This window comes from Flavihumibacter stibioxidans, from assembly GCF_014332695.1.
Taxonomy (GTDB): Bacteria; Bacteroidota; Bacteroidia; order Chitinophagales; family Chitinophagaceae; genus Flavihumibacter; species Flavihumibacter stibioxidans.
The window spans coordinates 230,687-288,357 of record NZ_MBUA01000029.1 but is presented as its reverse complement, the minus strand read 5'-3'; the positions used below and the strand labels follow the sequence as shown (position 1 = coordinate 288,357).

The window sequence follows — 57,671 nt, the reverse complement described above, 5'->3', positions numbered from 1 at the left end:
TCAAGTGTGTCAACAGCAGCAAAGCTTAATTGCGGAATTTCAATTTGTTTATTTTCTTGTCGTGCCTTTTCAATTGCTACAACAGTTTCAGTCATTCGAGATTTGTGAATTGAAAAGAATATTTTGTCAGCTGTATTAATAAGCCCATCTCTACAAGTTAAAAATATTGTCACACTAATGGCAGTTGCAATAAAGTAATATAACTTTCTAAATTTTGTCTGTTTTGTCAATAGAAGAATTATCAAACAGCCGATAATAAATAATGCACAAAATCCTATAAGCCCTAAAAAAGTAAAAATGTCTGTGTGTCTGAAAAATAATAATGCAAAAAAATAAGGTGCAACTAAGGAAAGCATTGTAAACATTTCAGTCTTTGTAAGTCGCATTGGTGATTTAAAAGTTTTGATGGTCTTAAAATGATTTCAAATTATTGTGGTCTGTCTAAATAGCAGCCAACGATTGTATTTATGAATTGTCCGCGTATTGCGGATTTTGTATTGTTTTGATTTTCAGGAGAAGTGTTGTTCGTTATCTGGATTGCGCATATGCGCAAATGAAATGGAGTGGTAGGGGTGAGGCGTTTTTGGTTTTACTTTTTTATTGTATAAACCATCGTTCTATTACAGCCCAAAATTCACCGTTTCCGATAGTTCACTTCCTTCCCTTTCTCGCATTGTTCTGCCCATATCCACAGTCTTTCCCCATTCAGTTACCCAATTCACCTCCTCACTTATTCACCCAAACTCCCATTCACCCATTCACTCATTCACCTATGCCCTCTTCTCCCATTCACCTATTCACTCATTTACCTATGCCCTCTTCTCCCATTCACCCATTCACTCATTCACTCATTCACTCATTCACTCATTCACCCATTCACTATTGACCAATTCACTTATTCACCTATTCACCTTTCCAACTGCGGCCCTTGAATAATTCATCCAGTGGATTGATCATGGTAATCAGGTCCTGGCGCTTCACATGCAAATAACGCTCCGTGGTCTTGATGCTGAAATGACCTAATAACTCCTTTATATATCGGATGTCTATCCCCTTCTCCAATAAATGCGTGGCAAAACTGTGCCGCAATACATGAAAACTTACCGCCTTCGATATGCCAGCACGATCCTTCGCCTGGTGAAATACCTGCTGCGCCGAACGACTGGAATAGGGCTGCCCCGGTATGTCTCCCTCAAATAAATATTCCAGGGGTCGCGGACTGGCCTGCGTTAAATATGCCCGCAATACATCCAACAATAATATACTTAAACCCACATACCGATCCTTCTTGCCCTTCGACTGCTCAATCCTGATCTGCATCCGACCACTGTCTATATCCCTGATGCGCAGGTTTACGACCTCACTTACCCGCAGACCGGCACTGTACGCAGTAAATAATAAGGCCTTGTGCTTCAGGTTACTAACGGCGCCAAACATACGCTCCAACTCCCGCTCTCCCATCACCTTGGGCAACTGATCCGGCTTCTTCGGCCGCGGCACCTCCCAGAAAAATTTCTCCCGCCCTAGTACCTGCTCATAATAAAACTTCAACGCATTTAACCTGCTGTGCGCAGTATGCTCACTGATCCCATGCTTCTCCATCACAAATACCATGTACCGCCTGATGTCATCAACGGTCAACTCCTGAACCGGCTTGTTCCTGATTAACTTCAACAACTGCTGGAACTCATTCTTATAGGTCCTGATAGTCGATTCACTGTACGCCTTCAATGTCAATTGCTCCAGAAAACGCCTTAACTCAGCCTTGTTCCCATCACTGATCCAATACATGGGCATCTGCGGCGGCACCACAAACACCTTTTTGGTACTGCGCACCAACCCGCTTTCATCAAGCAACGGCAGGGAAGGATGACTTGCCCCGAAACCCCTGTCCGAAATTTTACCTGCCGGATCGCCTTGAACTGGCCCGTCTTTGGCTGACAATTCATTCACGGGCTCTTCATTTGCAGGAACATTATTCACCGACAAATCATTCACGGGCTCTTCATTTGCAGACCCATCGTTCACAGACTTCTCTTTCACAATCACATCGTTCACTCGCCCATCGTTCACAGACTTATCTTTCCCTGTCACATCTTTCCCAGTCACATATTCCCCGGTCGTAATTTTTTCTTCCATTTCAGTTACCCGAAGCAACCGACCCGGTAACTCCAGCAACTGCTCATGGATCAGCTTTTCCACTTCCGTCTTATCCAGGTCAACCTTCCCGCCCAACGTACCCAGTATCTGCTGGTAACTCTGCCGGGTTAACCCAACATAATAACATCTTTTTCGCTGACTCCACCGCACCCGCGGTATCTTCCTGATTAACTTATTCAGGGAGGGAAGATTGTCACATATCATTCCCACACATAAACGGCCATCGTGCTCCATCGGCCTTAGCATGATCTTCTCCATATCCCACATTTTTATTTTCCATTACTCACAAGAAACGACTGCTTACACCAATGCTTCGCCTCCTCAGTCACACCTGCTGTCTCCAACAGGTTGCCGCGGGCTGCAAATCATTGTCAATAAGGGCATAAAATATCAATTTCCCCCCATTGCACCAATACCCGATGTGTGGAATTTTTACTATCATGAATGATTACCCTAATAAACGAAAAATTTACCGTGAAAACACGGGTAAAGAAAGGGTCTTTTCCCCCTCAGTTGGTCCTGGTAAGATAGATTGTACTTTTCCGCATGCAGTAGATGGGTCGGCGTTTTGCACCCGAAGATCCAAACCCGGAGTTCCAAATTCGGCGTTCCAAACCCGAAGATCCAAACCCGGACTTTCGCGCCATGACTTCCACACCCGGACTTCCCAATCCAGATACCCTCAAAAAATTAAATGAAGTTTCAGTTTATAACAACGCCTCGTATAACACTTCCACAGGATGTAATGCCTTGCGGCCTGTGCCATCCTTGATCTGATGACGACAACTGGTGCCGGGAGCTGCAATTATGGTGTCAGGGGCCGCTGAACGGACTGCTGGTAATAATACAAGCTCACCCACTTTCTGCGACAACTCATAATGCTCCTTCTCATACCCAAAGGATCCGGCCATGCCACAACATCCCGAGGCTATGGTTTCTACCGTATAGTTTTCGGGTAAGGATAAGAGTTGTACTGATGGCGCAACGGATGATAACGATTTCTGCTGGCAATGGCCGTGTAATTTGATGACCCGCTTTTCCTTCGTGAATTGATCCCTGCTGATATTGCCTTTCGCAATTTCACGGGCTATGAACTCGTCGGCCATATACACATGCTGCGCTAATGCTTTCGCCGCCTCCAACTGGTCGTCTTCCGCTAAATCCGGATATTCATCCCTGAAGGTCAGTATGGCCGAAGGCTCCACACCTATCAACGGCGTTTCCTCACTGATCAATGGCCTTAATAAAGAAATGTTTTTCCTGGCAATCTTTTTCGCATCGCGAATCAACCCCTTCGACAACCTCGACCGGCCACTTTCCACATGCTCAGGTACGATTACTTCATAGCCCAGCCGCTCCAGTAACAGGATGGTCTTAATGCCAATGGGCGTATCATTGTAGTTGGTAAACTCATCACAGAATAAATACACCAAACGCGATTTACCTGCAGAGGCAGCTGTCGTCTTTGGCCCAGCTGTTAATGGGGTGCCCGGCTGATTTGAAGATGCCTGGGTACCGGTTCCCCCCATACGCTCACGCTGGTGCCTCTTGTACCAGGCTTTGAGCGTGGTGTCGTGCAATAATGGCATGGACCGCTCAGGTGCAAACCCGGCAAAATTCTTCACCCATTTTGATACCACCCGGTTGGTCATGACGAAATTGTATAGTCCGGGTACAATGGATCCTAAAGCGGAGAACCTGCTGAAATTGGCTATGAGCCTGGATCGCAACGGAACACCATTGGTGTCATAGTATTGCTGCAAAAACTCAGCCTTCAGCTTGGCCATGTCCACATTGGAGGGACATTCACTTTTACAGGCCTTGCAACTCAAACAGAGATCCATCACTTCCTTGATCTCCTCATGGTCAAACCGGTTGAGCTTTTCGGAATGAGTGAGGTACTCCCGTAATATATTGGCACGCGCACGGGTGCTGTCTTTCTCGTTTCGGGTAGCCATATACGATGGACACATAGTGCCACCCGATAAATGACTTTTTCGGCAATCACCCGAACCATTACACTGCTCCGCATGCTGCAACACATCCTGGTTGTGATATCGGAAGACGGTTTTGAATACCGGTGTCTTCTGCCCAGGCTCATATCGCAACATACTGTTCATGGACGGCGTGTCCACAATCTTATTCGGATTGAATATATTCTCAGGATCCCATACCTCCTTGATCTGCTTTAATAACCGGTAGTTTTTCTCACCCACCATCTGCCGGATAAATTCCCCCCGCAAACGGCCATCCCCGTGTTCACCACTCAACGATCCATTGTACTTCTTCACCAGGGTGGCAATCTCCTCGGCAATCACCCGGAACAACCGGTTACCCTCCTCCGTCTTAAGATTGATGATGGGCCTCAGGTGCAACTCACCCGAACCCGCATGCGCATAATGCACGGAATATAAACCATGCTTTTTCAGGATCTCATTGAACTCACGGATATAGGCCGGCAAATCCTCCACATCCACCGCCGTATCTTCAATCACCGGCACGGCCTTGTCATCACCGGGAAGGTTGGACAGCAGACCCAGTCCGGCTTTCCGCAGGGTCCAGATCTTCTTGCTGTCAGCTCCAAACAGTAAAGGGAAATGGTATCCCAGCCCCGCTGCCCGCATCTCAGCTTCTACAGCGGCAGCAAGGGTCATGATCTCGTCCCTGGTTTCTTTGGTAAACTCCACCACCAATATGGCGCCGGGATCTCCCTGCACAAAGAAGCGGTTCTGCACCTGCTCACGGTTATTTTTTGTACACTCCAGTACATAATGGTCTATCAGCTCACTGGCACTGGGCTTGTATTTCAACGCTATCAGGTTGGCACGCAAAGACTCATCAATGGTATTGAAATGCACACAGAGCAAACCAACTTCTTTCGGCGGCAATGGCACCACGTTGAGTTTAATCTCGGTTAAAAATGCCAGGGTTCCTTCAGAACCTGCGATCAGGCTGCAGAAATTAAAATCAGGCTGACCCGCAGTGAAGGGTGCCGTCTCCAGTAACATATCCACGGCATAACCCGTGTTCCGGCGCTCAACCGATTTCTTGGGGAACTCCTTCCTTATTTCTTCCTGGTTGTCATAATTGCTTAACAGGCCCCTCACTGTCTTGTATATACGCGATTCGAGTGTATCGCCTTCGCATTTCTGGTGGAATTCGTCAATACTAACGGTCTTGAATACCGCCTCCGATCCATCGCTCAGCAAAGCCTTCACTTCCAGCAGGTGCTCCCTGGTACTTCGATATACGACTGAATTGGATCCGCAGGAATTATTTCCCACCATGCCGCCGATCATGGCGCGATTGGCAGTGGAGGTCTCCGGACCAAAAAACAATCCATGCGGCTTCAGGAACATATTCAACTCATCACGTATAACGCCGGGCTGTACCCGAACCCATTTCTCATCTGCATTCAGTTCCAGTATCTGCGTGAAATATTTAGACACATCCACCACAATGCCATTGCCCACTACCTGCCCCGCCAGCGATGTTCCTGCAGTCCTCGGTATCAGTGAGGTTTTGTTGGCCCGGGCAAAGGCGATTAGTTGTTTGATATCCTCTTCCGTTTTGGGGATGGCCACCGCCAGCGGCATCTCACGATAGGCGGAGGCATCTGTAGCATAAAGGGTCCGCATCGTTACATCATGATACAACTCTCCCGTTAACTGACGGCCCAGTTGCTCCAGTGCTTGCTTCATTTCGGTGGGTATTTTCGGTCTCAATTCGGCGCAAAAATACTCCATTTCGGGGTATTTGAGGCAAGTGCATGGAGTAGTAAGCAATGAGCCGCTTGCCGCAGTTGATCCAAAGCCCAGGTATATGGGGCAAGCATATGAACTAGCAAGTGATGAGGTTGAAGTGATGAGGCAAGGGTACCATTTACGGTAACAGCAAAATGGGTTCCGGAATTTTGATACCAGAAAAAAACCAGAATATGGATTTGCCAGCGTGCAGGACCCGCCGGCGACAGAAAATGGCCGGGATTTAAGATTAATTATTTCAGGATATATACTCCTCCGGGAACTGTTGAAAACCGCACTACCCGGGCTTCGACACGGCCATTTGTGGGTCCAACCGACTGATATTTCACAGGTTTTCCCCCGGAATCAGTGAGTGTTTGACCCGCTGGAAGCAGCAGATTGCAATATTCGCCTGCATGCGATTGAATGCTTGCACGATCCAGCTTTCCGTTTTTCCATTCCATGGCCACCTCAAATCCGCCGCGGGCGCGTAATCCGGTGATACTTCCCTGCTTCCAGTCGGCATGATTTGGCAATGCCGGTAATAACCGGATCACCTCATCCTGCCCGTGACTTTGTAATAACATCTCCGCGAGGCCGGCCGTTCCGCCGAAATTGCCATCGATCTGGAAGGGCGGATGCGCGCAGAAAAGATTGGCATAACTGCCGCCACCACCCCGCATATTCATACCTGTTCCGCCGGAAACCGGCTTAAGCAGGTCCCGGACAAGCTGAAAAGCATGATCACCATCCCCCAGCCTTGCCCAGAAATTTATCTTCCAGGCCTTGCTCCATCCTGTTCCATCATCCCCGCGCTGCTCCAGTGTTTTCCTCGCCGCCGCCGCCAGCTCCGGTGTTTGCCAGGGCGTGATCTCATCATAAGGATGCAGTCCGTACAGGTGCGATATGTGCCGGTGACGGGGTTCATTGTCCTTCCAGTCATGCAGCCATTCGTTCAGGTCGCCCGCTGCCCCGATCTGGTTGGGCGCCAGCCGCGGAATGAGTTCCTTCAGTTCTGCCTGCCACGCGGCATCCGTTCCCAGTATCGCGGCAGCCTCCGCACAGGCATTGAAAATCTCCCTGCAGATCTGCTGGTCCATGGCCGGACCCATCACGGTTGAACCCCGGAATCCAACAGGCATTATATAGGCGTGCTCGGGCGAATTGGAGGGCGCCGTTACCAGCCATTTGTGAGTTGGTTCTTCAATGAGTATGCCCTGCAGGAATTTTGCGGCTCCCTTCATAACAGGATAGTATGAACGAAGAAACGCCGTATCGCGGGTAAACCGGAAATGCTCCCGGATATGTTCGCATAACCACGCTCCTCCGGTTAGGGTGGAGCCCCAATCCGCGCCTTCACCCGGAGATGTATAACGCCACGGATTGCTGATCACATGGGCCACCCAGCCTTCGGTATTGTAATAAGCTTTAGCGGTCCTTTCCCCATTCTCCACCAGGTCGCGGGTAAAACGATGCAGTGGTTCGGCAAGCTCTCCCAGGCCGGTAAGTTCCGCAGGCCAGTAATTCATCTGTATATTGATATTGAGGTGGTAATCACCGTTCCAGGGTGTCTGGTATTCGGTTGCCCACAGTCCCTGCAGGTTGGCCGGTAACAAACCAGGGCGGGAGGAAGAGATAAGCAGGTAGCGCCCGAAATTATAATAGAGCACAGGCAACAGAGGATCCGACAGACCTTTTGCATATCGGATGAGCCGCTGGTTGGTGTTCAGCCCCCTACTGGATGTCCGCTGCAACATCGATGTCCGCCCGGCATCAGCAATTGAATTCCCAACAACTGGTTGACCGTGAGAGATGGATTTCCTGCTTACCGCTGTCTGGGCGGGCATTTGCCAGCGGCTACGGTTGAACCAGGATTGATAGGCACTGGTACTTTTCGCGGCTGCCGTTTTATAATCAATGCGGGCTGTTTTGCGAAGATGGGTATCGGCCAGGGTCACCGGATCATCTCCACTGAGCAAGCCGGTGGCATGGTCAAAATTGGTGGCAGCGGAGATCTTCACCCATACTTCAGTGGCATGCTCAACAATCAGTTCGTTGCCATCAGTAAACAATCTGCCATCCCTCAAAACCGGCTCCGCAATGGTCGCAAAACGCATTCCCGCATCCCTGCCTGATGGCAGTTGCCCTTCCATTACCAGCCTGCCATCTATCACAGAAGTGCCGGCATTTTCCTGGCGCGATAAGCTGAGATTGAATTGCATCCCGCCTTTTTTATTGCTGCTGATCTTTACCCAGATAATGTCGTTGACAAAATCTGCAAATATTTCCTCGCGTATCAGCTGGCCATTTCGGTTGAATTGCATGGCGGCGACGGCAGTCTCAAGATCTAACTGTCTTGTGTAACCGCTTATCTTGCCGGCGCCGTCTTTCCATGTAATGAACAGATCACCCAATGCCTGGTAACAGCCGTATTTTTCTTTGGCGCCGCTTCCATAACCAGAGCCGGCACCTTTGGATACAAAATGTTTCTGCAGCAGGTCCTGGGCTTCCTTGTTTTTCCCCGCAAGCAGGAACTCCTGGATGGGCTTAAGATACAGGAACGCGCTGTCCCGGTCTGCCTCCTGTGGCCCGCCCGACCAGAGCGAGATCTCATTCAACGCAATTCTTTCCCTGCCTGTATTGCCATAGAGCATGGCACCAAGCCGGCCATTACCAAGCGGAAGGCTTTCGGTAAATGTCAATGCGGCAGTGTCAAACCTGATGGTAAGATCATCCCTTTGAGCATAAACATCGGGTGAACAATAAGCTGCCAGCAGCACCAGGAAAAAGCGGAAAGTATGTTTCATGTTTTGCCAATCGTTACGGAATGTAATTTAAGAACTGAAGTGGGTGGACCCTGCTATTAAAATACCGCATTCAGGTTCTTTCTTAACATTTTCATTTCAGTCTGATGATTTAAAAAGTTATATTCGTTACACATGAGTTATTTCTTCTCAAATTTCAAGGACTTTAATACGCTGACCCCGGCCCGATAATAAACGGCCCGGGGTAATACCTGCTTTTCCGGGTATTCATACAACACAGTCCCGGATCTGTTTACACGTATTAAACTGCTCTGCCATGCAATCGGAAATAACTGTAGGTGCCGCCCTGGGCATTATCCTGATTTTACTGCTGTTCTATAGGCCCGTAGCGATCAAACAACACAACAGCAAGCGGTTGAAACAATTCAGGACCCTGCTCAGCGAACAAAACATTTCAGCAGACCTCTACGACTATTTCAACAACAGGATAGTTGCGCTGGATTACAGCCAGGCCAAAATTGTTTTCATTGAGTTCACACTGTCGTCCTGGAAATACCGTCAGGTGTCCATTAACGAGTTGAAAAAATGCCTGGTTGAAAAAATTGTTTCAGAAGGAGATGATATCAGCACAATTGTACTTGACTGTTACCTGAATGACCAGTCGGTCCTCCGGTTAACATTCTATAATGCCCGCACAGACAGCATGTATGATGCCCGGTCCTTACTCCGGAAAGCGGAATACTGGCAAAGAAAAATCAATCAGCTACAGGAGATCGACAGACCCCGCAGGCAGGGAATTGTATAACCGGAACTGTTGGGTCTGGCATTGTATCCGGTTATTTGATTTATACCCTGGGAATATCCATAAACCGGATGTAGCGGTATATGGCAGAATCCTTAAAGCCAATTATTGTAACGCCACTAATGCAGCTTTTGCCTCCTCCACCATTTTATCAGCAGGTGTGTGTTCAAGTTTTGCAATCTCAAATGCCCCCAGTATCTGTTGCAGTGAGGATAGTTTTTTGCTGTCACCTTCGTTTATCCATTGCTGTTGCAGTATACGGATCTTCTCATAGTCCTGTATGCCTTCAATTAGTTTCTCCATTCTGATTGAACTTAAGGGGCCCGGATACACCTGGTAGGTATCCCCCGCAGGCCATGCGGTAAAACGGCTGTCATTCAGCGGATCAGCAGGCCAGCTGTTATAGGCCCACCGCAGGTATCCGGTAAAGCCCTTTGCCATGGCATACCAGCCGATCCAGGTATGCTCAGCCGGCGGTGAAAAGGTAAAGCCGTTGGGATACTTCTCCACACAACAGGTGTAAAAGGTACTGGGCTTTCCGGCAGCCTTTCGTTCCTGCAACACTGCAGGATCAAACTGCCAGCGGGAAGCCACACAATAATCAAATATATCCTGCTGGATTTCGGGATGATAATCACCAGCCAGCGCAATTCTCCATGCCGGATCAATCCCCTTCAGCATGGAAATAGCAGTTTGCATATCCTTCATCGGCCGCTCATCCATTGCAATGCTGGTCATCTGAAACCAGCCTTTGGACTTGAGATGGGCAGTAAAATCCTTTAACATCGGAACCCAGCTTTCACGGTAAAGATCAGACCCCATGGTTGTCTGGAAAGAGCTGTCCTTTCCCAGTTGTTCATCCCGGTAGGTAACCATCATTTTCCACGGAATCATGGAGTAACAGTTAATGCGCTTATTGATTCCGCAACTCATCACAAACTCAACATACTCATCAAAGCGGCTAAAATCAAAATGCCAGTTGCCATCCCTTTTCTTCGTCCACTGAACAAGCGAAGGAAAATCATCATATGCCTGGTGACCCCATGGTTCATGAACAATGCTGGTGGTAATATTTTTTTGCCCCGCCGAAGCCAGCAATTCATAATATGGTCGCATTAACCGGTAATGTTCCTCACTCCATAATGCCACCTTGTGTACCCTTGCAATCGCAGCAGGATGCTGCCATAAATCCAGGCTGAATACCCAATCCGCGGGCGGGGGAAGGGTACGGTTGGCCACTTCCAGGCTATAGCTGAGCCGGATTTGTTTACCCGCATTGACAGTGATAGTTCCGGAATAAGTGCCAGGTGCCGCATCAGCAGGCACTTTTACAGTCAGCCACACCGACTGCTGCTGTCCTTTTTTCAGGTTGGCCGGCGGAAGATTATCTATAATATCAGCTACTAGGGAAGAATCAAAATCCTGCGGTTTACGATAGCCGCATCCGGAAACAAATGCGTCCGTTTTGACATAACGCAGGTAACCTACTGAAATATTCGCTGGTGAAATAGTGGTCCCGTTTCCCGATACCAGGGCACTGGTCCTCACCGTGGGCGCAGAGAGATTTTTATCTGCCGTGAGGAGGATCTGCGCATTTAATTTTTCACCCCGCCACGCATGCTGCTGCAGTTTTTGCTTCGGCAACACCGTAATGTTGCTGTCCTTTACCAGCCGGATATTGCTGCTGATGAAGCCGGTCTGGGCAATGAGCATATTAAAGGGGAGCAAAAGCAGGAACGACAGTGCTTGTTTCATGAATGGCAATTTGTTATGGCATTAATACCACCTACAAATTATTAACATGCATTGAATAATTGCTGATCAATATGTTATTTGACGCAATCGATTGATTACAGGAGTGAAAAAAGCGGCCCGGGGAATGGCGCCGCTTTTAATTTTTATTGCAGAATAAATGCTTATTGCTCCAGTTTGATCTCGCCTACGTCGGTGGTCTGACCATCTGCAACGCTTACATTTTCCTTCACCTGGTTTTTATAGGGGGCTTTTGCCTCGATGACCAGCCTGTAATCACCCGCTTTCAGGCCGGAGATTTCAAAAACTCCTTCTGAAACAGGTGCTTTCAGGGTATCAGTCTGTGAATAGGCCCATGCCTGGACAGCGCCATCTGCCGGGTTCACTGTCCCTTTTATAGAGCCACTATCAATGCCCTTAAAGGCAAATAATCCTGCTGTCATCACACCCAGTGCCAGGGCAGTAAATTTCATCTTTTTCATACACTTGTTTTAAATCGGATAAATGAATTGTTATCTGGGACTGTATTCCAAGCATTGTGCCGTTTGGTCTTATAGAATTGTTAATGGAAAAACGGAGGGATTTTTATGCCGGTTATTGTCATTAAATACGGTGGAAAAATTTATTCCTGAGCTTTGTTTTTATGCGAGTATATCACAATTTATATTTTGATTTTACTCGCTTTATTTTTAATTTCATTTCATGATCAGGCGCAAATCAACTCTGGATTTTATGGCGATTTTGAAAAATTCGCCGGTTTTGGTGATTTCGGGTCCCCGAAACGCCGGAAAATCAATTTTGTCGAAATCGATCGCAAAACGATTGAAAAAGAAAACCGCCTTCCTTGATTGCAGCAAAGCCATCGACAGGAAAAAACTGGAAAACCCGGATTTGTTTTTTTCGACACGCCGGACACATTTGATCCTCCTGGATGAAATTCAATTCATGCCGCAGATTTTGCCCGCCATCAGGAAGGAATTGGATTTTTATAAAAAACCGGGGCGCTTTATCCTGGTCTCATCCCTGAACCCCGATTCGATTGCCGGGTTTTCACTGCCGCCAAAAACAAATCTCCCTGCCAAAAACGATCTGAAACCGCATCCTAAAACTTCAGGCCGCAGCAATGGAAAAATGGTTTTTCGCGACCTCGAAGGCATTGGTTTGAAAGAAGCCCTGGCAGTGAAGTTGTCCAGGAACCGGCACTGGTTTCGCGGGGGATATCCCCAGGCACTGAAATCAAAATCGGATAAAGCATTTTTACATTGGACTGATAATTTCATCCACCAGTATCTCAGCCAGGAATTGCCATTTTATTCAGACCTCAGGCTTTCTCCCGACAAAATGTTGAATTGCCTGAAAATGATCGCCTCTTTTAATGGCAATATCCTTAACCTCGAACAACTCGCAAGATCACTGGGAATCACCGGTCCCACTGCCAAAAGGTACCTCGACCAGCTCGAAAATGCCTATCTCCTGAGAAATCTCTCCCCCTGGCTGCCAAACGATAAAAAACGCCTTATCAGGTCACCTAAAATTTACCTGCGCGATTCCGGCCTGCTCCACACACTGCTGGGAATTGACAGCCATACCAATCTCTGCACCCATATGGCAGTGGGCGGAAGCTGGGAAGCATATGTAGTTAATGAAATATGTAAAGCATTGCCAACCAGAATATCAGCGCATTATTACCGAACCCAGCACGGCGCAGAGGCCGACCTTGTCCTGGTGAAAAACAACCGGCCCATTGCCTGCATTGATATCAGTTACAGTTCCGAACCAACCCCTAACAAAGGATTCCGGCAATGCATCGCAGACCTTACAACCAAAAAGAACTTCATCATTTACCCGGGAAAAACCAATCTCACCGGGTTTGATAATATCCGGATCATCAGCCTCGAATCACTGCTGGATAAATTCCTGCCGGCCCTCCTTTAACCCGCCCATTCACCATTCACCATTCACTATCTTCGCTTCATGGACAAACGCCTCTTCCTCCTCGATGCCATGGCCCTGATCTTCCGGGCCTATTATGCCCTGATCCGCAGCCCCCGGATCACCTCCCAGGGTAAAAATACCAATGCCCAGTTCGGTTTCGTCAACGCCTTGCTCGAACTGATCAATAACCGCCATCCCACCCATATGGCCGTTTGTTTCGACACCCAGGCCCCAACCGAAAGACATACCGATTTTGTCGAATACAAGGCTAACCGGCAGGAAGCGCCCGAAGACCTGCTGCTGGCTATCCCCGATATCAAACGCATCATCCGTGGATTCAATATACCGGTGGTGGAGCTGGATGGCTTCGAGGCAGATGATGTCGTAGGCACCCTCAGCAAACAGGCCGCAGCTTCGGGTTACGAGGTTTTCATGGTGACGCCTGACAAGGATTACGGACAGCTTGTTTCCGATAAGATCAAAATCTACAAACCCGGTTACCAGGGCGGCGATATCGAGATCATGGGTCCCGAAGAAGTTTGTGCCAAATGGAATATCAAATCGGTAGACCAGGTGATCGATATGCTCGGACTCATGGGCGATGCCGTTGACAATATTCCCGGTATTGCAGGCGTCGGGGAAAAAACCGCGGCCAAACTGCTGGCAGAATATGGCACCCTGGAAAACGTCCTGGCCAATGCCGAAAATATTAAAGGCGCCCTGGGCGAAAAAGTCCGCAACGGTAAAGAATCCGCCACCGTGTCAAAGAAACTGGCCACCATTATTACCACAGTGCCGGTGGAATTCCACGAAGAAGACTTCCGCCTGAAAGACTGGAATAAAGAAGCGCTGAAAGAAGTATTCACCGAACTCGAATTCCGTACCGTTGCCAAACGCATCCTGGGGGAAGAAATTCCTGTGACTTCCAACCAGGCGCCACAGGGCGTGCAGCGGGACCTGTTCGGTAATCCTGTTGCCGGACAAAGCAACAGGGCATCGGGAAACGCAAATGGGAACAATGGGTTGGGAATGGAGGACGGAACTGATAATGGACCTGCCAACGGAAACGGCCTGTCGGGTAATGCCGATGAACTGGCTGCCGACATGGGCCTCACGGTAGAAAAAAACATTCACAATACACCCCACCACTATGAACTGGTTGAGGGCGAAGACGCCATCGCTGCCCTGGTAAAAAGATTAACCGCTGCCGGTGAGATCTGCTTCGATACCGAAACCACCAATATCGACGCCAACGATGCCGAACTGGTGGGACTCTCCTTTTCACTTCAGCCACATGAGGGATTCTATGTTCCCTGTCCGGCTGACCAGGCAGCTACCAAAAAGATCCTCACCCATTTTATGCCATTGTTCGCCGATAAGACAAAAACCTGGGTGGGACAAAACATCAAGTACGACCTGCTGGTATTGAAATGGTATGGCGTTGAACTGGCAGGCAACCTGTTTGACACCATGCTGGCGCACTATGTGATCGATCCCGAAGGCAAGCGGAGTATGGATTTGCTAAGCTCAAAGTACCTTGGTTACGAACCCGTTCACATCGAAGAACTGATCGGCAAGAAAGGCAAAAACCAGGGCAATATGCGCGATGTGGAAGTGGAAAAAGTTAAGGAATATGCCGCTGAAGATGCCGATATCACCCTGCAGCTCAAACAAAAATTCGTTCCTCTGATGAAGGAACTGAATGTGACGGCAGTTTTTGATAAAGTGGAAAACCCGCTGGTAAAAGTCCTCACCGATATGGAGTTCGAAGGCGTGAAAGTGGATATGGACTTCCTCCGGGAATATTCCAAAGAACTGGAACGTGAAGCCAAAACTGCTGAGGAGCGGGTTTATTCGCAGGCAGGTGTGCGGTTCAACCTGGCATCCCCCAAACAACTGGGTGAAGTGTTGTTTGAAAAACTGAAACTGGACCCCAAGGCCAAAAAAACCAAGACCGGTCAATACGCCACTGGTGAAGATGTACTGACAAAACTGGCCATGCAGAACCCGATCGTGGATGATATTCTCGCTTTCCGTGAACTGACCAAACTTAAATCCACCTATGTGGATGCACTACCGGCAATCATTAACCGAAAAACCGGTCGCGTGCACACCTCCTATGCGCAGGCAGTGGCGGTGACAGGTCGATTGTCAAGCAACAACCCGAACCTGCAGAACATCCCGGTTCGAACCGAACGCGGCCGTGAGATCCGAAAGGCTTTCATCCCGCGGGATGCCAATCATATCCTTTTGTCTGCCGACTATTCCCAGATCGAACTCCGCATCGTGGCGGCAATCAGTGGAGATCCCAATATGTGCGAGGCTTTCCGGCTGGGTAAGGATATCCATACGGCAACCGCCGCAAAAGTGTATGGCATCGATGAGGCGGAAGTGACCAAAGACATGCGTCGCAAGGCCAAGAGCGTGAACTTCGGCATTATCTATGGTCAGGGCGCATTCGGACTGGCCGATAACCTGGGTATCAGCCGAACGGAGGCCAAAACCATCATCGACAATTATAAAAAAGAGTTCAGCGGAATCTCCCGGTATATGGACGAGACCGTGAACTTCGCAAAGGAAAACGGCTATGTACAAACGCTGATGGGACGCAAACGCTGGCTGCGCGATATCAATTCCTCGAATTTTACTGTCCGCGGATTTGCTGAGCGAAACGCCATCAATTCTCCGATCCAGGGAACAGCGGCTGACATGATCAAGCTCGCCATGACCGCCATGCATGAAGCCATTCGCCGGGAAAAGCTGAAGAGCAAAATGATTCTCCAGGTGCACGATGAATTGTTATTCGATGCACTGAAAGAAGAGGCGGACATCCTGAAACCCCTTATTGTTGAGTGTATGCAGAATGCCCTGCCCCTCCCCAATGAGGTTCCGGTCATCGCCGAGGTCGGCCAGGGCGGCAACTGGCTCGAAGCGCACTAGCCTTTCGTACTTTTACTACCCGTCGGGTGCCACCCGACGGGTGGCACCCGACGGGTGATCGGGAGGCCGCCACCTGACCCGCCGGTTTTTCATTGGATTAGTTAAAGATTTGAGAGGATCGGCCGCCTCCGGCCGAAAAAATCTCATTAAGCCCTTATTTTGCACAATGACCCCTACGATTTATTACTGTTACGACGCCTATTGCGGCTGGTGTTATGGATTCAGTCCCGTTATCAAAAACATCCACGAACTATACTCCGACCGCATCGCCTTTGAAGTGCTTTCCGGCGGTATGATATTACCTGATCACCCCCGCCATATCGGGGTGATGGCTGAATATATCCGGGATGGCTACAAGGCGGTGGAAGACCTCACAGGCATCCGCTTCGGGGAAGACTATCTCTGGCATATATTCCATCCCGAAGACAGCGACTGGTATCCGAATTCCGAGAAGCCGGCCATCGCGCTCTGCATAGCCAAGGAATATTTCCCCGACCGGCAGGTGGAATTTGCAGCCGACCTCCAATATGCCCTGCACTATGAAGGACGAGATCTCACCGATAATGAAGCCTATCGGCATCTCATTGAGAAATATAATTTTAATGAGAAGGATTTTTATGAAAGACTGGGCAGCGAGGAATACCGCGAAAAAGCTTACTATGAATTCCAGCTCTGCAAACAGTTGCAGGTCACAGGATACCCTGCCGTGCTGATCCAGGTGAGCGATTCGAAATTTTTCCTGCTTGCCAGGGGATATACTGATCAGTCTTCACTGGTTCAGCGCATCGAAGCCGTACTGGCTGACCTGAATAAAAACTAAGCACCATGATCATTACCATCACCCCCAACCCGGCGGTGGATAAAAGCACATCCACCGAACAACTGGTCCCCGAAAAGAAATTACGCTGTACCGAAATGGTGGTAGAGGCCGGCGGTGGTGGTATCAATGTAAGTAAGGCCCTGACCCGACTAGGCGCGCCGAATATGGCCATCATCACCAGTGGCGGCATCAATGGCCAACAACTGGAAGCCTGCCTGAAACAGGAAAACATTCTATACAACGCTGTGTCCGTCAGCGGCGAAACCCGCGAAAACATGGTGGTGCTGGAAACCAATAGCAACAACCAGTTCCGGTTTGTTTTACCCGGCCCCACATTAGACGGCACAGATGCAGATAAGATCCTGTCCGCACTGGCTGGTCTTCCGGACAAACCCAAACTCATCGTTGGAAGCGGCAGCCTCCCCCCTGGATTCAATACGGATTTTTATGCCCGGATAGCGGCTTACGCCAATGCCAATGGCATTCCCTGCCTGATCGACTGCTCAGGTGAGCCTTTGTTAAAAGCCGCTGAAACCGGGGTTTTCCTGCTCAAGCCCAACCTCCACGAACTCAGCCAGCTAACCGGAAAAGAAAAACTGGAAACCGGGGAAGTGCTGGATGCCGCCCGCCAATTACTCCAATCAGGCCGCTGCCAGATGGTGGTGGTTTCCCTCGGAGCCCAGGGCGCACTGCTGGTTACGCGTGATCAACACCTACAGGTGTCTGCGCCTACAGTTAAAAAACAGAGTACCGTTGGCGCCGGCGACAGCATGGTGGCCGGTATGGCTTACCAGATCTGGAAAAATGCCTCCCCCGAAGATATGGTCCGTTATGGCGTCGCCTGCGGAACCGCCGCCACCATGAACCCGGGCACCCAGCTTTTCCAGGTCGCCGATGTGAATCGCCTCTACCAGTGGCTGCAACAATAGTCCCTTCACCCGTCGGGTGCCACCCGACGGGTGAAGGCTCTACAGTGGCGTCTGACGTTTGTGTCCGGTGAATTCAGTAATCCTAAACGTCAGACGCCATTCCCCGGCCGCCTAACCACAAATCATTTCACCCTACGGTAATAATAATCAACCCGCGTGGCCGCATCCTTTTCCCCGCCGTCAATCCAGGCATGGAGAGAATCAGTGCCGCTGAATTCATACACAATCCTTTTAGGGAAATCATGGGTCGGATTGGCGAAAACAAACCGTTTCCTGCCCGCTTCCACCAGGAAAAACGCTACCGGCAACGGCTCCCTGGGATCAGAACCCGTGACCGCATATACAACCTGCTGCTGCTTCCTGGCCAGGTTCACCCGCTCCCGCACAATGGTATCACCACCCGCCACCCGGTACTCCCGCCCCCTCAGATTGTCGTCATTGCCAATGACCCATTCCTCATATCCCGGACCGGCAGATGTCTGGCGTACCCAGGTGCCAAGAAGCGCTTTTAACCGGTTAAAATCTTTTTTATCTTGGTAGAGCTGCCCGCCCACAGCCAATTCCCCAGGCCATTCCGGCACATATTCACGGTTACCTATAACCGAAAGATCCCATCCCGCCCAAAATAAAGGAGCGAAGAAAATTATAATCAGGCAGGTTTTCATATCAGGCATTAAGCATGTCTTGCAGATTGATGTCCTTATTCCTCAGGTCAATACCGCCCTCCAACAGGCTTTTGAGGTTGGTGAGATAGAATGTCCAACCGGTTTTACATCCCACATGATACTGCATCTTCGACAGTTCGTCCAGCGGAATCTCCCCCTGCTCCAACTCCACAATCTGTTCATCACCGGCCAGTAAAATCCGCACCGTACAGGTTCCCGCTTTACCAAAACGAAACCGGAACAGGTCGCGACCATTGGCTTCCATTATCTCGCCGAATTCAAATGTTTCATCGGGATAACCATGCCACAGGAACTTATAACTGGTACCCTTAACCGCAAAAATATCCGGCTCCAGTAACCTGCCACCTGCATCAGTATATTCACATGTCCGAAGAAACCACCACTCCATTCCCGAACTGGTTGCCCAGGCTTCGTATATCCTCGACCGTGGGGCCCGGATATTGATCCGCACCACGAACCGCGACCAGTCATTTTTTGTACTCATCAGGCAAGGTTTATTCCTTAAGATACGAATTACCGGGGACCTAAACCGGCACAGAATGCAGCCCAACCCGGTTCCCTTCCGTATCAATGAGAACGGCCATAAAACCGATTTCGGGACTCACTTCTGTTTTCGGTACCCTCTCCATATCCACGATCCTTTCATAAAACTGCTGCGCACGGTCAATATCAGTGGTCGGAATCCCGAACCAGCTGATCGGATGTTGATTTGCGACCCCCTTACCTCCACAGCCCGATTATAGCTCCCATCAAAGTCAGCGCCACCACACTATATCCCCCGTTGATCAGGATATGCCGCCAGCTTTTCAGCTCAAACAGGCTGTGAATCGCAATGGCACAGAAGGTCCAGATGCCGGCCAGGAAACCCGCTGTGGCACCCCAGCCCAGATCCGTTTTCATCTGTGGTGAATCCACCAGGAACATTCCCAGGTTGGCCGCCATCAACAGCGAAAAAATCGCCGTAAAGCCAAAGATCTTACCCTTGTTCCCCTTTTTGATGTCCTCTTCGTTCAGGCCGCTGTCCTTCATCCAGGCATTGCCGAACAATCCGGGCGAGTACCAGATGCCGCCCACTACAAAAGCGGAAATACCCGCCACAAAAACCGCCAGCCAGTTAATGGTTGAGATATCCATATGATTGTTTTGTATCCTAAACTATTGTCTAAATTCATACCGGCCAATTGAAAGCCACCGAAACCAGATTGCATGGGATTGAAAGCCCTTATATCACCGACGAAGCCCGACACGGTACCCGGACAAATCAATGATATCGGTTTCCGGGTGATCCTGATACCGTTCTGCGGCATCGCCATCCCACTGCTGACCCGCATGGTTCCCCACCAGGAACTCAGCCACCTGCAGATCAAATTCAGTTATCTCTATACCATCGGCATCGCATTCATCGTATGGCAGGGAAACCGTTACCTGCTATTTACACTGCGGTCTTATTTCAACTGGTTCAACCACCCCATGCGCAAGATCGGCGCCCTGCTGCTGGTCATCCCTTTTTACACCATCCCCATCAGCGTTTTATTACTGACGGGATGGTATCACCTGTTCCTGGATGGCCTGGTGAACTGGAACACCCTGCTCAATACCACCCTCATCATCCTGATAGCCGTGATCTTCATCGTGCACGTGTATGAAACAGTATTCCTGGTGAAGGAATCCGAATCAGAAATGTTGCGGAACAGCCAACTGGAAAAGGCCCGCGCCGAATCAGCCCTCGAGGCACTGAAAAACCAGATCGACCCGCATTTCATTTTCAACTCGCTTAATACCCTGAGCCACCTGATCGAATCTTCCCCCTCAAAAGCCAGGCAGTTTAATGATACACTGGCCGATGTGTACCGGTATATCCTTCTGAACAAAGGACGCGACCTGGTATTGCTGAGCGAAGAGATGGCTTTCCTCGAAAATTACTTTTCACTGCTGAAGATACGCTTCGGCGACAGCCTCTTCCTGCAGAACGAAGTACCGGAATCCGCGCCGGACAAGTGGTTGCTGCCACCCATCTCGCTGCAGCTGCTGATGGAAAACGCCGTCAAACACAATGAGTTTTCCCGCGTATATCCATTGACGATAGTGCTGCGTATAGAAGGCGAAAAACTGGTCATGACCAATGAGGTTGGCGAGATAAGAACTGACCGGGTTTCAAACGGGCTGGGACTGGCGAACCTCGCCGAACGTTACCGCCTGATCAGCTCGAAGAATATTGATATCATTGCTACAGAGAGAGAATTTACGGTGCGGTTGCCACTGCTGCCCCTGGCCTGAAAAGATCCGGTATCGCTCTGCTTACCAGCGATGCCGGGGCAGGTTACCGTTCAGTGCGCAAAGCCTGAAAGGCCGGAGCTCAAACCAGTACCGGCACAAAACAACCGGCACATTATTGACAATACAATATGAAAATACTGATCATAGAGGATGAACAACCTGCCGTGGCCAGATTGACCGCCATGCTGGAACAAACGGCCATACCGGTGGAGCTGGTGGCCAGCCTGGGAAGTGTGGTGGAGGCCGTAAGCTGGCTTCGCGAAAACCCGCACCCCGACCTGCTGTTGATGGATATCGAACTCAGCGACGGACAGTCCTTCCGCATCTTTGAACAGGTAAAAATCAATTGCCCGGTGATCTTCTGTACCGCTTATGACGAATACTGGCAGGAAGCTTTTGAACACAACAGCATTGACTACCTGCTCAAGCCCATCCGCCCCGAAAAGCTTGAAGCCGCCCTCTCTAAATATGAACACCTCAAACAGCATTTTTCAGGCGCTGTGGAGCAACTGCAGTTATGGCGCCAACAGCCCGCCGGCTATAAGAAGAGATGGCTGATCAAACGCGGCACAGACTATATTTCGATCAAAACATCCGAGATCGCCTGGTGTTATGCCGCCCATAAAATGACCTGCCTGGTGGACCGGAACGGACAGCGATACCTGCTCGACAAATCGCTGGCTGACCTGGAAAAAGGACTGGATCCCGCCCATTTTTACCGCCTGAACCGCAAATATATTACCAGCATCAACGCAATAAAAAAGCTGAAATCGGTCGGAAAGGGCCGGATACAGGTGGAATTAGTCCCGGAAGCGCCAGAAGAAGTGATCGTGAGCAGCGAACAGGCGGCCGGTTTTAAGGAATGGATGGATGCCTGAAATTTTGTTTTATCTTGCACCTCCTTTACAATTTAGCAGATATGGAATACAACAGAATTATTGCCGTGACCGGGTTGCCCGGTTTGTTTGAATTGGTGGCCAGTAAAACAGATGGCGCGATCGTTCGCTCCCTGGATGACCAGTCTACCAAATTCGTTTCCTCCCGCGTGCACAATTTCTCTCACCTTGAGAGCATAGAAATATATACCCAGCGCGACAACGTTAACCTCGTGGACATTTTCCAGGCCATGGAAAAAAACAGCGAGTCACTTCCGGATGTAAAGAATGCAGCCTCGATCAAGGGTTATTTCGAAAAGGTTTATCCGGATATGGACTTCAGCCGCGTGTACACCAGCGACATGAAGAAGATGGTGAAATGGTTCGAGGTGCTGAAAAAGAACAGCGTGGCCATCAAACTCACTGAGTACGCTGAAGAACCCGTTGAAGAAGCTGCTGTAGTGGAAGAGGCAGTGGCTGCGGCACCGGTCGAGGAAGAAAAACCAAAGGCAGCGAAGAAAAAAGCTGCTCCTAAAAAGGAAGCCGGCGAAGAACCAGCAACCGAAGAGGAAGCCAGGCCAAAGAAGACGGCGAAGAAGAAGAAGACGGAAGAATAAGAAATCTACAGTATGAACGCCACCGCACATATCCATCCTCCCCGCCGGCAGTTCCTGCCCGCAGATTTTACCATTACAACCTGGGATGCGCTGGAACCTTATTTCAGGGACCTTCTTGAGAGGCCCCTTATGTCCGGTGTTGAACTGGAAAAATGGCTGAAAGACAGCAGTGAGCTGGAAGCCGTGGTGAGTGAAGATGCCAGCTGGCGCCAGATCCGCATGACCTGTGATACGGAAAACAAAGAGCTGGAAGAAGCTTTCACCTATTTCGTCATGGAGATCCAGCCTAAGATCCAGCCATACGCCGACCTGCTGAACCGTAAACTGATCGAGAATCCATACACCATGGAACTGGACCACGACCAGTATTTCACCTATCTCCGCAGCGTAAAAAAATCAATTGACCTGTACCGGGAGGAAAACATTCCCCTGCAGGCCGATCTGAGTGTGATGGCCCAGCAATATGGGGTGATTTCCGGCAAGATGACGGTGACGGTGGATGAGAAGCAATACACCCTCCAGCAGGCAAGTAAATTCCTGGAGAACCCTGACCGCAGCAAAAGGGAAGAGGTTTACCGGAAGATCCAGGAACGTCGTTACCAGGACCGTGACCAACTGAACGAACTCTATTCCAGACTGATTGAAAAGCGCCACCAGGTAGCCCTGAATGCAGGGTTCGCCAATTACCGCGATTATAAATTCGCGGAGATGGGTCGTTTTGATTATACCAAAGAAGATTGTTTCGCCTTTCACGAAGCCGTGAAACAACATGTGGTGCCTCTTGTTGCCGCCATATATGAAAAGAAAAGGTCAAAACTGGAACTGGACACCCTGCGTCCCTGGGACACGGAAGCCCAGCCGGCAGGTGTTAAACCACTGCGCCCATTCAGTTCCGGCGAAGAACTGCTGGAAAAATCGATTGAATGTTTCCGTGAGCTGAGGCCATTCTTTGCAGAGTGCCTTCTGACCATGAAAAAAATGGGCCGCCTGGACCTTGAAAGCCGCATGGGTAAGGCTCCCGGCGGGTATAATTGCCCCCTTGCCGAAACCGGTGCCCCCTTTATCTTCATGAATGCTGCCGGCCAGATGCACGATGTAACCACCATGGTTCACGAAGGCGGTCATGCGATCCACTCCTTCCTCGCACATCCGCTCGAACTGACTGCATTCAAGGAATACCCGATGGAGGTGGCGGAAGTGGCAAGTATGAGTATGGAACTGTTCAGCATGGATTACTGGCACAGTTTTTTCAAGGATAAGGAAGAGCTGAAGCGCGCAAAAGAACACCAGCTGGAAAGGGTGATCACCATATTCCCTTGGATCGCGATCATTGATAAGTTCCAGCATTGGGTGTACGAAAACCCGAATCACACTGCTGAAGAGAGGGCTGCAAAATGGGTGGCCATCAACGACGAATTTTCTACCGGCGTGCTGGACCTTAGCGGCCTGGAGGAATTCCGTAAATATGGCTGGCAGCGCCAGTTGCATCTTTTTGAAGTGCCTTTTTACTATATCGAATACGGTATCGCCCAGTTAGGTGCTATAGGAATGTGGATGCAGTACAAGGAAGACAGGGAGAAAGCGCTGGACAATTATATGCATGCCCTTTCCTTAGGCGGAACCCGCACGCTGCCGGAACTTTATAAGACAGCTGGCATCAGCTTTGACCTCGGACCTAATCGTGTTAAAACATTGATGCAGTTTGTGAAAGAAGAGATGAACAAACTAGAAAATTAGGCAGAAAAATACCCACATTAGGGTATATGGAAAATTTGCCGTTAATGATTTATAACAATATATTTGTACAGGAAAACACTTAGAAGATTTAGATCTTCTTTAAAATAGCTACTAATCAGAGCCTTAACCAAAAGTCCCGGTGTGTCTACATCGGGGCTTTATTTTTTGTACGGGGAAAGGCGTCTGACACGGGGTTTTGGCGTGAAAGGCGTCTGACGTTTGAGATTGTCGAATTCAGTAATCCTAAACGTCAGACGCCTTCCCCCCCGACGCCTTCCCCCCAAACGTCAGACGCCTTTTCCCGCCGCACACACCTTACACCTGCCGCTCACCACCATTTCCACCTGCCTCATTTCATAGCCATTCGGCAATTTGATCAAAGGAACAGTTACTTCATCCATGCAAACGGTGTTGCCGCAATTATCACAAACAAAATGCACATGATTATCGTGGTGATGCCCTTCTGCGCAATCATCTTTACAAAGCGCATACAGGACACTGTTATCTGCAGTAGGGATGCTGTGAATGATACCTTTGTTCAGAAAAACCTGCAGCGTTCGGTAAACGGTAACCCTGTCGAACTTTTCACCGGTGCGCTTTTCAATATCGCCATGGGCCAGGGCCCCGTTCTGTGCAAGAAAAAGTTCCAGGATCTTAACCCGGCTGCCCGTTATACTCAACAGGTTTTTCTTAAGTATATTCTGAATGGTTTCCTGCATGTATACTACTGGGGATTATTATTGAATAAACCATTGGTGAACCTCGGGCCGCTGCTTTCTTTTTCCGCAAGCAAAGCCGGGATGTCTTCAATCAACTGCGTCACTTCTTCCTTTTTCAGTCCATCATAAATTCTCCTGACACGACCCGCTTTATCTACCAGCGCAAAAAACTGGGTATGAATAAACTGGTCCTCAATTTTTTCATTGTTGTTCTTGGGGTCATCCAGCAGGTAACTAACCCTGGCAGCATAATAGAGGCTGTCCTTACGACCTGTCAGGAAATGCCAGTTGCTCCCGTTCACACCCAGCGAATCAGCATAAAATTTCATCCTGCCTACCGAATCCGTTACCGGATCTACGGAATGTGACAGGATCATGAACCCGGCTTCATTTTTATACCTGTCGAACACCTCTTTCATATTGGTGTTCATTTTGGGACAGATGCCCGTACAAGTCGTAAAAAAATACTCGGCCACATAAACCTTTCCCTCCACCTGCCGCTCGGTAAACTCCTGCCCGTTCTGGTCCAGGAACTTAAATGGCTGTACATGACTCAGGACAGGCATCTTCACCTCGCCAAATCCGGGTATCACTTTGGTCATTGCGAAAACAAAACCGGCAAACAAGAGGCCAAAAAAGCCCGCTAAAAACAATGTTCTCTTACTCATGATCTGCAAATTTACAGGCGAATCCACTCAAATGGTACAGTCGTTTTACACAGGCCCTGTTTCACCAACCACTCCGGGGCAGGCTGTAGCCCTGGTTTTAACAGCCCTTCAGGGCAGACTATCCCAGGTTTAAGAAGAAATATTTTGCAACAAAGTTGCATCTTCCTATTTTTGCCGTCCATTATGTCATTCAAAATTAATTGGGACGCCCTCGGAATCGCCGCATCTGTGGCCTGCGCCATCCACTGTGCCGTATTGCCGCTAATTATGAGCAGCCTGCCCATATTTGGCATGAACATCATTGATAATGAAGCATTTGAATACTTCATGATACTGGTTGCTTTCGGCATTGGGGCGAATTCCCTCTATCATGGGTACAAGCTGCACCACCACAGGGCAGAGCCTTATATTTTCTTTACCACAGGCATCCTGCTCTTACTGGCCAAACAGGTCTGGCATCAATACCAGCTTGTTTTCCTGGCACCGGCGGTTCTGGCCATTGTGTACGCCCATTTCCGCAATTATCACCTCTGCAGGAAGGCCGATCACTGCCATGCAGCCGACTGTAATCACTAATCGGATGAGGTCCGTCACTAAGTTTTCCGGATTTCACAAACTTTGCCAGCCAGCAATTGTTATTTTTGCATGTAAATCAGTTGCACATGATTAAAACCGGTAATCCAGTTATCAGTATCTATACAGAAATGACTCCCAATCCCGAGACAATGAAATTTGTTGCCAACAAATTATTGTACCCGGGCAGAAGCATTGACCTTCCCGATATGGATAGTGCCAAACCCTCACCCCTGGCGGTCGAGTTGTTTGGTTTTCCTTTTATCAAAAGTGTTTTCATTGCCAGCAATTTCGTTACCCTTACAAAAACCAGCGAAACCGAATGGAATGATGTCATTCCCTCCATCCGCCAGTTTCTGAAGGACTACCTGGAAGAAGGAAAGCCCGTGGTTAACGAAGAAGAAGTTGCCAGCCTCAAACCCCAGGGCAGCAATGAAGTGAGCGCAGATGACGATGATGTGGTGAAGCGCATCAAGGAACTGCTCGAGAACTATGTAAAGCCTGCTGTTGAAATGGACGGTGGCGCCATCCAGTTCAAAAGCTACCAGGATGGTGTGGTTAACCTGATGATGCAGGGTTCCTGCTCCGGTTGCCCCTCCAGCATGATCACACTCAAGGCCGGTATCGAAGGCATGATGAAGCGCATGATCCCTGAAGTGAAGGAAGTTGTTGCCGAAGCGGAATGACAGGGTGAAGGGTGAAGGGTGAAGGGTCAATGGTGAATGATTTCACCTTTTGTAACAATATATAATAAGTAGGCTGTCCGAAAGGACGGCCTTTTCATTTATTGGGGTTTATCATTCTCTTTTGTAACTTACCCGGTAAATACATTGACCCATTAACCATTGACCATTCACCGTTCACCAGTTTTCCCCCTTTCCGAATCGGCCATTACCATCGAATATGGTAACGAGATCTCGGTTAAACGGCACCGTGAGCTGATGGCCCTCATGCAGGCCATCTCGCAACATACTTTTCCCGGTTTCAGGGATGTATCCATCGCCTTTAACAGCCTCACTGTTTTCTTTGACCCCTGGGAGGTTTACCAGCATACCCAATCATCGCCCCTTGAATTTGTCACCACCTGGCTCCAAAATCTGGCCTCAATCATTACCAGCACTTCGATTGTTTCCGGAAAAGAGCACCTGATCCCGGTTTGCTACGATCCGTCCTATGGCCCGGATCTCGCAACCCTCGCAGCCTACCAGGGCCTCGATACGGAAGAAGTGATCAGGCTGCATACCAGCCAGGTTTACTATGTTTTTATGGTGGGGTTCAGTCCGGGTTTCCCCTACCTGGGAATATTGCCCGATGCACTGGACACCCCCCGAAAAGCCAGTCCCGCCCTCAGCGTGCCGGCCGGCTCAGTCGGCATAGCAGGCAAACAGACCGGCATCTATCCGTTCAATACCCCGGGTGGCTGGAACATCATTGGCCGCACCCCCATGAAACTATTCAACATCGGGGATACCAATCCCTGTCTCCTCAAAGCCGGAGATACCGTTCGGTTTACCAGGATCGACCGGCAGACTTTTTTATACCTGAATCAATATGAGGATTCTTAAAACAGGCATCGCCTCCATACAGGACCTGGGCCGTGAAGGCTACCGCAATATGGGCATCGTCCGGGGTGGGGTCATGGATCCTCTTGCCGCCCAGCTTGGAAATATGCTGGTAGCAAATACCGACCAGGCCGCAGTCGCAGAGGTTGCCGCAGGATTGTTCTCCGTCAGTTTTAACAAGACCCAGCTGATCGCAATAACGGGGTCCGGTTACCGGGCGACCCTGAACGAACAGGCCCTTCCCTTCTGGCAGCCGGCACTCGCGGAAGCAGGTGACACATTGCAGATCATTCCGGAAAAAGGCGGGATGGCTTATCTGTCTGTTCATGGCGGGTTTCGAATTGCACCGGTGCTTGGCAGCCGCAGCACCAACCTGGTGGCGGGTTTCGGCGGACTCCATGGCAGGCTTCTCCAACAGGGCGATGAACTTCCCCTCGCCATCATGCCGGAACCAGTTGCCGAAAAAATCATCCGGTTCCTGTCCACAAAAGAAAATGTTAACCGGCGCCGGCTGGCACCCTCCGCCATACCCGATTACTCCAGGCAATCCATCCGTTTTGTGCCGGGACATGAATACGGGAGTTTTACCACAGATAGCAGAAGGGCTGTGGAGGCAGAAGCGTTTGAACTGACCACCATTGCCAACCGTATGGGTTACCGCCTCAAAGGACAGCCGCTTTACCTGGACATGCAGCGGGAGCTGATTTCCACTGCAGTGGTTCCCGGTACCATGCAGGTGAGTCCCGATGGACAGGTGCTGGTCCTCATGGCCGATGCGCAAACAGCCGGCGGCTACCCCCGCATCGGCCAGGTCATCGCGGCAGATCTACCCCTGCTGGCACAGAAAACCGCGGGAAGCCAGATCCGTTTTACTGCCATCAACCTTGCTGATGCTGAAAATACCTGGCTGGCCCGTGAAAGCCAGTTGCGATCTTTGATCAAAGACTACAACCTGCATTTTTCATGAGATCCCTTGCTATCGATATCAATTGCGACCTGGGTGAAGGCACCGGCCATGAGGCGGCCATCCTGCCTTTGATCAGCTCGGTAAATATTGCCTGCGGCTTCCATGCCGGCAATGCCCACACCATGCAGGAAACCGCCCGGCTCGCGAAAAAATTCGGGGTGGCAGTTGGCGCACATCCTTCCTGGGAAGACCGCGAACATTTTGGCCGCCGCACCATGCAGGTTCCTCCCGGCGAATGTTATGCCCTCATCCTCTACCAGATCGGCGCCTTATATGCCATCTGTAAAGCGGAAGATATTCAGTTGACCCATGTTAAGCCGCATGGCGCGCTCTATAACCAGGCTGCCACCGACCCCGACCTGGCAAAAGCCATTGCCGCCGCAGTGAAAGATTTTGATCCTGCCCTGGTTTTATATGGTATGGCCGGCAGCCTGCTGGTCGAAGCCGGTAAAAGAATCGGGCTCCCAACCGCTTCCGAAGGATTCGCTGACCGCACCTATACCCGGGACGGTCTGCTGACACCCCGTACCATGCACAATGCAATGATCACAGAAACCAAACAGGCGGTGCAACAGGCAATTCGTATGATCGAAGAACAAACGGTGACCAGCGCTGACGGACTGACCATCCCGCTGCCGGTGGATACCATCTGCATTCACGGCGACGGTGCCCATGCGCCCGAATTCGCCCGGGCACTGTCAGAGGCCTTAACCGAAAATAATATCCGGGTCAGGCCGCCGCACGGACCCGCCCGCAACAACCCTATGAATACCTCCCACCCATGAACAAAAACCGGTCTTCGGCCTTCTGGGGCGCCGCTTTTCTGATGGCCACCTCAGCCATCGGCCCGGGTTTTCTCACCCAAACCACGGTCTTTACCCAACAACTTGCAGCCAGTTTCGGTTTTGTGATTGCTGTTTCCATCCTGCTCGATATTGGCGTGCAACTGAATATCTGGCGAATCATCAATGTAAGCAACAAACCCGCCCAACAGATCGCGGGTGAGCTCCTGCCCGGGCTCGGGGGGCTGCTGTCTGCATTGATCGTGCTCGGGGGGCTGGCATTCAACATCGGGAATATCGCAGGCGCAGGCATGGGTCTGGAAGTGATAACGGGAATGGATACCCGTTATGGAGCGCTCCTCAGCGCAATACTGGTGGTGTTCCTTATTTTCAGGAAAGACGCCACCGCCGCCATCGACCGCTCAGTGAAATGGCTGGGAGTACTCATGATTCTACTCACCTGTTATGTAGCCTTCGTTTCAAAACCACCGGTACTTACGGCACTCTACCGCACCGTATGGCCGGAAAAAATTGATTACCTCTCCATCCTTACCATCGTGGGCGGAACCGTGGGCGGATACATCAGCTTCGCAGGGGCCCACAGACTGCTCGAAGCAGGATTGCCGGAAGAAAATAAAATTAAACTGGTGAGCCGTGCCGCAGTGAGGGGCATACTAACGGCATCCACTATGCGCATCATACTTTTCCTCGCCGCGCTGGGAATTGTGTCGAAGGGAATAATTCCCGATGCCGCCAATCCGGCGGCCGATGTGTTCCGCCAGGCGGCCGGGGAAACAGGTTTTCGTTTGTTCGGCATTGTTATGTGGAGTGCGGCGATTACCTCCGTCATCGGATCGGCTTACACTTCCATCTCCTTTCTGCGTTCCTATCACCCATGGCTCCTGAAAAACCAGGCCTGGGTGGTTACCGCATTCGTTACCCTCTCCACCATTATTTTCCTGCTGGTGGGAAGACCGGTGCAATTGCTTGTCTGGGCCGGACTCATCAACGGACTCGTGCTGCCTGTATCGCTTTTTATCCTGTTAATAGCCATATACAGGCAACCGCCAAATGGCTACCAACACCCGAAGTGGCTGGGCCTCTCCGGAGCGTTGATAGCATTGGTGCTGGCATTTATGGCACTGCAGGTAATATTGCAGTGATGGATTCAACGTGGTTATGCGAGAACAGCTTCCGAGCTGATGGCGGCATTCAGCAGTTTGGAAATGGGGCAGTTCTGCTCAGCATTTTTCACACACTCTTCAAACTTCTCCTTGCTGATGCCGGGTACAACACCGGTTACCACCAGGTGTGATTTGGATACCACACCGTTCTCAAACGTAATGGAACAACTGGTTTCAAGCGAAGTGGGCGTAAATCCCGCTTCACCCAGTACAAAACTCAGTTTCATGGTGAAACAACCCGAATGGGCAGCTGCTACCAGTTCTTCGGGGTTGGTTCCGATTCCGTTTTCAAAACGGGAGCTGAATGAATACTGGGTCTGGTTCAGTACACCACTCTGCGTGGAGAGATGACCGTTACCTTCTTTTCCGGAGCCGTTCCAGACGGCTGATGCAGTGCGAATCATAATATAAGTATTAATGGTTTGATGAATATTCCCAATTCACGCCTCTGTCGCGAAGGTATTGCAGTACAAATTCAAAACAACGGGCATCTTTTCCCACCAGTTCCGGCGGAAAGACCCCTTTATCACTGAATAGGCCCTGGGCCATCAGTTCCAGCGCTGCCGTACAGGTATAACCGGTAGTGCGCGACATGGAAGATGTTTTTGTGGCCTGGTCGTAACGGTCCAGCATATTGTATTCCACCCTCACCTGCTTGCCATCATGCTCACCTTCCACCAACACCCGCATCACAGTAAACTCTTCTTCTTCCGGGCCCAGTTTCCACTGGCGGAACAGGATCTTCGAGGAAAAATCCAACGGGCGCATACTCACGCCATTGATATCTATCGGCGTTTCGTCAAAAAAACCTCCCTGCTGCAGTGCGAGAATCAGGTCCACATGGCCGGGGTAGCGCAGGGTTTGTTCTTTCAGGTTGGGGATATGAGGCATCGTGAACAGGATGCTGCGTAATCCGTCGGTATTGAATGCCTCGAGGGTTCCGATCCCGTCAAAATCCATGAAATGACTCTCCGTCAGGGCAGGCTTCACCACAATATGACCGTTTTCTTTCAGGCGGGCCGGCCGGGTATATTCCTCAATCACATCCACCGGGGAGAAGGGCGCCTTGTATTCGAATGGTTTGCGCCTGACCTTGGGCAAGCCGCCCACATAACACTCAAAACCTTCCACTTTCATGGTTTCATTGTAGCGCCCAAGGATGAAATTACTCATTCCGGGTGCCACGCCCACATCGGTGATGACGGTCACATTTTTCTTTTTGGCCAGCCCGTCGAGTTGCAGGGCGTCTTCTGGAAAAAAGGAAATATCCGCCACGTTTTTTCCGGTCTCTATAACTGCTTCCAGTGTACGATAGCCCATAAAACCAGGAACAGCGGTTATCACCATGTCAAACGGTGCCAGCCACCCGCCATACTGACTGTAATCTCCCAGGTCGGCAACCCGGGTTTGGATGGACGGATTTTTCTCCCGCAGCAGTTTCAGGGGCGCTTCCTGCAGGTCAAATGCAGTCACCTCGTGGCGCGATGCCAGGTCAAGGGCCATGGTCCTTCCCACCATGCCTGAACCTAATACAGCAATTTTCATGGAAACAATTTCCGGCAATCTAAAAATCTTATTGCATTTTTAAGCATGATGATTTCGGTTTGGCAACAATTTATTGATGGTTTGCAGCATACCACCTGGCTCGAATTCATAGCGGTCATCGCAGGGATCGGCAGCGTTTGGTTCAGCAAAAAAGAAAACATCCTCGTGTACCCTGTAGGGCTGGTCAACACTGTCATCTATATTTACCTCAGCCTGAAAGGACACTTGTTCGGCGAAGCCAGCGTAAATCTCTACTACACCATCATGAGCATTTATGGCTGGGTGCTCTGGGCCCGCAAAGACCAGGCTCAGCACCATGTATTGCAGATCAGTTACTCCAGCCGCCGCGAATGGATTCAGCAAGTCCTGTTTTTCCTGGTATTTTATGCGGGTATCTTCCTGGCCCTTTCCTGGCTCCAGAAAGCTTTCGCCCCGGAAGCCATACCCTGGGCCGATGCACTTGCCAGCGCCAGCGCCTATACCGGCATGTGGCTGATGACCCGCAAGAAAATGGAAAACTGGTACTGGTGGATCATTACCAACCTGGCATCCATCCCGCTTTATTTTGTGAAAGGTTATGTCTTCACCAGCTTCCAGTTTGCGGTGCTGCTCGTACTGGCCATTGCGGGACTGATCTCCTGGCGGAAAAAAATCAAACGCTAAACACTAAAATATGCTTCTGGTGACATCTCTCCACCTGTTTCGGCTTACCTTGCAGTTGTAATGTTGAAAAAGATTGTCATCATCGGTCCCGAGTCTACAGGCAAGAGTACCTTATGCCAGCACCTGGCTGCGCATTATGATGCACGCTTTCAATCTGACTGGTGCCCCGAATACGCGCGGGAATACCTCCTCAGAAACGGAATGAATTACAGTTATGAGGACCTGCTGGAGATCGCAAAAGGACAATTGGCCCTGGAAGATGAAAAATGCAGGTTACTGACAGAAAAGGCCGGCGGTGAAGACGCCCTGTTCTTTATCGACACCGATATGATGGTGATGAAGGTCTGGTGCGAATTCGTTTTTGGTAAGTGCCATTCTTTTATCCTCGACCAACTGGCCAGCCGCCGGTACGATTATTATTTCCTTTGTAATACAGACATTCCCTGGGTAAAGGATGAGTTGCGCGAATATCCCGACCTCCATACCCGCCAGCAATTGTTCAACATGTACCACGATATGCTGGTTAACCAGGATACCCTCTGGACCGTGGTTAGCGGCAGTGAAGAATCGAGGCTTAAAAAAGCCATTGCAACCGTGGATGATTTCCTAAGCTGATCCCGATTATTTTTGTTTCATATTATTTCCCCATGTTCGCATCCATCAATCGTTCTGTTCGCAACAATACCCGAACCTGGTTTTATGCCGGCTGGCTGATCATAAACCTTATTCAGTCTGCCGGAACCGAATTGCTGGATGATGAGGCCTATTACTGGGTTTACTCGAGGTTTCCCGACTGGGGCTATTTTGACCATCCGCCCATGATCGCCATCCTCATCAAGGCCGGTTATGCGCTCTTCAGTAACGAACTGGGTGTACGGCTTTTCATGGCCCTGATGAATACCGCCACCCTCTGGCTGATCCAGAAAATGCTGCTGGTCAATAACGACAGGCTTTTTTATTCCATCGCCCTGTCCATGGGTGTTTTACAGATCGGCGGCATCCTTGCCGTACCCGATATTCCACTCACTTTTTTTACCGCGCTTTTCTTCTGGCAATACAAGCAATTCCTGCATAAAACCGACTGGATACAGGCATTGCTGCTGGGCACAGTTATGGCCCTGATGCTGTACAGCAAATATCATGGAGTGCTCATCATACTTTTCACGCTGCTGAGTAACCGAAAACTGGCATTGCAGTGGCAGGCCTGGCTGGCGGCTATTTTCGGCATGCTGCTCTTCAGTCCGCACCTGTGGTGGCAATACACCCATGATTTCCCTTCCGTGATGTACCACCTGAAAGAGCGCAATGCACCCGCCTACCGGTTTTCATTCACACTGGAATATATCGGGGGGCAGATCCTGCTGGCCGGTCCGCTGATCGGATGGCTCCTGCTATATGCCGCAGGGAAATTCCGGGCGAACGACTTTTTTGCCCGCGCGCTGAAACTCAGCATGATCGGGTTCTACGGGTTTTTCCTCCTTAGCACTTTGAAGGGAAGGGTGGAAGCCAACTGGACTGTTCCCGCACTGGTGCCGCTGATCATCCTGGCTCATGCCTGGCTGACAAATTCGGTTAAGGGTTCCCGTTGGGTCTACCGCCTGATGGCTCCTGCCCTGGTGGCAGTGTTCGTAGTGAGGCTTTATATGCTCAGCGATATTCCTTCCCTCTCAGCCCGTTTCAAAGATGAGATGCACAACAATAAAACCTGGGCAGCAGCCATAAAAGAAAAATCCGTTGGCCTGCCAGTGGTTTTCATGAGCAGCTACCAGCGCCCTTCCAAATACTGGTTCTATTCCGGGGATACGAGTTTCGCCATCAATAATACCGGCTACCGGAGGAATAACTACAACTTCTGGCCAATGGAAAAGGATTGGCAGGGAAGAACGGTTTTCCTGGTGGACTACCTGCTGGACTCGCTTCCGGGCAGCCAGGCCATTGAAACAGCTAAGGGAAAAACGGCCGGTGTGGTGATTGAAAAACTGGAAAGCCATTCCTTCGTACAACTGAAACTGGTGGGTGAAAAACTGCGGGTGCAGGATGGACAGCTCGTTCCCTTTGAATTGGAGATGCCGGTGGAATTCGGGAAACAGATTTTATCAGAACAGCGTGGAGATGAAATCAAAACAGAACTGGTACTCGATATTTTTGAAGGGAAGCAATACCTGCAGACACTGTCGCTTCAGGTGGAGCCATCCGGAAAGAACTGGAAAGCATTCAGCACTGCAAGGGTATTAGCCGGGTCCGGTAAATTCATTGGCAAACTGGGACTATCGCACATGGTACCGGGGCTCTACAGCCAGAATAGTCCCTCCCTTCCACTGGAAGTCATCTCCCCCACCAAATAAACCTTCGACACTCAAAGGCCCTGTTATTCCACAATAGCGGCAATTTCCTTATCCCCCGCCAGGTTGTTCATCTGGCGCTGGATAATAACCGACCTGCCGATCACATATTTGCTGGCCGGCTGTACCTTGAATTTTTTGGGATTGGGCAGGCAGGCTGCAATGCGTGCAGCTTCCGCACGTGTCAATGATTTGGCCGGCTTTTTAAAATACTTCTGGGAAGCGGCTTCGATACCGAATATACCCGGACCCATTTCAATTACGTTAAGGTACACTTCCAGGATCCTTTGCTTACCCCAGACCAGTTCGATCATGAAGGTAAAATAGGTTTCAAATCCCTTTCGGACCCAACCCCTGCTCTGCCAGAGGAAAACGTTTTTGGCCGTCTGCTGGCTGATGGTACTGGCGCCCCTCACCCGGTTAGGCTTGCGCGTATTGTATTCCATCGCTTTTTCAATACTTTTCCAGTCGAACCCGTTGTGATCGGCAAACAACTGGTCCTCCGAAGCAATGACCGCCAGCCTGGCGTTTTTGGACATCTCCTCCCAGGAAACATAATCACGCTTAAGTCCATACCCACTGAACCAGTTGGAAAGCTGTGTGATGGTGAGGGGCGGATTCACCCACTTTAAAATAATGATATAGACAAACTGCCCGATGAACAGGATGAGAAACAGTTTTTTCAGGAAACGCCACAGGCGCGGAAATAAGCCTTTTGTTTTCACGTAAGAGCCGTCTGGTTAAGAGTGCGCAATATATAAAAATTGAGGCAGGCTTATCGATCCGTCATTTTTATATACACGATCTTATAGTGTTTTCCTTTCCGGACTTTGTTCCGGTAGATGCGGTTCAGGACAAAGCCACCTGCTGCCACGCCGGCGGCAATTCCCATGGAGCGCAGGTTTTCCGGATCATCCAGTGGCTCCTCCCGGTAGATACCGTTGACTACATTTAAGAGAATATATCCGGCTCCGCCGATCATAAAAATGCTTCCGTTCTTCACAAAGCGCCAGCTTTCCTTCCTGTCCGGGAAAATGCTGAAGATCTCCTGGTAATGCAGGCCATGGATAAAATAACCAACCGTATCCACGCGGGTGGTTCCCAGGTTCGTCATGAAGGTCATAATCTGCCACTGCCGTACAAAAACCGAATCGTTGCGTACCGCCTCCACATAGCCATCGATCCGCTGGCCGTTCACATGCTGGAAGTCGATGCGGCTGCCCTTGAAATAAGAACTCACATGCCGGTTATTGGGCTTCTTCAGGGAGATAAAATCGCCCATCTGCTGGGCATTCAATTCCACCGCAAATCCTGCCAGCAATACTATCAGCGCTAATCTTTTCATAATCTAATGTTTTAATATTCCTCCTTCACCCGTCGGGTGAAGGTACACCTGGCAGGCATCCCCGCATGAAAGGTATAATTCAGACCTTTTCGGAAAGGAAGGCCACCCCCCAGAGAAGCGCGATCCCAAATCCGACCAGGATCATTCCGGAAATTTTATTTACTATGGACAGGTTGTGGAGCGTCAGCCGCCTGCGCAGTTTTCCGGCCATCAGCACTTTCAGGATATCAGCCAGGATATTCACCGCCATACAGGTGGTAAAAATTATTACACGGTGCTGCCAGCTATGGGTAACCGCAAAAGCAGTTGCATTAATCAGCCAGAACAGGAGTACGCTGGGATTCAGGGTATTGATTAGGAAACCGGAGGAAAAGATCTTGGCAATATCCCTTTTGCGAAAACGCTGTTCCACCCCTTTGGCATCAGAAGACAATTTCACCTTTTTCAGGAAAACATAAAAGACGCCCATTCCGATCAGGAAGAAACTCCCGATAAAACCAATGGCCCTTTTATATTCAAGCAGGGCTTTTACCCATTCGGAAAAAGCATTGCTCACCAGTATCAGTACCACATCACTTACCCATACCCCCGCCACGAAACTGAACCCTCCTTCCTTACCATTGTTCAGACTTTGTTTGATGATGGTAAAAATAACAGGGCCAACAGACAAGGCGAGAATACTTCCCAATGCCAATCCTTTCAATAATGCTTCTGTCATATGGCTTGATCCGAGGCTGTAAAAATAATTGATCCACCGTCAATACAAGCATTAATAGCCAACCAATTCATGAATGGCAATCAACTGTAATAGCAAAACAGAATTAGCGATACCTTTATATATGTCAATGCCTGATCTTTATGAATAAATTTGCCGGCCTCATCCTGGTCCTTTTCCTGCTTGCCTGTACTACAGGAAATAAAATCGTTCACAGTAAGGTTGACCAGGCTGCTTCCTGGACAACTTATAAAACCTTCCGCTTCCTGGACCTCGATGCCAGCGGCGATACCCTGTCAGCAGATTTTTACAACCGCATCGGGATGCTGAAAGATGCCATAACAGAGGAACTCAATAAAGCGGGACTGGTAAATACCGACCAGAACCCAGACCTGCTGGTGAATATCGGTATCGTGGTTAAAAAAGAGACCCAGACCCGAACAGCTGATTTCCGCTTTGATGGACCCCGTTATATGGGACAAAGAAATTATACCTGGAAGGCTGAAGAGATACCGGTTGGTATCTACCGTTTAGGGACAGCCGAAATTCACCTGGTAGACGCCAGAACAAGCTCCCTTGTATGGGATGGCGCCATCCAGGGCATTTTGCCGGAGAAACCATCGAAGGCCCGGCAGGCCATCCATGAAGGCATGACCGAATTATTCACCAAAGTACCGCTGCCTAAACAATGATTCGTCAGACAATCAACAAGACCATTGCCAAACCCACCCGTCGGGCCATGCGCACCCTGGGGTTGAATACGCTTTTTGGAACCAGGAGGACCAAAGAGCTGCTGCATGTGAACCCAACCATTATTCCGCATCGGGAAGAAGCCCGGGAGGTGAAAGCCTATGTCTATGACTACGATGCCGCAAGCCTTGAAGAGCATGAATTTAATGAAGTGGAACCCTGCTTCCGTTTCAGGCACAGCAACCGCATCAGCTGGATCAATGTGGATGGTTTGCGCAAAACCGATGTGGAAACGGTTTGTGATAATTATGGCATCCACGGCCTGTTGGTGGAAGACATCCTGAGTATCCACCAGCGCCCCAAAATGGATGAGGTGGAAGGTGTGCTGTTCTGCCTGCTGAACATGTTGTATTTCAATGAAACGAATGGAACAGTTGAACAGGAACAGATCAGCATCGTGTTAGGGAAGGATTTTGTGATAAGTTTCCAGGAAGATGCCTCGCGGGATGTATTCAATCCTTTGCGCGAAAGACTAAGGATCACCAGCTCCAAGATCCGCCAGCGTTCTGCAGATTATCTCTGTTATGCCATGCTTGACCTCATTGTCGACAACTATTTCCTGGTGATGGAAAAACTGGGTGAAAGGATCGAAGAACTGGAAGAACAGGTGATCCGAAATACCAATAACCGCGCCCTGGCGCGCATCAGCGCTTTGAGGAAGGAGCTGATCGTATTGAAAAGAAATATTGCACCGGTTCGCGACCTGCTCAATGGCATTATCCGCAGCGAAAGCGAACTGCTCGACGATCGGACAACCAAATACTTTAAGGATGTGTACGACCATGTCATGCAGGCCTTTGACCTCAGTGAAAACTATCGCGATGTAATGGTAAACATGCAGGACCTATATATCAACAATGTAAACCTCCGCATGAATGAGGTCATGAAAGTAATGGCCATCGTGACCTGCCTGCTGGCCCCGGCTACCGTTATCGGGGGCATCTTCGGAATGAACTTCGAAAAGATACCCTACCTGCACAACGATTATGGTTTTTTCATCGCCGTTGCAGTGATGCTGGTCATACCCGTTTATATGTTGTGGATATTCAGGAAACGGGGCTGGTTCTGATATCAGGCGCCTTTTGCCGGCTCTTAATCAATGTCAAACCGGTAGAACCTATCCGCTTCTTGCACCCAGCCATTCCTCTCATACAGGGCCTGGGCACCGCTGTTATCTTCTGTGGTTTGTAACAACAGCCATTTGGCACCCGTATCGGTTGCCATTTTTTTTGCAGCCTCCAGCAGCAGGGTGCCCGCACCTTTTCCTCGCTGGTCAGCAGCCACAAAAAGGTCGTTCAGCAACCAGGTGCGTCGGATGGACACCGATGAAAAAATCGGGTACAACTGGGTAAATCCAATCAGCTCGCCCTCTGACACCGCAACAAATATCACGGACTCCTCTCTTTCCATTCTTTCCTGCAAAAAATCCTTTGCACCCTGCAGATCATGCTGCTGGTGATAATGCTGCCTGTACTGGTCAAACAGGTAGGACAGCGCGGGAAGGTCCTCTTGGGTGGCTTGCCTTATGGTGATCATGGTAATCGTTTTAGTGTGCAGGATCGGGGCATCAAACTCCTTCCAAAAAAGCCATCCAATCCTGCAGCATCCTGCCTTTCAGCACACGCGGAAACTTATGCTGGCCGCCGACTTTTCCCTTCGATGCCAGGAAGGCCATAAATTTATCTTCAGGTAACACATCCAGTAAAACCTCCTTCAATGCACTTTTTCTTTCTACCGCATAATCATCGTTCAACTCCTTGAGGTGCTGGTCTATTTTCTGCCGCAACAATTCCGTATCCACATGATCGTCTGAAGCTACATACCAGTGATGCGCAAAGAATGTTCCGTGGGGAATGCCGGCAACAGTATATTCCGGGATAGAAACATTCAATTCTTCCGAAGCCAGCTGCAGGGCACGGTTCATATTGTCCACACTCAGGTGTTCACCCACCAGGCTGAGGAAATGCTTGGTACGACCCGTGATCACCACCTCACATCTTTCCACATCTACAAAACGGATGGTATCGCCGATCAGGTAACGCCAGGCGCCGGCAGAAGTACTCAGTAAAATCGCATAATCACGCCCCTCCTCCACTTCATGGATCATGTAAGCAGTTGCATTGGGGACCATATTGCCTTCCGAATCGAAATTCTCATCATCAAATGGCACGAACTCAAAAAAGATATGGTCGTTGATCGACAGTTTCATCCCCCTGGCAAACTGCCTGTCCTGGTAGGCAATAAACCCTTCAGATGCCAGGTAGGTTTCAATATAGGTCAGCGGCTTTGCCAGTAATTTTTCAAATCCCTTTTTATACGGCTCAAAGGATACACCTCCATGCACAAAAAACGAAAGGTTGGGCCAGATATCATGAATGGTATTCAGCTTATACCTTTCTATGATTTTCTCCATGCACATCTGGATCCAGGCCGGCACACCCACCACAAAACTGATGTCCCAGTCGGGGGCTTTCTCCACGATCTCCTCCAGCTTGTCATTCCAGTCGCTCATCTTGGCGATCTTCTTTCCTGGTTTGTAAAAGGGCGTGAACCAGAAAGGAACTTTTTTAGCGGTGATACCACTGAGGTCACCGGCATAGTAACCCTGACCCTGTTGCAACTGGGTGCTTCCTCCCAGCATCAGCCATCCCTTCCCAAGGTTGCCAAAGGGGATGTCATCATAATGCCGCAGGGAAAACAATTGTTTGATCATCACCGTACGGTTGCCGGCCAACAGGTCCTCCGTTACCGGAATATATTTACTGGCCGACTCAGAAGTTCCGGACGACAACGCATAATATTTGATCTTCCCGGGCCAGCACACATCACGCTTGCCCTCCAGCGTCTTATGCCACCATTCTTTATAGATGGAACTGTAGTCATGGGTGGGAACCAGTTGCTGGAACCGCTTACCCGGATGCTTACTGAGCAGTATCTCGTCAAAGCGGTAACGCTGACCAAATTCCGTGAACCGGGCCTTCTTCAACAATTTCTTCAACACTTTCAACTGTTGACGACGGGGCGAACTCGCGGGCAGCCGCAAGGCCCTGGCAATCGCTTTGGGCAATGTAATTTCAATCAGCGCCATTAATCTGCTTCAAACTTTAGGGTGAATTGCAAAAATACTCATTCGCCTCTCATATTTACAATAAAGCCTTGACAGTCGGTTGGTTTTATAAAAGGATCACTTCTCCCCTGCCGCCGGGGTCATCACTCCCGATCACACTGGCTGTTCCGGCTAAATGGAACCGAACCGGTACAGCCGGGTGATGCTGCCGCAGGCTTTCAAGGACCAGGTTAAGGCCAAAACCTTCACCAATTGCGAAAATGGTAGGCTCACCCTTAGTAAGGTCAGGTGCAGTTTCAATATCATGACTCCTGGCTGAAGGGATCATTGCACCTTCTGTCACCTGCATGGTGCCGGAAATAACCGCCAACTCAGCCAATACCGCTTCCGGTCCCGTTTTCCGCCAGTTCGTTGCAGTGTTGCCTTCCGGTTCTTTCTTCCGTAACAGTTTACCAAACCCGGACAGGCTACCCCTCAAAAATATCCCCAGTTCCATGGCCAGTTTCAGTAAAACCGGCTGTCTCCCATAATGTTTACGCACAAATATCAGCATGGCCTCATAAAAATGGCGGGTGTACCGGATATCCTTGCGGGTGCTTTCTCCCTTAAAATGGATGATGCCCGGCGAGGGCAGGTAATAGTTCTTATAACCGGCTTGGGTGATCCGGTAACTGAGATCGATGTCTTCTCCATACATGAAAAACGCTTCCTCAAATCCACCCAGTTTCTCATAAACCGACCGGGGCAGCATCATAAATGCGCCGGCCAGTACTTCCACTTCCTGCACTTCTTCGGGCGACAAATGCCCGAGATAATACCGCGCAATACGAGTGTGGCGGGGAAACAACCTTATCAGTCCGCTCAGTTTGAAAAAGGCAGTCCACGCATCGGGTAATCCCCGTTTGGATTCCGGCAGGTAATGGCCACGACCGTCAAACATCCGCATACCTAGGGCGCCCGCATCGGGGTGGCTGGCAAAAAAGTTCAGGCATACTTTCAGCACATTCTCCGGCAGGAGGGTATCAGGATTCAGCAAAAGCAGGTAATCGCCCTTCGCTATTTGCAGCGCCTGGTTGTTTGCCCTTCCGAATCCTGCATTGTTCTCATTCCAGATAAAACGGACTTCCGGAAAACGGTCGGGTAAAAATTTCCGGCTCTCATCCTGCGAAGCATTGTCGACCACGATGATCTCGGTGCTGATGCCATCTGCTGCCCGCAGAACCGTGCACAGGCATTGTTCCAGGAAATAACAGACATTATAATTCACGATGATCACGGACAACTGCATGCCGCGAATTTAAATGTTATATCACCTTGTCTGCTTAGCTTTGTTTCATGCTAGAAGAAATACTCATCAAAGCCACCAGGGCCGGTGCGGTGGAACTGGAAAGGTTTTTCAACCAGAAAGACCTGGCCATCTCCAACAAGGAAGGCGTGAACAACCTGGTTACCGAAGCCGACCACGCGGCAGAAAAAGCCATCATTGATACCATCCGTGGCGCTTTTCCGGATCACTATATTCTTAGTGAAGAAAGCGGCGAACTGGTGATGGATTCCACTTATAAATGGATCGTGGATCCCATCGACGGAACAGTCAATTTCGCCAACGGCATTCCCATTTGCTGCGTGAGCATCGGGCTGGAGATTGAGGGTGAGATGACCCTGGGTGCAGTGTACAACCCGCTGATCAATGAGTTTTTCCTGGCAGAACGCGGCAAGGGCGCCACGCTGAATGGCCATCCCATCCATGTAAGTGATAAAACCGAAGTGATCTCCAGTTGCCTGGTGACCGGCTTCCCCTATACTTATCTTGACATGCCGAATGGCCCGCTGGAATGTTTCGAGCGTTTTATTCGCAAGGGAGTTCCTGTCCGTCGGCTGGGATCAGCAGCCATCGACCTCTGCTGGGTCGCAGCCGGTCGTTTCGACGGATTTTACGAGCACAAACTCAACGCATGGGACAGTGCCGCAGGTTACCTGATGGTGGAAGAAGCGGGTGGAAAAGTGACCGATTTCAAAGGTGACCATTATTCTCCCTACCAGCCTCACCTGCTGGCGACCAATGGAAAGATCCACGACGAAATGCTGCTCTGGATTAATGGCCAGAAGCCCTGACGCAGCCCCCTGACCTGGTACAAACAAATTATCTGTATGGAAACAAGAACCGAGATTTCGACCCTGGGTGAATTCGGCCTGATCGATCACCTGACAAAAAATATAGAATTCCAGAATGCCTCATCCATCCTGGGTGTGGGCGATGATGCTGCCGTGATCGACCATTACGGCAAACAGACAGTTATCACCACCGACATGCTGGTAGAGGGAGTGCACTTCGACCTGATGTATACGCCCCTGAAACACCTGGGTTATAAATCCGTGGTAGTGAACCTCAGCGATATCTATGCGATGAACGCCCACCCGACACAGATTACCCTGAGCATCGCCGTTAGTAACAAGTTCAGCGTGGAAGCGCTGGATGAATTTTATGAAGGTGTGTATGCTGCCTGTGAAAAATATGGTGTGGACCTGATCGGGGGAGATACCTGTTCATCACGCATGGGCTTCGTGATCAGCGTTACCGCTTTGGGTGAAGTGGTGCCGGACCAGTTTGTGCAAAGATCCACCGCGCAGCAAGGCGACCTGATCTGTGTAAGCGGGGACCTCGGCGCCTCTTTCCTGGGCCTGACCCTGCTGGAACGCGAACGCCAGATCTTCCTGGAAAACCCTTCCATCCAGCCCGACCTGGAAAACGAGCAATATATTGTTGGCCGCCTCCTGAAACCGGAAGCGCGCCGTGATATCACTGCATTCCTGGCAGACAAAGAGATCATACCCACAGCCATGATGGATATAAGTGACGGACTCAGCTCCGACATACTGCACATCTGCAAGCAGAGCAAGCTTGGTTGCCTGCTGTATGAAGAGAAGATCCCTATCCACGAAGATACCAGGCAGGCCGCTTTTAAATTTGGGCTCGATCCCACCGCCTGCGCACTGAGTGGCGGTGAAGATTATGAACTGCTTTTCACCATACCCCAGTCAGAATATGACAAGCTTGTGCTGAATGAACAGATCAGCGTAATAGGCTACATGACCGGGCTGGAAGAAGGCACGCATATTTTAACAAAGGGAGGCAATAAATTTAAGCTCACGGCACAGGGATGGAATGCATTTAAAGAACAGTAGCGCTTATCTTTACCCGATGCTTTTGAGAAGGAGTAACACAAACCTCTTATCCTGTTTACTGCTGCTATTGCTATTCGGCAGTAGCTGCGGAATCAGTCGCAGTTCCTATGATGGTAATCGCAAATTCCCGGCGGAGAAACTGCAGCGCGATTATAAACTGTTCCGCAGCATACTCGAAGAATCACATCCGAGTGTAAGCTGGTTCACTCCGGCTGACAGCATGAATTATTATTTCGACTGGGGATACCGGCAACTGCAGGATTCCATGACCGAACCACAATTCAGGTCCGTCCTCACCTATGTGATCGCAAAAATCAAATGCGGTCACACCAGCACCCGCTATTCACGCAAACACCTGCGCTGGCTCGATACCGCCAGGCTGCCGCTTTTCCCCATTTCGGTAAAAGTGCTGGACAATGACACGGTGGTACTAAACAATACCCTTAAACGAAGTAATGTGGTTTTACCACGTGGTACGATTCTCACCCACCTGGATGGGCGTCCGATCGGCGCCGTTATTGACAAGCTCAAACAATATATTCCAGCTGATGGCCACAATGAAAATTACCTGCGGCAAACCATCAGCAACCGCGGTGCTTTTGGCGGCTGGTTAAGACTGGTGGAGGGATGGCAGCCAAATTACAGCCTGGGGTATCTCGACAGTACCGGTAACCCGCAACTGCTGAATTTTAAATTGGTGGAGCCCCTTCCGAAGGACAGTACCAGGAGACCGGTTCTGCCATTGATCCGCGAAAAGATCAACCGGCGCGAACAGCGGGAGGAAAGACTTTATTATGCCCGGTCCATGCAGATTGATACCGGATTGTCTGCCGCCTACATGACGGTCAATACCTTTAACAATAGCAACCAGCTGCGACCCTTTTTCAGGAACAGTTTCCGCGAACTCAGGAAAAGAAGGATCAGTCACCTGGTGGTGGATATCCGCGGCAATGGCGGCGGTAATGTTACCCATTCCACCTTCCTGACCCGGTTATTAATTGACCATCCCTTCAAAATTGCAGATTCACTGTATGCCGTCAGCCGCAAAAGTCGTTATGGTCAGCAGGTACAGTACAACAGCATTACAGGGCTGTTCATGCCTTTTATCACCCGTAAAAGGAAGGATGGCAAATACCATTTCGGTTTTTTTGAAAGGCACTTTTTCAAACCAAGGAAAAGGAATCATTATGATGGAAAGGTGTATGTGCTGATCGGACCGAATTCATTTTCTGCCTCGTCCATTTTTGCGCAGGTACTGAAGGGACAAAAAAACATTACCCTCATCGGTGAGGAAACCGGTGGCGGGGCTTACGGAAATACAGCCTGGTTCATACCGGAAGCAACCTTACCGGAAACCGGCATTCGCTTCCGCCTGCCAAAATTCAGACTGGTGATGCACAAGGAAATGGTCCGGGAAGGGCGGGGGGTAATTCCTGATATTGAAGTAAGACCCACCCGCTCTTCGATTATAGAAAACCGTGACCTTAAAGTGGAAACGGTGCGACAGCTGATCCTTTCAGGTGACCGAAAACAATAATGACAGGCTGACGACTCTGTTACAGATCCGCCTGCAAAGACATATTTATTTAGCCAGAAATGCAGAATACATCCAGACCATTTTTTCCTGCGCCCTGATATAATCACTCATCAGCGCATTGGTGCCTTCATCTTCTGCGTCGGCAGACAGGCTCAGCAATTCGCGCTGCATGCCAAGGATCACCTGGAAGGACTTGAGAATATTTTCCACGGCCTTGATACCGTCTGAAACTTCCTTGCTTTCCCTGATCGTGGACAACTCGCTATAATCAGAATAATTATAGTTAGGAGTTGCTCCCAGTGTGAGTATGCGCTCTGCCACTTCATCAATTTTAAGCAGGAGGTCGTTGTAAAGCTCCTCAAATTTCAGGTGAAGTTCGAAGAATTTTTCACCCCGGATATTCCAGTGAAAACCACGGGTGTTCTGGTAAAAGATTGAATAATTGGCAAGGAGTTCATTGAGTTTGTCCGCCAGTTTATCCGCTTTGGCCGCATCCAGGCCAATGGCATTTAATTTTCCCATCTGAGATGATTTTTTACAAATGTATTCAATGCGATGATGGCTCTTTGTGACTTTCGTCAGGTACTATTCCAATTCTGCGCATCAGAGCGACTGCATTAAAAACCATTCCGCCCGGTAACCCGGCGCAATCCTTCCCCATTCATTATCGATTCCCAGCACGCGTGCCGGATACAGTGACGCCATCCGGAATGCTTCCTGGTCGTCAATACCTGCCCGGTTGATGCTGAAACAAACTGCCGATGCCATCGTCAGCGCTGAACCGGATAGCGTTCCGTCGGGCAGTGTATACCTGTCTCCATTCAACTGGTGTTTATATGTTCCTTCGTTATTGGTGGTAACGGCATCGGTGATGATAAAAAGCCTGTCGCCCATAATTTTTTTCGCGATCCTCATGGCCGCCGGATCCACATGATAGCCATCAGTTACCATACTCGACATCACGGTGGGGTGATCAAAGATGGCACCCACCAGACCAGGTGCCCGGTGCTGAAAGGATGACATCGCATTGAATAAATGTGTACAGGTCCTGATACCTTTTTTAAACGCCTGCCCGGCCTGCTCATAAGTGGCATTGCTGTGCCCGGCAGACAAAATGATACCGGCATCCTGGAGATAACGGAGACCCTCATCCGAAAATAATTCCGGTGCTATAGTCATCATTTTTACAATTCCCTTTCCATAGTCCACCAGTTTGCGGATATTTTCCATGTCAGGTTCCTGCAGGTGCTCGGCAGTATGGGCGCCTTTTTTCAGCAGGTTCAGGAAGGGACCCTCAAGATGCAGTCCGAAAACACCGGTTCCACCGGCATTCCAGTACTGGCGAACCGCATCGATCGCCGCAAAAGCAACTTCATTTGTATTGGTGGCCACCGTGGGCAAAATAAGGTGAGCACCTCCGGCGCGGGAATAATCTACCGTTGCCTGCAGGGCCTCTACAGTGGGATGCACCCCAAACAACTGGCCGTTGCCACCATAGATCTGGATATCAATAAATGCCGGAACCATCATCGCTCCCTGCAGATCCTGTTGCTTATCGGCGTATCCGTCGGAATGTACAGAATGGATAAAACCTTCGTTCACGGTAATAACCGCTTCGTTCAGCCATTCGTCTCCGGTGAAGATGCGGCCATTGAAAAACCTGGTGCTTGTTGCGTTACTCATGTTCATCTGCATTGTGTATGGAAAAATGATCACCATCCTTTAAAAAAGGAAGTTTTGACCGGATATCATTCAATATGGATTTTTGAAGCGTGATGGTGTTCAGCTCCTCATCATGCGACTTGTGGTAAAGCGTTTCACCCATGGGATCGATCACCATGCTGTCGCCGCTGTGGTAAATATCATTACCGTCTTTCCCAACCCGGTTAACGCCCACAACAAAACACTGGTTCTCGATGGCACGGGCCGTGAGCAGGGTCTTCCAGGCATGGCTTCGCCGTTCGGGCCAGTTGGCCACATTGATCAGGATGTCGTATTCGGGTTCCGGCTGGACCTGTATATCTGGTTGGTTAACTTCTGACAGGTACATCTGCTGTCGCGCCCAGACCGGAAAACGCAGGTCATAACAAACCTGCAGGTTGATCTTCCAACCATTGACAGATGCGATCAAACGGCGATGCCCATGCGAATAGTGCTTGTCTTCCCCGGCAAATGCAAAGCGGTGACGCTTATCATAATGACCAAGCTGTCCGTTCGGCAATACCCATAGCAGCCGGTTATAATAATTTCCGCCTTCTTCTATGACTACAGATCCGGTTAAAATAATCCTTTTAGCAGCAGCCATCTTTTTCATCCATCTTACGGTTGGTCCATCCATTGGCTCGGCCAGCCGCTCCGGCTGCATGGTGAACCCGGTGGAGAACATCTCCGGCAGCACCACTATTTCCATTCTATCCGTTACCGCACTGATCTTTTTTTCCAGCATGGCCAGGTTGGCTTCCCTGTCTTCCCAATGAAGGGCGGTCTGAACAGTGGTGATCGTTAATGAAGACATATCCGAAATTAATTCTTTACGCTGAAGGGCAATTGTTTTCCATTGGAGCCGGTCCAGGTTCCTGACAGTGCATTGCCACTAATGGTAGCCCTGATGGTGCCGGTGCTCCCTTCATCACCGTATTCATGCAATACCAGGTTATTGCCTTTACGCTCCCCTGATAATTCAATGGCAATTTCCCTGGAATCGTAATAATAATAGCCAGCTGCATAGTTGCCATCCAGTCGCTCCAGTATCAATACCACGGGATATTTTCCAATGGTTCCGGACAAAGGTTTAAGCAGGCCGGACAAGCCGTCGCTCTTTATGTTGGCGGTGGGTTCGATGAATATCTTTTTACCGTATGCATTCAGCCAGGGAGACAAAATGGCGGATGGTATTCTCACAGAAAGGTCGGCCTCCATACCCCTAGCCACATGGGGAAAGCAGTGGCTCCGGAAAAAAATCATTCCCGCTGAATCGATCACCGCATTGTTTTCCTCTGCCTCCAGGTTACATTCTGTAAGCGATTGGCTGATATAGTCCTGATCCTCCTTATTCATCTTTTCTTCAATGGCCGCCATTCCGGCCTCTTTTATAATTTTTTTCCTTTCCTCCCGCAGGTAGGACCGGAGTTGCTGCAACCCTTCCGGTGTAAAAAGGTCTGCTGTCAAAATCTGGGTGCCGTTTTGCAGGTTGAAATTTTGGAAATGCGAATAGGATTCGGGGTAGGCGGCCATTGTTTCGAGATCCAGCCGCAGGCTCAGAACCCGGGGTGACTGAAATACGATACCATAATCAATACTGGTGTAGCCGCTACGGACCCCGCTGTCCTTATGTTGGTAAGCGGTTCGTTCAAAAATATCAGTTCCTTTCCGCAGTGATTTCGGGGTATTATGCAGCCAGGTTAACTGCAGGAAACGGTTGATTTTATTGATGACGATGCTGTCCGGACCCTGAACGATCGGAAACCTGGCCTCAGGACCGTCTTTGCCGGCAGGGGGAGCATAGGCATGGTCCAGCACCTTAACCTGTGCGGTTGCGTGATAAAAAAGGAAGAGGCAGAGCGTCATCAACCCCGGGCTCTTAAGTCTTTTAAAATATCCTGGATGAGATCCCATTCGTATCCTTTATATAATAAATGATCCTGTGTTTTTTTCAGCCTGGCAAGAGGTGGTTCGCCCTTAAGGCTTTCCCAGCGGGTGCTTGCCAGCTTCTCCAGGGTGGTGCTGTAGCCATCTTCCGGGATTTCCTTCATGGCTTTTTTGATACAGTATTCGCTTACCTGTCGCTGTTTGAGCTCATTTTTGATCCGGTTTCGACCCCAGCTTTTCATCCTGAATTTTCCCCCCGCGAACTGAATGGCAAATCTTTCTTCATTCAGGTAATCCTCTTCGATCAGTTGGGAGATCAGTTGCTCTACTTCCTGGCTGCGCAGGCCATAAGAGTAAAGCTTCTCCTTCACCTCCTGGTGGCAGCGTTCCTGGTACCCGCAATAATGCCGGGCCTTCTGCAGGGCCTGTTCGGGGGTCAGCTTTTGGGGAAATGCCATCCGGCAAAATTCAGGCAAATAAAGGTGGGGAAAAAACCCAATTTGGCCTGGGGTGGGATACTGGTCAAATTTTTCAATCACAAATCAGCAATCATAAATCAGCAATCCCCTAAATTCCTTAGTTTCGTCCATTATTAACAGACCCGTTTTATGAAGTTCATCGTTAGCTCATCGGCATTATTGAAGCAGCTCCAGCAGATCAGTGGTGTAATCAACGCCAATACCGTTTTACCCATTCTTGAAGACTTCCTTTTCGAGATTGATAAAAACAAAATGAATGTGGTAGCTACCGACCTGGAAACTGTAATGCGGGTGCAGATGGATATCGAAGCCAAGGAAAGCGGCCGGGTTTGTATTCCCGCCAAGATACTGATCGACTCCCTGAAAAATATCCCGGACCAGCCCCTGACTTTTACGATCGATAAAAACTTCGGTATTGAGATCACCAGCGACAACGGTAAGTACAAGGTGATGGGCGAAAACCCTGACAATTTCCCCAAGGAGCCGGTAGCCGACGATACCACTTCCTTTGATATGACCAGCAGCGCGCTGGTTACCGGTATCAACAAGACCCTGTTCGCCGTGAGCAACGATGACCTGCGGCCTGCCATGACCGGCGTGTATTTTGAACTTGATAAGAACTTCCTCCAGTTCGTGGCTACCGACGCACACCGGCTGGTTCGTTATAAGCGCACCGATGTGAAATGCCCGAAATCTGATTCTTTCATCGTTCCGAAAAAGCCGCTCAACATCCTGAAAAGCGCCATGCCCGATAACGATGATACCATCACTGTCAGCTATAACAGCAACCACCTCTTTGTTACCCATGGTAATACCCAGATGAGTTGCCGCCTGATCGACGCACGCTTCCCTGATTACAAAGTGGTGATCCCTGCCGATAATCCTTACAAGATGATCGTGACCAAATCCGATTTCCAGGGTGCCCTGCGCCGGGTTAGCGTTTTCTCCAACAAGAGCACCAACCAGGTGGTATTGAATATTTCCGGAAGCGAGTTGCAACTGGCTGCCCAGGATATCGACTTCAGCTTTGAAGGTAACGAGCGCATGAAATGCCAGTACGATGGTGAAGACCTGGCAATCGCATTCAACGCTCGTTTCCTGATCGAAATGCTGAATGCGGCAGAGAGTGATGAAGTGCGCATGGAATTATCCACCCCCACAAAAGCAGGCATCATTAAACCCATGGAGGGAGATGAAAACGAAGAACTGCTGATGCTGGTGATGCCACTGATGCTGAACGCGTAATTGCGTCAGAAGGGGAAAGCACAACCATAGCGGATGAAATTCCAGCAAATCCGGTCATACGACAATTACATTTTCGCCAACCTGCAACTCAACCTGCTGAAGGACCAGGGTATTTCCTGTTACCTGCAGGACGAACACACCATTACCATCGACCCACTGCTGAGTCCCGCCATCGGCGGCATGAAACTGATGGTGGTGGATCCGGAAGCAGACATGGCAAGGCAAATGCTCGACAGGGCCGATGAAGAATACCTGAAGACCGTTGCCTGTAGCGGTTGCGGACATGTGGGACTGGAAAAAGTGACCCATATTGAAAAACCGGAAGGCTTCTGGCAAGCACTTAAGATCCGTTTGATATCGGGTGCAACGGTTTCCATGAAAACCCATTACCACTGTCCGGCTTGCGGCCGGCAATTTGACCAGGTTCCTGTTTAATTTTTACCGGGGTCGGCTGAGACTGGACAGCTTGATTGGGACCGGCGGGGTTTGCAGAATGATTTCGCGGGGTTCGCGATTCCTTTATTAAATTGGGTATCATTGATTGTCTATGGATACATTTATTGAATATTGGGCAAATATTCCTCCCGCACACCGCGTGTTGATCCTGATGGGGGGGATGGTTCTTTTCTGGCTGCTGGAGGGATACTATCCTCTTTTCCGTTTTTCCTTTAAACGTTACAAACATGCCGGGGTTAACCTGGTCTTTCTGGCCACTACCCTGGTGCTGAACCTGATCTTTGGTGCTTTCACCATCCTGGTTTGCGATTGGGTATACGATTACCAGATCGGATTGATGAACTGGTTTGATTTTTCCATCTGGGTGGATATCATAGCCGGACTCCTGCTGATGGACCTGTTCGGACAATACATTCCCCACTGGCTCATGCACCACGTGAAGTTCATGTGGAAATTCCATATGGTGCACCACAGCGATACCAAGGTGGATGTAACAACCGGAACAAGACACCACCCGGGTGAGTGGCTGTTCCGGGAAGCGAGTACCATCATCGGAATAGTGGTCATCGGCGCGCCGGTCTGGTTGTATTTTCTGTACCGCGGCTTATCAGCGATGTTCACCCATTTCAATCATGCCAATATCCGGGTGCCGCGCTGGCTCGACCGGCCAATCAGCTGGATATTCGTTTCGCCCAATATGCACAAAGTGCATCATCATTATATGAGGCCGCAGACCGATTCCAATTACAGCAATATTTTCTCCGTGTGGGATCGCCTGTTCGGAACCTTCCGTTATGATGATGTTGCTTCACTGAAATACGGACTGGATGTGCTGGATGAACGTACCGATGAAGACCTGGGTTACCAGTTTAAAATTCCTTTCGATAAAAATATCAGGACCGATTATTAGTCTGCTAACTTTGGCCTGATTAAAACCTTGATGATGGGAAAGACTATTGCAATGATCCCCGCACGTTATGACGCCACACGTTTTCCAGGCAAACTGATGAAGGTGCTGGGCGATAAAACTGTTATCCGTCGGGCATTTGAGAATACATTGGAAACCGGTTTGTTCGACGAAGTGAGCGTGGTAACCGACAGCGATATCATTCATGAGGAGATTGCCGCCATCGGCGGGAAGGTTTACCGCAGTGTGCAGCCACACGAGAGCGGAAGCGATCGCATAGCCGAGGCCGTTAGGGAGATGGATGTGGATATTATTTTAAACGTACAGGGTGACATGCCTTTTGTTAAAAAGGGTCCGCTTTCTGTATTACTGGATAGCTTTAAGGATGCGGCGGTTCAGGTGGGTTCGCTGATGCAGGCCATGCATGAGGAGGAATCGGTAAAAAATCCGAACGTAGTGAAGGTGGTGGTAGACAAGAACATGAATTCTCTTTTGTTCAGCCGCAGTCCGATACCCTATCCGCGCAGCCGTGATATTCCCATTACCTGGTACGAACACGTCGGCGTATATGCCTACCGGAAAGAAGCCCTGATGAATTTCACCAACTGGCCCATGACCCCACTTGAGGCTGCTGAAAAAATTGAGTGCCTCCGTTACCTCGAAAATGGCATCCCCCTGAAAATGGTGGTCACCGAATATATGGGTGTCAACATCGACACCCCCGAAGATCTTGAGAAAGCGAAAGCTTTTTTAGGTGTCTGACATGTTGAAGGCGTCTGACGTTTAGCATTACTGAAAACCGTGAATCCAAACGTCAGACGCCTTTCCCAGAGTCCCCAACCGTCAGACGCCTAAAAAACGCCTTCATAATCCTGCCCTGATTTTTTAACCTAAAATCAATCAAAATGAATCAGGGTAAAGCATTATTAGCAGAATTTATCGGTACAGCCTGGCTGGTGCTGGGCGGATGTGGAAGTGCCGTGCTGGCAGCTGCCTTTCCGGAAGTCGGCATAGGGCTGTTGGGCGTTTCAATCGCCTTTGGCCTTACTGTGGTGACCATTGCCTATGCGCTGGGTCCGGTTTCCGGAGCTCACCTGAATCCGGCCGTATCGCTGGGATTGTGGGCAGCCGGAAAATTCACCGGCAGTTCACTGCCGGGATATATTATCGCACAGGTCATGGGTGGAATGGCCGGGGCAGGAATACTTTATCTCATTGCCTCCGGACAGGATGGTTTTAGTCTGAACGCCGGATTTGCCGCCAACGGATACGGTGACCACAGTCCGGGTAAATACTCCATGACCGCAGCCCTGGCCTGCGAAATTGCCATGACCTTTTTCTTTTTACTGATCATACTCGGAGCAACAGCCAAAAGAGCGAGTGCCGGATTTGGGGGATTGGCCATCGGACTGGCATTGGCCCTGATACACCTGATTAGCATTCCCGTAACCAATACGTCGGTGAATCCGGCACGCAGCACCAGCCAGGCAATATTTGTGGGCGACTGGGCTTTAAGCCAGCTCTGGTTGTTTTGGGTAGCCCCCATTGCCGGCGCCCTGATCGCGGGTTTCGTTTATAGGTCGTTGCTGGATGAGTGAGGCATAGGCGTCTGACGCTTGTGTACGGGAAAGTCGTCTGACGTTTAGAATTACCGAATTCAACGCACCCAAACGTCAGACGACTTCAACCCACGTCTTCAACATGTCAGACACCTATCTTTTTTTAAACACAGGTACTGTACTGCAGGGTTCGCCGTACATAATGGTTTTGGCTACAGGCAGCAGCAGTCGGGTAATCTCCAGGTAGGCAAATTCACCAATGGGTGTATCGCCGCATCCCTTTACCACCACTCGCTGGTCGGTGAATTGCCGGGGATCGATCTGCCGCAGATTGCGCAGGAATAATTGTTTGTGGAATTCTTCAGTTGTACCGAGATACATATCCCTTGTGAAGGGTTGCAGGTTGGAAGCCACCAGCATATAGGCCCATACGGGTATCACCGCATCGGCGCTGCAGGTTACCGTCACATATTTATCCTGGTATTGTGACCAGTCATGTTGTTTCATGGCTTCCCTGAAATCTTTTTCTTTCAAAATCAGGCCCATGAATAAAAAATCCTTCAGGTCAAATACTTCAATAACGTCTTTAGGATAATAATTTTCCAGGTCGAGGCTTATCAATCCGCTATCGGCAACCTTATTCACGATCAGATCTGACATGGGATGTTTTTTATGCTAACAATTATTGCGGCTATAAAGTTATGACAAAAAAAAGCGGGCCGTTTGGCCCGCTGATTATAGAGTATTTCAGGTGTGTGATGTTTGTGGGGGAAAGGTGTCTGACGTTTGTGTCTGGTGAATTCAGTAATACTAAACGTCAGACACCTATATCCCTACAATATTTTTGCGCGATCGTCTTTCACATTGGCTGCTTTGCGCAGGGCGTCCATCGCACGGAAACCTGCCGACTGACGCATTTGCTGCATCATGGCATTACGCTGGGTCTCCGCATTGATTCCGCCATCAGGCATGGCCGAAATATTTTCCGTTTTGATCACGAATACAGCGGCATTGCCGGTGATGGGTGCGGAAATTTTCGACTGGTTTGCCTTGTTGAAAGCAGCTCCGATAACCTTTGGCTCCTGACCAACATTCGGAATAAAGGGAGACGCAAAACGGACACTGTCAGAACGCAGTACAGCCTGCTGGGTGGCAGTTGCAATCGCTTCCAGGGAATTGCTGGCGCCGATTTTTTTGCTGATAACTTCCGCTTTTTTATTGTTGCGAATCAGGAATTCAACCTGCGGACGAGCCTTCGCAGCACTCATCACTCCTTCCTTATTGATCTCGGTGAGCATGGCCACCACATATTTATCATCGATATTAAATGGTTCAGATACATCGCCGGGTTTTGCTTCGTTGATCCAACGAACCAACTGGCGACTGGAACCGAGTCCTGCAATCATGATATCGTTTGGTTTGATATCCTGGGCAATCAGTTTGGTCAGTGTTTTTTTAGTGGCATTTTCATCGAAGGCTTTTGCATTGCGGCTTTCACCAGCAAATTGATTGGCTGCACCCGATGCCACATTCTCCGTTTCAACACTTGGAACAATCGGACGGCTGAGGTATGCAATCTTATAAGCAGGTTCAAAATTCTTCTGGTTCAACACCTCTATATAATGGTATCCGAAACTTGTCTTCACCACTTTTTTATCTCCCGTAACGCCATAGAAAATTACTTCAGCAAATTCCTTAGCGAGAGAACCAAATTGCTGTGAAGCAAAATCGTATTCTCCCCCTTTATCCTTACTACCGGGATCCTCACTGTATTTGGCAGCCAGTGCCGCAAAATCAGCACCGCCGCGAATAGCAGTTTCAATTGAATCAATCCTTGCCTTGGCAACACTGTCGGTATTGGTTTGGCTGCTTACCAGAATGTGGCGGCATTTAACACTGTCCGGCAGGTTGCGCTTGCCAATCATTTTTGCCACCACATAACTGCCACCATCAAGGTAGGGACCAAACACAGATCCGTCGGCCATCGAACGAATGGTATCTGCATTGGGAACCTGCAGCTTTGATTTTAAAACAAAACCATCAAAATATGGCAGGTCGCTGTTATTCCTTACAAGGAACGCAGCAGGATCAGCAGCCGTTGCAAATTCTGTCCGCAGGTTTTCCAGGCCGGTTTTAACCGCAGATGAATCGGCAGCAGTAGGGGCAGCACTGAAAGAAACATAGGTAATGCTCCTGCTGGCTTCCTGCTTGAATTCTTCTTTATGTTTGTTGATGAAATCAGTGATATCAGCATCCGTTACCTTAACCTCGGCCGCACTGTCACTCACAGTATTATATGGCACAGCAACAAAACTCATGGAAGCAAGCTGGCTGTTATCGGAAATCATTTTCTCAGCCATCCACTTTGGAACATAAAAAGTATTGCCAAGAAGTGATGCATACTTTTCACGTTTGCGCGCATCCATTAATGCCGGCAAATAATTGTCGCTGAAATTTTTTGCCATGGGATTGTCCTTCTGCTTACGGAGTTCTGCGATTGCAGCTTTGGCAGCATTCACATCATATACACCCTGCTCATTGGTAAACTGCTGACGGAGGTCCTGCGGAGGGTTTGCACCGAAAAGAATATCTTCCAGTTCCTTTGGCGTAACAGTCAAGCCTAGTTTCTCATATTCTTCTTCCAGGACATTCTCTTCGATGACCTGGTTCCATACCTGCTCCTGTACATTCTGGCGCATCATTTCATTCATCGGATATCCCTGCTGCTGGTACTGGTCCTCCACCATCTGTACCCTTTTCTGGAAATCCACATAATCAATTTTTTCACCGTTCACAGAACCGATCGTGGTATTGTTCCCACCAAACAGTCCGCCGCGGCCGCGGCCTCCAACAAAAGCGTCCATTAACAGGAAGCCCAATAAGCTCAGCGCAATGACAATAAATACCAGCCACGCAGCCTTGTCCCTGATGTTCTGAATGATCGACATGGTTTTTCTTAATTATTATATTATACGGTTGTCAAAAAATGAGGAGCGAAAATAACGAAATTCACCATATGAACAAATTGTGGAAAATGGCTGAAATTGGCTTCAAATCAGCATTTCAGGGAATTACCCCTAAATAGCCTTACCAGACCTGAATATCAAATTATATATATTATTTATATAACAAATTTATATTGTTCCACGTATAGAAACATATAAATACTGATAATATAGTTGCCTTCACTGCTATTCCATGGGTTATTCACAGTGATTTTAAGTGATGTGAAACATGTATACACAGTCATTTGTTAATATTCCGGTTTTATGGTGGAAAAACCGGGGTTTGGTAAGTTGGATTCAGGGGAGAATTTCCGGAAAATTTACAGCCAGGGGTAGGTGGCTGCCGGAAGGGGTTGATAACCCCGGGTTTATTAGATCGCTTTTCACATCAGCAGGCCAAAATTGTTTTACAGCATTTATGTAGTCCACAGTTGTTGATAAAGACATGTAATGTAGTATAGTAGTGCTTTCTTTATTGTTGGATTTTTGTGGATTACTGTGGATAAGCAGCTAATTTTGACACCAGCAAGTCCGGGAAAATTAGTTTTCCCCATATCCACAGCCATAATAATAATAGGTTTATTTTAAAAAATATAATTAATAGTATTTACTATGCCAGTTATCAACATGGAATCAGCATGGAATAATATAGAACGGGTAGGATATCTTGATATTGAAATTGATCCGGCCCTGGATATTTTCCAGGAGATCGAAAGATTGAAAAAAGAAAAAAATGCCATCATCCTGGCGCACTATTACCAGGAGCCCGATATCCAGGATGTGGCTGAT

The 57,671-nt window shown here is 49.5% G+C and carries 56 protein-coding genes (2 of these 56 running past the window's edge); 30 read left to right on the top strand and 26 right to left on the bottom strand.

The window, feature by feature from the left end:
- From BC349_RS18120 to BC349_RS18105, 4 genes are all read right to left on the bottom strand, one after another.
- A protein-coding gene (locus BC349_RS18120; protein WP_187256050.1) for a hypothetical protein crosses the window boundary here: on the bottom strand, positions 1 to 386 show its 5' portion. It extends 157 nt beyond the left edge of the window; the window shows 386 of its 543 coding nt (coding positions 1-386); its start codon is at positions 384 to 386; the stop codon falls past the left edge of the window.
- Positions 387 to 903: 517 nt separating this feature from the next.
- Positions 904 to 2,418: a tyrosine-type recombinase/integrase gene (locus BC349_RS20065; RefSeq protein ID WP_246457053.1), complete on the bottom strand. Its 1,515-nt coding sequence runs from the start codon at positions 2,416 to 2,418 to the stop codon at positions 904 to 906.
- Between the two features lie 449 nt (positions 2,419 to 2,867).
- Entirely contained in the window at positions 2,868 to 5,861 is a 2,994-nt protein-coding gene (locus BC349_RS18110; RefSeq protein ID WP_187258193.1) for an FAD-binding and (Fe-S)-binding domain-containing protein, read from the bottom strand.
- 296 nt (positions 5,862 to 6,157) lie between these two features.
- Complete coding sequence (locus BC349_RS18105) at positions 6,158 to 8,710, bottom strand: glycoside hydrolase family 95 protein (RefSeq protein ID WP_187258192.1); 2,553 nt, start codon at positions 8,708 to 8,710, stop codon at positions 6,158 to 6,160.
- Positions 8,711 to 8,984: 274 nt separating this feature from the next.
- Between BC349_RS18105 and BC349_RS18100 the strand changes: the two genes are divergently transcribed.
- Positions 8,985 to 9,473 (top strand): hypothetical protein, encoded by a 489-nt coding sequence (locus BC349_RS18100; protein ID WP_187258191.1) that lies wholly within the window; start codon positions 8,985 to 8,987, stop codon positions 9,471 to 9,473.
- 102 nt (positions 9,474 to 9,575) lie between these two features.
- Here BC349_RS18100 and BC349_RS18095 read toward each other — a convergent pair whose 3' ends face one another.
- A complete protein-coding gene (locus tag BC349_RS18095; protein ID WP_187258190.1) occupies positions 9,576 to 11,225 on the bottom strand; it encodes a DUF4091 domain-containing protein in 1,650 nt (549 codons plus the stop codon).
- 161 nt (positions 11,226 to 11,386) lie between these two features.
- Positions 11,387 to 11,704 carry a carboxypeptidase-like regulatory domain-containing protein gene (locus tag BC349_RS18090; protein ID WP_187258189.1) on the bottom strand — a complete coding sequence of 106 codons (318 nt, stop codon included), beginning with the start codon at positions 11,702 to 11,704 and terminating at the stop codon, positions 11,387 to 11,389.
- 186 nt (positions 11,705 to 11,890) lie between these two features.
- Between BC349_RS18090 and BC349_RS20060 the strand changes: the two genes are divergently transcribed.
- The 5 genes from BC349_RS20060 (at position 11,891) to BC349_RS18070 (ending at position 17,846) form a co-directional block, all read left to right on the top strand.
- Positions 11,891 to 12,070 carry a hypothetical protein gene (locus BC349_RS20060; protein ID WP_246457052.1) on the top strand — a complete coding sequence of 60 codons (180 nt, stop codon included), beginning with the start codon at positions 11,891 to 11,893 and terminating at the stop codon, positions 12,068 to 12,070.
- Entirely contained in the window at positions 11,985 to 13,157 is a 1,173-nt protein-coding gene (locus BC349_RS18085; protein WP_343063791.1) for an ATP-binding protein, read from the top strand. Before BC349_RS20060 ends, BC349_RS18085 begins: the two co-directional genes overlap by 86 nt.
- A gap of 39 nt (positions 13,158 to 13,196) precedes the next feature.
- Positions 13,197 to 16,097 carry a DNA polymerase I gene (gene polA / locus BC349_RS18080; protein WP_187258187.1) on the top strand — a complete coding sequence of 967 codons (2,901 nt, stop codon included), beginning with the start codon at positions 13,197 to 13,199 and terminating at the stop codon, positions 16,095 to 16,097.
- Between the two features lie 166 nt (positions 16,098 to 16,263).
- Positions 16,264 to 16,917, top strand: coding sequence for a DsbA family protein (locus BC349_RS18075; RefSeq protein ID WP_187258186.1), 654 nt, complete (start codon positions 16,264 to 16,266; stop codon positions 16,915 to 16,917).
- A 5-nt stretch (positions 16,918 to 16,922) separates the two neighbouring features.
- Positions 16,923 to 17,846, top strand: a complete 924-nt coding sequence (locus BC349_RS18070; RefSeq protein ID WP_187258185.1) for a 1-phosphofructokinase family hexose kinase — start codon at positions 16,923 to 16,925, stop codon at positions 17,844 to 17,846.
- 122 nt (positions 17,847 to 17,968) lie between these two features.
- Here BC349_RS18070 and BC349_RS18065 read toward each other — a convergent pair whose 3' ends face one another.
- The 3 genes from BC349_RS18065 to BC349_RS18055 all read right to left on the bottom strand — a co-directional run bounded on the left by BC349_RS18065 (position 17,969) and on the right by BC349_RS18055 (position 19,666).
- Positions 17,969 to 18,511, bottom strand: a complete 543-nt coding sequence (locus BC349_RS18065; protein WP_187258184.1) for a DUF6265 family protein — start codon at positions 18,509 to 18,511, stop codon at positions 17,969 to 17,971.
- Position 18,512: 1 nt separating this feature from the next.
- Entirely contained in the window at positions 18,513 to 19,016 is a 504-nt protein-coding gene (locus tag BC349_RS18060) for an SRPBCC family protein (protein ID WP_187258183.1), read from the bottom strand.
- Between the two features lie 236 nt (positions 19,017 to 19,252).
- Positions 19,253 to 19,666 carry a DUF1761 domain-containing protein gene (locus BC349_RS18055; protein WP_187258182.1) on the bottom strand — a complete coding sequence of 138 codons (414 nt, stop codon included), beginning with the start codon at positions 19,664 to 19,666 and terminating at the stop codon, positions 19,253 to 19,255.
- 72 nt (positions 19,667 to 19,738) lie between these two features.
- Here BC349_RS18055 and BC349_RS18050 point away from each other — a divergent pair, with 72 nt between their 5' ends.
- The 4 genes from BC349_RS18050 (at position 19,739) to BC349_RS18035 (ending at position 24,038) form a co-directional block, all read left to right on the top strand.
- On the top strand, positions 19,739 to 20,809 hold the full coding sequence (locus tag BC349_RS18050; protein WP_246457048.1) for a sensor histidine kinase: 1,071 nt from the start codon (positions 19,739 to 19,741) through the stop codon (positions 20,807 to 20,809).
- 128 nt (positions 20,810 to 20,937) lie between these two features.
- On the top strand, positions 20,938 to 21,687 hold the full coding sequence (locus BC349_RS18045; protein ID WP_187258181.1) for a LytR/AlgR family response regulator transcription factor: 750 nt from the start codon (positions 20,938 to 20,940) through the stop codon (positions 21,685 to 21,687).
- A 41-nt stretch (positions 21,688 to 21,728) separates the two neighbouring features.
- Entirely contained in the window at positions 21,729 to 22,301 is a 573-nt protein-coding gene (locus tag BC349_RS18040) for a DUF5606 family protein (RefSeq protein ID WP_187258180.1), read from the top strand.
- 12 nt (positions 22,302 to 22,313) lie between these two features.
- Complete coding sequence (locus BC349_RS18035) at positions 22,314 to 24,038, top strand: M3 family oligoendopeptidase (RefSeq protein ID WP_187258179.1); 1,725 nt, start codon at positions 22,314 to 22,316, stop codon at positions 24,036 to 24,038.
- A 287-nt stretch (positions 24,039 to 24,325) separates the two neighbouring features.
- Here the strand turns inward: BC349_RS18035 and BC349_RS18030 are convergent, their stop codons facing one another.
- Complete coding sequence (locus tag BC349_RS18030) at positions 24,326 to 24,757, bottom strand: Fur family transcriptional regulator (RefSeq protein WP_187258178.1); 432 nt, start codon at positions 24,755 to 24,757, stop codon at positions 24,326 to 24,328.
- A gap of 5 nt (positions 24,758 to 24,762) precedes the next feature.
- Positions 24,763 to 25,425, bottom strand: coding sequence for an SCO family protein (locus BC349_RS18025; RefSeq protein ID WP_187258177.1), 663 nt, complete (start codon positions 25,423 to 25,425; stop codon positions 24,763 to 24,765).
- 183 nt (positions 25,426 to 25,608) lie between these two features.
- Here BC349_RS18025 and BC349_RS18020 point away from each other — a divergent pair, with 183 nt between their 5' ends.
- The 6 genes from BC349_RS18020 (at position 25,609) to BC349_RS17995 (ending at position 30,472) form a co-directional block, all read left to right on the top strand.
- On the top strand, positions 25,609 to 26,001 hold the full coding sequence (locus tag BC349_RS18020) for a MerC domain-containing protein (RefSeq protein ID WP_187258176.1): 393 nt from the start codon (positions 25,609 to 25,611) through the stop codon (positions 25,999 to 26,001).
- A gap of 86 nt (positions 26,002 to 26,087) precedes the next feature.
- A complete protein-coding gene (locus tag BC349_RS18015; RefSeq protein WP_187258175.1) occupies positions 26,088 to 26,684 on the top strand; it encodes a NifU family protein in 597 nt (198 codons plus the stop codon).
- A gap of 159 nt (positions 26,685 to 26,843) precedes the next feature.
- A complete protein-coding gene (pxpB, locus tag BC349_RS18010) occupies positions 26,844 to 27,563 on the top strand; it encodes a 5-oxoprolinase subunit PxpB (protein WP_187258174.1) in 720 nt (239 codons plus the stop codon).
- On the top strand, positions 27,550 to 28,527 hold the full coding sequence (locus BC349_RS18005) for a 5-oxoprolinase subunit C family protein (protein WP_187258173.1): 978 nt from the start codon (positions 27,550 to 27,552) through the stop codon (positions 28,525 to 28,527). Before pxpB ends, BC349_RS18005 begins: the two co-directional genes overlap by 14 nt.
- Positions 28,524 to 29,312, top strand: coding sequence for a 5-oxoprolinase subunit PxpA (locus tag BC349_RS18000; RefSeq protein ID WP_187258172.1), 789 nt, complete (start codon positions 28,524 to 28,526; stop codon positions 29,310 to 29,312). The genes BC349_RS18005 and BC349_RS18000 overlap by 4 nt, the downstream gene beginning before the upstream one ends.
- On the top strand, positions 29,309 to 30,472 hold the full coding sequence (locus BC349_RS17995; RefSeq protein ID WP_187258171.1) for an NRAMP family divalent metal transporter: 1,164 nt from the start codon (positions 29,309 to 29,311) through the stop codon (positions 30,470 to 30,472). Before BC349_RS18000 ends, BC349_RS17995 begins: the two co-directional genes overlap by 4 nt.
- A 14-nt stretch (positions 30,473 to 30,486) precedes the next feature.
- On the opposite strand, the gene BC349_RS17990 is transcribed toward BC349_RS17995, so the two are convergent.
- Positions 30,487 to 30,897: an OsmC family protein gene (locus tag BC349_RS17990; protein ID WP_187258170.1), complete on the bottom strand. Its 411-nt coding sequence runs from the start codon at positions 30,895 to 30,897 to the stop codon at positions 30,487 to 30,489.
- A gap of 10 nt (positions 30,898 to 30,907) precedes the next feature.
- Positions 30,908 to 32,038, bottom strand: a complete 1,131-nt coding sequence (locus BC349_RS17985; protein ID WP_187258169.1) for a saccharopine dehydrogenase family protein — start codon at positions 32,036 to 32,038, stop codon at positions 30,908 to 30,910.
- 45 nt (positions 32,039 to 32,083) lie between these two features.
- On the opposite strand from BC349_RS17985, the gene pnuC reads away from it, so the two are divergent.
- From pnuC to BC349_RS17970, 3 genes are read left to right on the top strand one after another with little or no spacing between them, the layout of a single operon-like run.
- The gene (gene pnuC, locus BC349_RS17980; protein WP_187258168.1) at positions 32,084 to 32,701 is read left to right on the top strand and encodes a nicotinamide riboside transporter PnuC; all 618 of its coding nucleotides are present in this window, start codon (positions 32,084 to 32,086) and stop codon (positions 32,699 to 32,701) included.
- Positions 32,702 to 32,761: 60 nt separating this feature from the next.
- Positions 32,762 to 33,316, top strand: coding sequence for an AAA family ATPase (locus BC349_RS17975; RefSeq protein WP_187258167.1), 555 nt, complete (start codon positions 32,762 to 32,764; stop codon positions 33,314 to 33,316).
- A 32-nt stretch (positions 33,317 to 33,348) separates the two neighbouring features.
- Complete coding sequence (locus tag BC349_RS17970; RefSeq protein ID WP_187258166.1) at positions 33,349 to 35,046, top strand: ArnT family glycosyltransferase; 1,698 nt, start codon at positions 33,349 to 33,351, stop codon at positions 35,044 to 35,046.
- A gap of 23 nt (positions 35,047 to 35,069) precedes the next feature.
- Here the strand turns inward: BC349_RS17970 and mtgA are convergent, their stop codons facing one another.
- The 3 genes from mtgA to BC349_RS17955 all read right to left on the bottom strand — a co-directional run bounded on the left by mtgA (position 35,070) and on the right by BC349_RS17955 (position 37,106).
- Positions 35,070 to 35,768, bottom strand: a complete 699-nt coding sequence (gene mtgA, locus BC349_RS17965) for a monofunctional biosynthetic peptidoglycan transglycosylase (protein WP_343063787.1) — start codon at positions 35,766 to 35,768, stop codon at positions 35,070 to 35,072.
- A gap of 50 nt (positions 35,769 to 35,818) precedes the next feature.
- Positions 35,819 to 36,388, bottom strand: coding sequence for a hypothetical protein (locus tag BC349_RS17960; RefSeq protein ID WP_187258165.1), 570 nt, complete (start codon positions 36,386 to 36,388; stop codon positions 35,819 to 35,821).
- Positions 36,389 to 36,467: 79 nt separating this feature from the next.
- On the bottom strand, positions 36,468 to 37,106 hold the full coding sequence (locus BC349_RS17955; RefSeq protein WP_187258164.1) for a LysE family translocator: 639 nt from the start codon (positions 37,104 to 37,106) through the stop codon (positions 36,468 to 36,470).
- Positions 37,107 to 37,246: 140 nt separating this feature from the next.
- Between BC349_RS17955 and BC349_RS17950 the strand changes: the two genes are divergently transcribed.
- Both BC349_RS17950 and corA read left to right on the top strand, forming a co-directional pair.
- Positions 37,247 to 37,795 (top strand): DUF4136 domain-containing protein, encoded by a 549-nt coding sequence (locus tag BC349_RS17950; RefSeq protein ID WP_187258163.1) that lies wholly within the window; start codon positions 37,247 to 37,249, stop codon positions 37,793 to 37,795.
- Positions 37,792 to 38,922 (top strand): magnesium/cobalt transporter CorA, encoded by a 1,131-nt coding sequence (gene corA / locus BC349_RS17945; RefSeq protein ID WP_187258162.1) that lies wholly within the window; start codon positions 37,792 to 37,794, stop codon positions 38,920 to 38,922. The genes BC349_RS17950 and corA overlap by 4 nt, the downstream gene beginning before the upstream one ends.
- A gap of 23 nt (positions 38,923 to 38,945) precedes the next feature.
- Here corA and BC349_RS17940 read toward each other — a convergent pair whose 3' ends face one another.
- From BC349_RS17940 to BC349_RS17930, 3 genes are all read right to left on the bottom strand, one after another.
- A complete protein-coding gene (locus BC349_RS17940; RefSeq protein ID WP_222840223.1) occupies positions 38,946 to 39,389 on the bottom strand; it encodes a GNAT family N-acetyltransferase in 444 nt (147 codons plus the stop codon).
- A 31-nt stretch (positions 39,390 to 39,420) separates the two neighbouring features.
- The gene (locus BC349_RS17935) at positions 39,421 to 40,941 is read right to left on the bottom strand and encodes a GH3 family acyl-acid amido synthetase (RefSeq protein ID WP_187258161.1); all 1,521 of its coding nucleotides are present in this window, start codon (positions 40,939 to 40,941) and stop codon (positions 39,421 to 39,423) included.
- Positions 40,942 to 41,026: 85 nt separating this feature from the next.
- Positions 41,027 to 42,208: a glycosyltransferase family 2 protein gene (locus BC349_RS17930; RefSeq protein WP_187258160.1), complete on the bottom strand. Its 1,182-nt coding sequence runs from the start codon at positions 42,206 to 42,208 to the stop codon at positions 41,027 to 41,029.
- 47 nt (positions 42,209 to 42,255) lie between these two features.
- On the opposite strand from BC349_RS17930, the gene BC349_RS17925 reads away from it, so the two are divergent.
- From BC349_RS17925 to BC349_RS17915, 3 genes are read left to right on the top strand one after another with little or no spacing between them, the layout of a single operon-like run.
- Positions 42,256 to 43,035 carry an inositol monophosphatase family protein gene (locus BC349_RS17925; RefSeq protein WP_187258159.1) on the top strand — a complete coding sequence of 260 codons (780 nt, stop codon included), beginning with the start codon at positions 42,256 to 42,258 and terminating at the stop codon, positions 43,033 to 43,035.
- Between the two features lie 36 nt (positions 43,036 to 43,071).
- Positions 43,072 to 44,106, top strand: coding sequence for a thiamine-phosphate kinase (gene thiL, locus BC349_RS17920; RefSeq protein ID WP_187258158.1), 1,035 nt, complete (start codon positions 43,072 to 43,074; stop codon positions 44,104 to 44,106).
- Between the two features lie 22 nt (positions 44,107 to 44,128).
- Positions 44,129 to 45,643: a S41 family peptidase gene (locus tag BC349_RS17915; RefSeq protein ID WP_187258157.1), complete on the top strand. Its 1,515-nt coding sequence runs from the start codon at positions 44,129 to 44,131 to the stop codon at positions 45,641 to 45,643.
- Positions 45,644 to 45,688: 45 nt separating this feature from the next.
- Here the strand turns inward: BC349_RS17915 and BC349_RS17910 are convergent, their stop codons facing one another.
- From BC349_RS17910 to BC349_RS17890, 5 genes are all read right to left on the bottom strand, one after another.
- A complete protein-coding gene (locus tag BC349_RS17910; protein WP_187258156.1) occupies positions 45,689 to 46,165 on the bottom strand; it encodes a Dps family protein in 477 nt (158 codons plus the stop codon).
- 81 nt (positions 46,166 to 46,246) lie between these two features.
- Entirely contained in the window at positions 46,247 to 47,326 is a 1,080-nt protein-coding gene (gene nagA / locus BC349_RS17905; protein ID WP_187258155.1) for an N-acetylglucosamine-6-phosphate deacetylase, read from the bottom strand.
- On the bottom strand, positions 47,319 to 48,158 hold the full coding sequence (locus BC349_RS17900) for a nitrilase family protein (RefSeq protein ID WP_187258154.1): 840 nt from the start codon (positions 48,156 to 48,158) through the stop codon (positions 47,319 to 47,321). The genes nagA and BC349_RS17900 overlap by 8 nt, the downstream gene beginning before the upstream one ends.
- 8 nt (positions 48,159 to 48,166) lie before the next feature.
- Positions 48,167 to 49,258 carry a hypothetical protein gene (locus BC349_RS17895; protein WP_187258153.1) on the bottom strand — a complete coding sequence of 364 codons (1,092 nt, stop codon included), beginning with the start codon at positions 49,256 to 49,258 and terminating at the stop codon, positions 48,167 to 48,169.
- Entirely contained in the window at positions 49,210 to 49,689 is a 480-nt protein-coding gene (locus tag BC349_RS17890) for a regulatory protein RecX (RefSeq protein ID WP_187258152.1), read from the bottom strand. Before BC349_RS17890 ends, BC349_RS17895 begins: the two co-directional genes overlap by 49 nt.
- Before the next feature lie 150 nt (positions 49,690 to 49,839).
- Here BC349_RS17890 and dnaN point away from each other — a divergent pair, with 150 nt between their 5' ends.
- The 5 genes from dnaN to aqpZ all read left to right on the top strand — a co-directional run bounded on the left by dnaN (position 49,840) and on the right by aqpZ (position 53,916).
- Complete coding sequence (dnaN, locus tag BC349_RS17885) at positions 49,840 to 50,955, top strand: DNA polymerase III subunit beta (RefSeq protein WP_187258151.1); 1,116 nt, start codon at positions 49,840 to 49,842, stop codon at positions 50,953 to 50,955.
- A 33-nt stretch (positions 50,956 to 50,988) separates the two neighbouring features.
- Positions 50,989 to 51,390, top strand: coding sequence for a hypothetical protein (locus BC349_RS17880; RefSeq protein ID WP_187258150.1), 402 nt, complete (start codon positions 50,989 to 50,991; stop codon positions 51,388 to 51,390).
- 112 nt (positions 51,391 to 51,502) lie between these two features.
- Complete coding sequence (locus tag BC349_RS17875) at positions 51,503 to 52,321, top strand: sterol desaturase family protein (protein ID WP_187258149.1); 819 nt, start codon at positions 51,503 to 51,505, stop codon at positions 52,319 to 52,321.
- 33 nt (positions 52,322 to 52,354) lie between these two features.
- Positions 52,355 to 53,080, top strand: coding sequence for a 3-deoxy-manno-octulosonate cytidylyltransferase (gene kdsB, locus BC349_RS17870; protein ID WP_246457046.1), 726 nt, complete (start codon positions 52,355 to 52,357; stop codon positions 53,078 to 53,080).
- Between the two features lie 143 nt (positions 53,081 to 53,223).
- Positions 53,224 to 53,916 (top strand): aquaporin Z, encoded by a 693-nt coding sequence (gene aqpZ / locus BC349_RS17865; RefSeq protein ID WP_187258148.1) that lies wholly within the window; start codon positions 53,224 to 53,226, stop codon positions 53,914 to 53,916.
- Between the two features lie 114 nt (positions 53,917 to 54,030).
- On the opposite strand, the gene BC349_RS17860 is transcribed toward aqpZ, so the two are convergent.
- Together BC349_RS17860 and BC349_RS17855 are read right to left on the bottom strand one after the other, a co-directional pair.
- Positions 54,031 to 54,537 carry a DUF2480 family protein gene (locus tag BC349_RS17860; protein WP_187258147.1) on the bottom strand — a complete coding sequence of 169 codons (507 nt, stop codon included), beginning with the start codon at positions 54,535 to 54,537 and terminating at the stop codon, positions 54,031 to 54,033.
- A 173-nt stretch (positions 54,538 to 54,710) separates the two neighbouring features.
- A complete protein-coding gene (locus BC349_RS17855) occupies positions 54,711 to 56,825 on the bottom strand; it encodes a peptidylprolyl isomerase (protein ID WP_187258146.1) in 2,115 nt (704 codons plus the stop codon).
- A gap of 669 nt (positions 56,826 to 57,494) precedes the next feature.
- Here BC349_RS17855 and nadA point away from each other — a divergent pair.
- A protein-coding gene (nadA, locus tag BC349_RS17850) for a quinolinate synthase NadA (protein ID WP_187258145.1) crosses the window boundary here: on the top strand, positions 57,495 to 57,671 show its beginning. 840 nt of this gene lie beyond the right edge of the window; only the first 177 of its 1,017 coding nucleotides appear in the window; it begins with the start codon at positions 57,495 to 57,497; its stop codon lies beyond the right edge, outside the window.

Bases quoted from the DNA above. Each gene is read 5' to 3' on its own strand.
- BC349_RS20065 (WP_246457053.1), bottom strand. From the start codon at position 2,418: ATGGAGAAGATCATGCTAAGGCCGATGGAGCACGATGGCCGTTTATGT.
- BC349_RS18110 (WP_187258193.1), bottom strand. From the start codon at position 5,861: ATGAAGCAAGCACTGGAGCAACTGGGCCGTCAGTTAACGGGAGAGTTG.
- BC349_RS18105 (WP_187258192.1), bottom strand. From the start codon at position 8,710: ATGAAACATACTTTCCGCTTTTTCCTGGTGCTGCTGGCAGCTTATTGT.
- BC349_RS18100 (WP_187258191.1), top strand. From the start codon at position 8,985: ATGCAATCGGAAATAACTGTAGGTGCCGCCCTGGGCATTATCCTGATT.
- BC349_RS18095 (WP_187258190.1), bottom strand. From the start codon at position 11,225: ATGAAACAAGCACTGTCGTTCCTGCTTTTGCTCCCCTTTAATATGCTC.
- BC349_RS18090 (WP_187258189.1), bottom strand. From the start codon at position 11,704: ATGAAAAAGATGAAATTTACTGCCCTGGCACTGGGTGTGATGACAGCA.
- polA (WP_187258187.1), top strand. From the start codon at position 13,197: ATGGACAAACGCCTCTTCCTCCTCGATGCCATGGCCCTGATCTTCCGG.
- BC349_RS18075 (WP_187258186.1), top strand. From the start codon at position 16,264: ATGACCCCTACGATTTATTACTGTTACGACGCCTATTGCGGCTGGTGT.
- BC349_RS18070 (WP_187258185.1), top strand. From the start codon at position 16,923: ATGATCATTACCATCACCCCCAACCCGGCGGTGGATAAAAGCACATCC.
- BC349_RS18065 (WP_187258184.1), bottom strand. From the start codon at position 18,511: ATGAAAACCTGCCTGATTATAATTTTCTTCGCTCCTTTATTTTGGGCG.
- BC349_RS18060 (WP_187258183.1), bottom strand. From the start codon at position 19,016: ATGAGTACAAAAAATGACTGGTCGCGGTTCGTGGTGCGGATCAATATC.
- BC349_RS18055 (WP_187258182.1), bottom strand. From the start codon at position 19,666: ATGGATATCTCAACCATTAACTGGCTGGCGGTTTTTGTGGCGGGTATT.
- BC349_RS18050 (WP_246457048.1), top strand. From the start codon at position 19,739: ATGGGATTGAAAGCCCTTATATCACCGACGAAGCCCGACACGGTACCC.
- BC349_RS18045 (WP_187258181.1), top strand. From the start codon at position 20,938: ATGAAAATACTGATCATAGAGGATGAACAACCTGCCGTGGCCAGATTG.
- BC349_RS18040 (WP_187258180.1), top strand. From the start codon at position 21,729: ATGGAATACAACAGAATTATTGCCGTGACCGGGTTGCCCGGTTTGTTT.
- BC349_RS18035 (WP_187258179.1), top strand. From the start codon at position 22,314: ATGAACGCCACCGCACATATCCATCCTCCCCGCCGGCAGTTCCTGCCC.
- BC349_RS18030 (WP_187258178.1), bottom strand. From the start codon at position 24,757: ATGCAGGAAACCATTCAGAATATACTTAAGAAAAACCTGTTGAGTATA.
- BC349_RS18025 (WP_187258177.1), bottom strand. From the start codon at position 25,425: ATGAGTAAGAGAACATTGTTTTTAGCGGGCTTTTTTGGCCTCTTGTTT.
- BC349_RS18020 (WP_187258176.1), top strand. From the start codon at position 25,609: ATGTCATTCAAAATTAATTGGGACGCCCTCGGAATCGCCGCATCTGTG.
- BC349_RS18015 (WP_187258175.1), top strand. From the start codon at position 26,088: ATGATTAAAACCGGTAATCCAGTTATCAGTATCTATACAGAAATGACT.
- BC349_RS18005 (WP_187258173.1), top strand. From the start codon at position 27,550: ATGAGGATTCTTAAAACAGGCATCGCCTCCATACAGGACCTGGGCCGT.
- BC349_RS18000 (WP_187258172.1), top strand. From the start codon at position 28,524: ATGAGATCCCTTGCTATCGATATCAATTGCGACCTGGGTGAAGGCACC.
- BC349_RS17995 (WP_187258171.1), top strand. From the start codon at position 29,309: ATGAACAAAAACCGGTCTTCGGCCTTCTGGGGCGCCGCTTTTCTGATG.
- BC349_RS17990 (WP_187258170.1), bottom strand. From the start codon at position 30,897: ATGATTCGCACTGCATCAGCCGTCTGGAACGGCTCCGGAAAAGAAGGT.
- BC349_RS17985 (WP_187258169.1), bottom strand. From the start codon at position 32,038: ATGAAAATTGCTGTATTAGGTTCAGGCATGGTGGGAAGGACCATGGCC.
- pnuC (WP_187258168.1), top strand. From the start codon at position 32,084: ATGATGATTTCGGTTTGGCAACAATTTATTGATGGTTTGCAGCATACC.
- BC349_RS17975 (WP_187258167.1), top strand. From the start codon at position 32,762: ATGTTGAAAAAGATTGTCATCATCGGTCCCGAGTCTACAGGCAAGAGT.
- BC349_RS17970 (WP_187258166.1), top strand. From the start codon at position 33,349: ATGTTCGCATCCATCAATCGTTCTGTTCGCAACAATACCCGAACCTGG.
- BC349_RS17960 (WP_187258165.1), bottom strand. From the start codon at position 36,388: ATGAAAAGATTAGCGCTGATAGTATTGCTGGCAGGATTTGCGGTGGAA.
- BC349_RS17955 (WP_187258164.1), bottom strand. From the start codon at position 37,106: ATGACAGAAGCATTATTGAAAGGATTGGCATTGGGAAGTATTCTCGCC.
- BC349_RS17950 (WP_187258163.1), top strand. From the start codon at position 37,247: ATGAATAAATTTGCCGGCCTCATCCTGGTCCTTTTCCTGCTTGCCTGT.
- corA (WP_187258162.1), top strand. From the start codon at position 37,792: ATGATTCGTCAGACAATCAACAAGACCATTGCCAAACCCACCCGTCGG.
- BC349_RS17940 (WP_222840223.1), bottom strand. From the start codon at position 39,389: ATGATCACCATAAGGCAAGCCACCCAAGAGGACCTTCCCGCGCTGTCC.
- BC349_RS17935 (WP_187258161.1), bottom strand. From the start codon at position 40,941: ATGGCGCTGATTGAAATTACATTGCCCAAAGCGATTGCCAGGGCCTTG.
- BC349_RS17930 (WP_187258160.1), bottom strand. From the start codon at position 42,208: ATGCAGTTGTCCGTGATCATCGTGAATTATAATGTCTGTTATTTCCTG.
- BC349_RS17925 (WP_187258159.1), top strand. From the start codon at position 42,256: ATGCTAGAAGAAATACTCATCAAAGCCACCAGGGCCGGTGCGGTGGAA.
- thiL (WP_187258158.1), top strand. From the start codon at position 43,072: ATGGAAACAAGAACCGAGATTTCGACCCTGGGTGAATTCGGCCTGATC.
- BC349_RS17910 (WP_187258156.1), bottom strand. From the start codon at position 46,165: ATGGGAAAATTAAATGCCATTGGCCTGGATGCGGCCAAAGCGGATAAA.
- nagA (WP_187258155.1), bottom strand. From the start codon at position 47,326: ATGAGTAACGCAACAAGCACCAGGTTTTTCAATGGCCGCATCTTCACC.
- BC349_RS17900 (WP_187258154.1), bottom strand. From the start codon at position 48,158: ATGTCTTCATTAACGATCACCACTGTTCAGACCGCCCTTCATTGGGAA.
- BC349_RS17895 (WP_187258153.1), bottom strand. From the start codon at position 49,258: ATGGGATCTCATCCAGGATATTTTAAAAGACTTAAGAGCCCGGGGTTG.
- BC349_RS17890 (WP_187258152.1), bottom strand. From the start codon at position 49,689: ATGGCATTTCCCCAAAAGCTGACCCCCGAACAGGCCCTGCAGAAGGCC.
- dnaN (WP_187258151.1), top strand. From the start codon at position 49,840: ATGAAGTTCATCGTTAGCTCATCGGCATTATTGAAGCAGCTCCAGCAG.
- BC349_RS17880 (WP_187258150.1), top strand. From the start codon at position 50,989: ATGAAATTCCAGCAAATCCGGTCATACGACAATTACATTTTCGCCAAC.
- BC349_RS17875 (WP_187258149.1), top strand. From the start codon at position 51,503: ATGGATACATTTATTGAATATTGGGCAAATATTCCTCCCGCACACCGC.
- kdsB (WP_246457046.1), top strand. From the start codon at position 52,355: ATGGGAAAGACTATTGCAATGATCCCCGCACGTTATGACGCCACACGT.
- aqpZ (WP_187258148.1), top strand. From the start codon at position 53,224: ATGAATCAGGGTAAAGCATTATTAGCAGAATTTATCGGTACAGCCTGG.
- BC349_RS17860 (WP_187258147.1), bottom strand. From the start codon at position 54,537: ATGTCAGATCTGATCGTGAATAAGGTTGCCGATAGCGGATTGATAAGC.
- BC349_RS17855 (WP_187258146.1), bottom strand. From the start codon at position 56,825: ATGTCGATCATTCAGAACATCAGGGACAAGGCTGCGTGGCTGGTATTT.